This is a genomic window from Amycolatopsis sp. (assembly GCF_025464955.1).
Lineage (GTDB): Bacteria > Actinomycetota > Actinomycetes > Mycobacteriales > Pseudonocardiaceae > Amycolatopsis.
The window spans coordinates 1-55,389 of the sequence record NZ_JAODNM010000008.1 but is presented as its reverse complement, the minus strand read 5'-3'; the positions used below and the strand labels follow the sequence as shown (position 1 = coordinate 55,389).

The following is a 55,389-nucleotide window of genomic DNA, read 5'->3' as shown; positions in this document are numbered from 1 at the left end:
TCGATTCGACCCGCGCCGGAGGCGCCACGGTCGCCGCTGCCTACAGCCCGCGCGTGCGGCCGGGCTTGCCGGTGTCGTTCCCCGTGGCGTGGACGGATCTGGAGAACGTCACGCCTGCCGACTTCACCGTGCATTCCGCGCTCGCGCTGCTCGCCGACAGCGATCCATGGGCCGACACCATGCCCGCCCCACAGCACCTCGGCGCCGATCTGGTCGCGGAGGGGCACGAGATCCCGGTGGCCCGGGTCCAGGCGATGCACGAAGGCAAGCGCCGAGCCAAGGCCCGCCGCGAGTAGCGGTGGTGACCCCAGCCACGTGTGAGCCACCCGCCGACGCTGCAACGCCGTGACGTCCCGCACCTGGGCCGAAAACGGTCAAACCCGCTGCTAGCTTCACATTGCCGGTCACGAACGGGGCCGGCGCGGGGGTGTTCGTGAAGATCATGCTACCCGGCGGCACCGGGCATATCGGCAGGTACCTGAGCCAGTCGCTCGCCGATCGGGGGCACGACGTCGTCGTGGTGGGCCGCCAGGACGGTCGCGAATCCAGCGCCGGGATTCGGCACGTTCGCTGGGACGGCCACACCGCCGGGACTTGGGCAGCCGAAGTCGACGGGTGCGACGCGGTGATCAACCTCGCCGGCCGAAGCGTGAGCTGCCGCTACACCGACGCGAACCTGCGGGAGATGATGGACTCGCGGGTGGATTCCGCCCGCGCGGTCGGCGAAGCCATCCGCCAGGCGGCCGAACCACCGCGCGTCTGGTTGCAGATGAGCACGGCCACGATCTACGCGCACCGGTTCGACGCCCCCAACGACGAAGCGACCGGCATCCTCGGCGGCGACGAGACGGGCGTCCCGGGCTACTGGGCGTACAGCGTCGACATCGCCAAAGCCTGGGAAGCTGAACAGGAACGGACGGAAACCCCGGAGACACGCAAGGTCGCACTGCGGGCGGCCATGGTGATGGACCCCTATCGCGGCGGCGTCTTCGACGTGCTGCTGCGGATGGTCCGCCTCGGTCTCGGCGGCCCGGTCGCCGGCGGCGCCCAGTACGTCTCGTGGATCCACCACCTGGACCTGCTCCGCGCCGTTGTCCTGCTCCTGGACCGCGAAGACCTCGCCGGTCCGGTCAACCTGGCCGCGCCAAACCCCTTGCCACACCGCGAGTTCATGCGCGTGCTGCGGGCCGCACGGCGAATCCCGATCGGCCTTCCCGCGACCAGGTGGATGACCGAGCTAGGCGCCTTCGCGATGCGGTCCGACACCGAGCTGCTGCTCAAAAGCCGCCGGGTGGTCCCAGGCCGTCTTGTCGCCGAGGGTTTCTCCTTCGACTTCCCCGATTGGCCGAGCGCGGCCGCGGACCTCGTGCGGCTCAGCGGGAACCCAGGCTCGTAGCGTTCCCAACGTGGGACTCGGTCAGCTGGGCGTGGGACTCGCTGCCGGACGAGGTCGCGGGCTTCCAGCGCGAACCGGGCCAGCGCGGCACACGCGACGTCGCCTTCGGGAGCGCCCGATTCCTCGGCGATAACCCGCGCCAGCGCCGACAGCTAGAACGAACTTCATCTCGCAACTCGACGGCGAGTTGCGGTACTGAGCGTCTGCAACGATCGCAACTCGACGGCGAGTTGCGGTTGCCGACTGTGCGTGCGACGCACACCGTTGGCGACTAGCATGCGTCCCGTGCATATCGACAACGCGGACCTCAACCTGCTGAAGGCGCTCGACGTCCTCCTCGAGGAACGTCACGTGTCGCGCGCCGCCGCCCGCTTCCACCTCAGCCAGTCGGCGATGAGCCGGACGCTGGCAAGGCTCCGTGACACCTTCGGCGACGAACTGCTGGTGCGCACCGGGACCGGCTACGAGCTCACCCCTCGCGCCCGCGCGATCCAGCGGGAGCTCCAAGCCGTCATGCCGCGGCTGCGGTCCCTCGTCCGCGGCAACGACTTCGACCCAGGCACGGCCACCGACACCGTGCGTGTCCAGTGCACCGACTACGTGCCCGCGGTACTCGGCCCAGGCCTGTTCCGGCAGCTGTTCCACCAGGCTCCGCACCTGTCATTGACTATGGAGCCGCTCAGTCCGCACACCTTCGACGACGTCGAGCGAGGGCGGGTGGACCTGGCGTTGTCGCCGGTGAAGCCCCCGGCGCCCCTGCGCTGGCAGACGCTGTTCGAGGAGGACTTCGTCTGCGTGCTTTCGCGCGATCACCCGGTCACCGCCGATCGGCTGGAGCTCGACGACCTCGCGGCCTACCCGCACGCCAGCGTGGTGGTCATGCAGGCCGAGAACATGCTCGTGGACCGGCGCCTCGGCGAGCTGGGCATCCAGCCGCCGTCCTCACTGCGTGTCCCCTACTTCGCCGCGGCCGTGACAGCGCTGCCCGAAACGACGTTGATCGCCACGCTACCCAGGCGTTTCGCTCGGCTGCACGCCGACGACGACGGGATACGGATCGCCGAGGCGCCCACCGAGTTCTGCCGTTTCCCCTATGGGGTGATCTGGCATCCCCGGCTCACCAACGACCCCGCGCACTCCTGGCTCCGCACAGTGGTCCAGACCGCCGGCGACGCGGTCGACGTGCCGGAATCTGGGGTGTGACCAGGCGAACAAGGGCTCCCGAAAGCGGTGACGATCAAGTAGTTTTCGGGGTCGTCAGATCGGGGCAACAGCACAAGGAGAGTCGCCATGGGCAACGATGAGGTGCCAGCCGACGCGGCGCAAGACCGCCGGCGCCTCTTCGCCGCCGAACTGCGGCAGCTCCGTGAGGACGCCGGAAACCCGTCGTTCCGGAAGATGGCCGAGAAGTCCGGCTGCATCTCCCACGCGACGCTGCACGAAGCCGCCACCGGGTCGCGGTTTCCCTCGTGGGAAACGACAAGGGAGTTCGTCAAAGCCTGCGACCAACCGGAAGAGTCTTGGCGGGCGCGGTGGAACGCGGCAAAGGGCGACAACGAACCCGAGCCGGCACCCGCGGACCAGGCCCTCGTCCCGCGGCCTGCCCGAATGCCGCGGACCCTGGTGAGCGCGGCCGCCCTGGTACTGGCCGTGGTGGTGGCGATCGTCGTGGCGGCGCGACCGGGAGTCGACAATATGGTCGCCTTGGCCGGGCCCTCCCCCGTACAGCCGCCCACCGGCCCGCGGGTTGCGGGCGACGCGACCAAGTTCATCGCCGACGTCACGGTGCCCGACGGCTCCGCGCTCAAACTGAACCAGAGCGTGGTGAAGGTCTGGGAAATCCAGAACACCGGCAAGGTCACCTGGCAGGGCCGATACCTGCAGCGGATGGACCTCCCCGCGATGCCGACCACCTGCCACACTCCGGACCGGGTCGCGATCGGCGACACCGCGCCCGGTGAGAAGGTGATGATCAGCGTGACCGTCCAGGCTCCGGCGGCGCCGACGAGCTGCTGGATCGGCTGGAAGATGGTCGACGTGCGCGGTGCGCAGTTCTTCGGCAGCTCGCGCCCGGTGTACGTGCTCGTCAACGCCGTGCCCTGAGCCCCTGGCCGGAGCAGTATGCCCCGGCCGGGGGCTACCTCGTCGACGTCAGTCGTCGATGGACTTGACCTTGCCGTCTTCCTTGACGTGCCCCTTGGCGCCGGCGGCGACGGTCGGCGCGTGCAGCCGCTCCACAGTGCTGGAGACCTGCCACCAGATGTGGATCTGCTCCGAGTGGTTGCACGTGTTGTGGTAGTAGACGGTCGTCGTGGAGGTGCCGTCGGCCCACGACCAGTTGAAGCAGCCGGCCGTGCCGGTGTGCTTGGAGGCAGGCTGCGCGGGGGCGGCCGAAGCCGTGCCGGTCACGGCGAACGCGATGGCCGGGAGGACGGCCAGGGCGGCGACAGCCTTGGTCACTCGGTTCATGTGTGGATCTCGTTCCTGCTCGAATTCCTGTCTGGCAGGAACGATCTTCCGGCTGGCCGCCAGTGTCCGGTAGGCGTCTGACCAGGTCTTACAGTGTCTGACACGAACCTCTTACAGCGCACCGCCCTCGACGTGGCGGTCCAGGCGGAGATCGCTGAGCAGCACCAGTCGCCGTCCCACCGACTTGGGTAACCCGGCGACCACGCGGCGATAGGAATGCTCGACCATCTCCTTGATCTCGTCCTCCGGAACGCTCCCGTCGAGGGCGACGGTGTTCCAGTGCCGCTTGTTCAGGTGGTAGCCAGGGGTGACCGCGTCGTAGTGCTCACGCAGGTGAATGGCGAGCCCCGGTTCGCACTTGAGGCTGACCGTCGGCGGCGTCCCGTCCGGCGCCAGGATGACGAAGACCTTGCCGGCCACCTTGTAGACGTCCACGGTGGGACCGAACGGCTGCTCCTCGGTGACCTGGGCGAACTCGAGCGCGAAACCGGCGATGTCCTCGGGTGTCATGGGCACTTCCTACCTCCTCACCCTGCCCGGTCGCCACCTCGACCTCCGGCGACAAAGGTAAATTACGCGATTTCCGATAAAGTCGTTGACGCGGTTCCCGCCACCCTGCATGATGGAAACAACAAACACCGAACGAGGAGAAAAAGATGCTGACGAACATGCGAGAGCGAGGATTGCAGCGGCGACCGTTCGACGCCGTGATCGTCATCGCGTGGCAGTCGGCATACCGACTCCCCGTCGAACACGAGCCCCTGACCAGCACAGGCTCCCCACCGTGACGTAGATATCCGTCACGGACCAGGGAGCCGCCCATCGGGAAACCGATCAGGGCGGCTCTTTCTTTTGCGAGCACTTTTATTCACAGAACTATTCTTTGTCGGTGCGCTTCGGAAGCGGAATGGTCTCCAACACCATCTCCCGGCGGGTTCGACTCCTCCCACCGGCGCGCCCTTTTCCTGACAATTGTTCGACCGAACACACAACACCCGCCCCCATAGCGCAATGGACAGAGCGCGGCGTTACGAACGCCGAGGTTCCAGGTTCGAGTCCTGGTGGGGGCACTGCTGGCACCGGCGCAGACCGGCGGGCCGCACGTGGCGAGTGAGCCACGTGGGCCGACCGGGCCGGTTCCAGACCAACCACGGGTACGAGGGAGACGGAAACCCATCCACCTTGGGAGTGGAAGACACCGCGTTCGACTCGCGGGTATCCGACGGCACCGACAGGCAAGACAGACAGACAAGGCGCGTTCGTCCAACCGGCCAGGACATCGGATTCTCGATCCGGCAACGCGGGTTCGACCCCCGCACGCGCTGCCGCACCAACCTGCCCCTCTAGCCCAACACCTCGGCAGAGGCACACGGCTCAGACCCGTGACAGTGAGGGTTCGAATCCCTCGGGGGGCACGTACCCACCCGTTCAGCCGACCGATCAGTTCGAAGGAGGTGATCCACATGGACGTCCTGGTACTCAACGCGAGCTTCGAGCCGCTTCAGAAGGTGTCCGTCCCCCACGCCATCCGGATGCTGGTCCGGCAGGTGGCCGAGGTCCACGAGGCCGAGGCGGACCTCACCTTCGGGCTGTTCCCCCGGCCGCGGGTCGTGCGGCTGCTGCGCTATGTGGTGATGAAATGGCGCTACAGCCGACAACCCGCGTGGTCCCGTCGAGGGGTGCTGCGCCGTGACGGGCACCAGTGCGCCTACTGCGGGCGCCGCGCGGACACCGTCGACCACATCGTCCCGCTCAGCCGCGGCGGCCGGCGGACCTGCTGGCTGAACACCGTGGCAGCGTGCGGCGGAAACTCTCGCAGCTGCAACGCACGCAAGGCCGACCGGCTTCCGGAAGAGGCCGGGATGCGCCTGCGGGTCACCCCGTACGTCCCGAGCTGGACCCAGCTCGAGGCGCTCGCGGCGTAACCGGCGGGCGTCCTACTCCTGCTGTGTCCTGCTTTGTCCTGTGGTGTAACCGGCAGCATGGCGGTTTCTGAATCCGTCGGTCCAGGTTCGATTCCTGGCGGGACAGCGCAACGATGCAAGCCCCCGTGGTCCAGCGGAAACGACACCGGCCTCCGAAGCCGGAGACGCAGGTTCGACTCCTGCCGAGGGCACCAAAGTCCCAACCGCGAGCCGTACCTCGCACAACGCTCAACGACTCACGTCAGAGGAGAGCCAGAAGCTCATCCAGGCCTACCAGGCTGATGAGGCCACGCACTCGCTAGGCCACGTTTCAAGATCAACCGGATGACGCCGAGTCAAGAGTTTCTACCCCAACGGAGCGCCTGTACGACGGCGGGACGAGGTGGCTTGCCCGTCGACGTCTTCAGTGATTCGCGCAGGATAGGTAAATGCTTCGCCCTGAATTTCGACGGTCATTGCCACAGCGCCAATGATGGCGATCAGGATGGCGGTCCGCTGGCCCTGGCTGAATCCGGTCCAGTCGAGATGTTGCGTGTCGGAGCTGGCGGTCGCTCCGTTGATCCCGATGAGCACCGTCGATGGCCGAAACGGCTGCCAGCGATGACGAGGACCGCGACTCGTTGGTGAGCAACTTGACGGATACTAGCGTTGCAGTCTGGCGAACGACGAGATACACGGTCTTGGGTACTGGTCGCTGCCCGGTTGTTGGGTTGACCCAGAAGGTTGTTAGCACTCCTTGCCAAGTCCCGTGTATATAGCGTGGAACTCCCGGCGCCAACTGGGCAAGGTGGAACTTCCATAGCCACAGATCCCACAGTGTCAAGACGACGGTCGCAACAAGAACCGCTGCGGAGAAGAATTTCAACCAACCGAAGTTTAACTGTCCGCTCTGTACCAGGTTCCAACGACGAAGACGAGTACAACGATCGCAGCTATGACGCGGACGACGATATTCTGCTTCACGATGCGTACCCCAGGTAATTCCAGGCGGCTTTGACAAAGTCACGCCCGTCAGTGCGGGCCCAGTCCTGACCGCCATGGAAGAGATACTTGAATTCGTTAACTTCGAGCCAACGATCGTCCTCAACCGTGGGCTCATCACCGTCGAGTTCTTGCCAGGCGTGTAGGATGATGCCGCTGACGGTCTCGGTCCACGTTGAGCGCCGGAAGATGGCGTTCGGGCAGTTGTCGACAAGACACTCAACAAAGAACGACGGAACCTCGCGATGCCCACCGTCCTTGACCATCGCGTTCTCAACACGCTTCATGATGCGGACGGTCTTCTTGTAGTACTTATTCGTCTTCGTGTTCTTCTGTCGGCCGTTTGCAAGTTGCTGATCGGGGTAGTTGACGAGTGTGGTTCCGTCCTTCTTGAAGACCTTCGTTCCATCTCTGTAGCTACTGGCAGAAAAATAGTAGCGATAGTCAAAACACGGCACGACGTCTGCATCAACGCGAGCAGTGTTCGAATTGATTCGGAATGCGGGATCCTGACGAGTCAACCTGTTTGGGAAACTTCTTCTCTAGGGCGGCACCGAGTTCTGAGCGGAGCTTCGCCGGTGTCCATATACCCTCATAGGACCCACTGCCGGAGGGATGTGCCCCGGGGCTTGCCTCGTCCCAGTAACGGAGATCCGTACACTCGACTGCGACATCTACGTCGCTGTCAGCTCTAACGTTGGTATTGTTGGCGCACGAACCTTTGGCGTAGACCTTCAGGTCGCAGTCGGCGAAGGGCTCGTGATTCTTCACGGCCTCGCGGATCATGCGTTCGGTGCGCTCCTGCTTCTCCTGCTCGCTTGTGCTCGACGGACCGGTCCAACCGGCCAGCTTGTCTTCTAGGTTCATTGATGAACTGCTCTCCTCGGTGAAGGATCAGCAAGATCACGGTCGGTCATGTAACCCGCCATGGCGAGGATTCCCTCGTCCACCCAGCAGCGTGTGAAGACCTTCCCACGCTGGACGGCATGCTGGAGAGCCTCGGGTAGGTGAACAGTGTTGAGGCCGAGCAATTCGCGATTTGCCACGTCAAGACGGTACCTACCTTGAGCCATGGCCGCGAGTATTCGCACCTTCGGCGCGCGCCGTCGTCGTCGGCAGTGCCGGGTTCTGGCCTACTCGTCGCCAGAGGACCGAGCGGACTCCCGCAGCCGCAGTGCCGGAGTCTCGTTCAGCTTGAGGATGCCGATGGCCTGGATGCTGACCTGGGCACCGTTGGCGACCGAATGCAAGATCCCGTTGTAGACGAGGTCCCAGATTTTGCGGTCGCGCTGGAGTTCTTCGAGACTTCGGCCGAACCCGAGGTCCTTGTCGTAGAGCCACAGGTGGAACGTAGTGCCGCCGTAAGAAGCGTCAATTTTGGTCAGCTCGTACAGATCCACCCACATGCGCTTCTTGATGCCCCAGCGGACCTGTTCGACTAGAAGCCAGTCGGCTCCTGCGGCATAGGTCATGGAGCTGAATGGGCTGGACATCAGCACGGTGCCGATGACGACGAACACCCACATCTGCCAATAGGTGAACGCCGACAGTCCGCTCCCGCTGAAAACGGAGATCGCGGCCACGATGACCAGCATCAACCCGACACCACTCAGAACGAGGACAACCTTGCCCCGAGGACTTTCCCGGTGCCACGCTAGGACCGGGCCGAGCCCGGGCGGTGGCAGCGGCTTCCGCGACAGTCGCCGTTCACGGTTCGGGTCAAACTCAGGGGCGGGGGCGTCGCCGCGCATGTAGGACAGGCCGTGCGGCGGGAACGGTTCACCGATCTCGCTGTCGGGGCGCGGCGGCAGGCTCTCCAACGGTGGCTCGTCACCCGCAGGTGGATGGGGTGTCACGTGCTCTGACCTCTCGCTCAATTCGGCACTAGCCAATCCGCAACAGCTTGCCCGCCGATGGCTCCGGCGATCCCACCGGCCGTACCCACGACGAACGAGCCGACTGGGCCGAGTGGTGCTCCGGCGAGCGCGCCGGCCAGGGCACTGGAGCCGATGCCGCCGAGCGCGCCACCGGCGATAATGCCGCCAGTGTCGGCGGCCGCCTTACCCCAGCTCTGCTCGCCCTTCGCGGCGCTGAACGCTTCGGTCCCGGCGGTGACGAGGCTGCCGACGTACGGCATGCCACGAAGGAGTTTCTGGCCTGTTTTGAGGCCTATGCTCGCGTCCTCGGGGAGGGCATGAACGAACCTTTTACCGGGATACGCCGAAATCGCCCGTTTGGCGGTTCATGCCGTCACCTCGCTCAGCTCGTCGGCCAAGATGCGCACCGTGGAGCCAGTTCGCCGGATGTCCGCCGTTAGTTGCTTGGCGATGGCGGAGAAGGCCGAGAGGTGCGTGCGGTCGATGACGAGTGCGCAGGCGCTGTCCGGCAGCCGCAGTACATCCAGCAGTCCGGTGAACCCCGGACGGATGAGAGCTGTACTGGCCACACCCTGGTCACGAAAGACGGTGCCCAGGCACATGCCGCTGGCCACGCTCCACCAGGTCAGGAGGTCGGCGCACGCGTTAGCGTAGGCGTGGGCCGATTGCAGCGCGCGGGTACGCACGTAGCCGTAGACCATTTGAGCTGTGGCCGGAGGTTCGGCAGGCGGCAGCTGGAGCAGCTTCTTGGCAAGCAGCTGCAGGTCGGGGAAGGCGTCCGCGGTCATCCTTGACGCCTCTTTCGCGCCGGGGCCGGGCCGGTCGGCCGCATGACGGTGTCGACTTCCTTGAGCAGCCGCCAAACGGTGTGGACGGCCAACTCGTGTTCAGCGGCCAAGGTGTACGTCGTCGCCCCAGCCTCGTAGGCGATTTTGAGTTTGGTGGCGAACGCCCGGCGGCCCGCTCGGTTGCCGAGTGGCGGCCTCGCGGCTTTGGGGCTTCCAGTCGTCGAAGTAGTCATGCGACGGTCTCCACCAGTTCGACGGCTTCGGCGTGGGCGTCGAACTCCAACCGCTGTAACAAGCTGTTCTGGAGCAGTGGACTCCGCGCCAAGTGCCGGTACGTCAGGATGACGACGTGGTGCGCGTCGGCCCGTTGCAACTCCTCGACCAGTTCCTCGAACGCATCATGCACGCCACAGACGAACTCGTAGAAGATCGCCGCCAGACACCAGCCCTGCCGTTCGGCGAAGCGCTGCATTTCGAGCTCCATCCGGCGCACCTTGCCGTCGGGAATGTCGCAGGGCACGCGCATGTAGCCGTAGGCCAGTGGCCGGAGCGCGAGCAGCGGCGGTATGTCGTCGTCAAGAAGCGCAGTCATCCCATGAACCCCTTTTGCTGGTGAGCCCGCCCGGTGACGGCGTCGGGGTCGCAGCGTCACCGGGCGAACATTCGTGGGGTAGCCGTTCGATTGCTACCGGTCGTGAGTGAACCACCGGCAAGCTCAAATATGCAAGACTCACAACGAATCCTCGATGAGAAACATCCGAATTCGCTACTATCATTACAGGACGTGCGATCGGATGCTTTCAAAGCGGATGTAAGGTAGCTCCAGAATGAGAGGTGGAGACGTTGGCTGACGGGATGTCAGGTTCGACAGTGCCGCGCAGGCAGCTCGGCAGGTACTTGCGGGACGCTCGGGGCAAGGCGCGGCTGACCGTCAAGGCCGCGGCCGAGGCGCTGGAGTGGTCCGAAGCCAAGATCTGGCGCATCGAGACCGGACAGACCAGTCTCAGGAGCCTGGACGTCGAGGCCATGTGCCGCGTCTACGGCGTGGACGCCGAGATGACTGAGGCGCTCATGGGTCTGGCCAAGGAGACCAAGACGCGCGGCTGGTGGCACGCCTACGGCGACGTCATCCCTGGCGGCTTCGACGTCTACATCGGGCTGGAGGGCGCCGCCTCCGAGTTTCACTGGTATGAGTCCGAGTTGGTACCGGGTCTCTTCCAGACGGCCGACTACACCCGGGCGCTCATCACGGCTGACCATGACGACATCGGCACCGAGGAGGTCGAGCGACGCGTTCGGCTCCGTATGGAGCGTCAGACGTTGCTCACTCGAGCAACCGCCGCCCCTGAGCTGCGAGTTGTCTTGAATGAGGCCATCGTGCGCCGCCCAGTCGGCGGCGCAGGCGTTCAGGCCGGCCAGCTGAGCCGCCTGGTAGAGGTCGCCGAGCTGCCGAACGTCGCGCTCCGCGTGGCCACCTTCGCCGCAGGCCTACACCACGGCATCATGTCCGGGCCGTTTGTCACGTTGCGTTTCCCCACCAACGGTGACGGCAAGGCCAGTGAGCCACCTACCGTCTATGTGGATGGCTTCACCGGCGACTTGTACTTGGACAAACCGCAGGAGATCGAACGCTACGACCAGGCATTTCAACGTATCTGGGGTGCCTCGTTGAACGAGGCTGACAGCAAAAAGTTGTTGATCGAAGTAGCAAAGGAGTTTGGGTCATGATGAGTGCTGAGTTGCACGGAGCTCTGTGGCGAAAGAGCAGTCGCAGCAACAGCAATTCCAACTGCGTCGAGGTTGCGTTCTTGGAAGACGGACGCGTGGCCATGCGTGACAGCAAGCAGCAGGGCAAGGGTCCGGCGCTGGTCTTCACCGCAAGCGAGTGGGACGCTTTTGCTGGCGGCATGTCTGATGGAGAGTTTCAGAGGTCGTAGTCTTCGACGCGCAAAAAGCCCGCCTTCCAATGAGAGGGCGGGCTTTTTACTTGCCGGAACGACGAGTGCAACATTTCGGATCTTCTTGTCACTTTCGCCGCACAGCTAGTCGGCGAGGTTATTTCTCGACGGGTCCCAGCCTGGTCGGTAATCACCTCCACTAAACAAGCTGCGACCTGGTCTCTCTCGCGCTTTTCACCTCCCGCCAGTGCTGCTGCCAACCGTTGCATAGCCTCTGTTGGGTTCGAGAGCGAGTCACGTAGGCGCACTTGTTCAACCGCTCAGGCCACGGGTTCCACCTGGAGCCACATATCGCCATGCTCGTTCCGGCGCACATCCGAATGTCCGACGTTGCCCCCGTAGACCAGCCACCAACCCGCCGGCGGTCTCACCCGCATCTCGTACTCACCGACGGGCAGGTCGGTGAAGGCAAAATGACCTTCCGCGTCGGTATAGACGGTCTGGATGGGCTCGATGTCAAGCAGCCCGGGTTGCAGAACCTTGCGAGGATCTCCATTTCGCAGGTCAAGGCCATATTCGAGTCATAGGGTGCGGGAAAGGGCCAGCGCCGCGGTACGCACGGCCGGCGCGATGCGCTCGGTACGCATCCGGTTCGACCAGCCGGAAAGGGAGATCGCCGCCAAGGGCAACCCCGTGCCGTCAAGGAGCGGGCTCGCCGCACACACCACGCCGACCCCGGATTCCTCGCGCTCGTACGCAACGCCGTCCTTCCGGATCTTCGCCAGTTGCCGGCGCAGCAGCCCCGGCGCGGTCACGGTGCGCGGGCTGATCCTGGGAAGCCCGGCGGCGATGACCTCTTCCTGCACCGATTCCGGCGAGAACGCCAGGATCGCTTTGCCCACACCGGTTGCGTGCGCGGGAAACCGGCCACCGATACGCGACGGCAAGGAAGGCGCGTCCGGACCGCGCACGATGTCGAGGTACACCACTTCGGTGCCTTCCAGAACCGCGAGATGCGCGGTATTGCGCGTGGCCTCTCTCAGGTCCGCGAGATACGGGCGCGCCGCGTCGACCAACCCGCGCTGGCGAACCGCGAGCTGCCCGATCTCGAACAGTTTGAGTCCCAATCGGACAGACGTTCCCTCGCGCTCGAGGAACCCCGCGGCGACCAGGTGCCCGGTCAGCCGATGGACGCTCGACTTGGCCAAGGAAGTCCGCCGAGCCAGTTCGGACACACCCAGGGCGTTGTCACCAGGCTCGAAAGCAGTCAGCAAGGCCACGAGACGGGTCGCGGTCATCCCGTCGTCGTTCCGCTCAGCGGCACGCATGAGTTGATTGTGCCTCATCCTGGCGAGGACGGTAACTACCATGGCACAACGAAACGCGGTGGCCGCCATCGTCGGCCCAGGCAACATAGGCACCGACCTGCTCGCGAAGCTCCGGCGCAGCGACCACGTCGATGTGCGGTACATGGTCGGGGTCGACCCGGCGTCCGACGGACTGGCCAGGGCCGCGGCCCTCGGCGTCGAGACCTCGGCGAACGGGGTCGACTGGCTGCTCTCCCGCCCCGAGCTCCCGGACCTGGTGTTCGAGGCGACGTCGGCGAAGGCCCACCTGGCCAACGCGCCCCGCTACGCCGAAGCCGGGATCACCGCCATCGACCTGACCCCCGCGGCGATCGGGCCTTACACCTGCCCGGCGGTCAACCTGCGCGAGCATGTCGACGCGACCAACGTCAACATGATCACCTGCGGGGGCCAGGCCACCATCCCCATCGTGCACGCGGTCTCCCGGGTCACCCCGGTGTCCTACGCCGAGATCGTCGCCTCCATCTCGTCGCGCTCGGCCGGCCCCGGAACCCGGGGGAACATCGACGAGTTCACCGAGACCACCTCGCACGCGATCGAGCACGTCGGCGGCGCGGTGAAAGGCCGCGCGATCATCATCATCAACCCGGTCGACCCGCCGATGATCATGCGCGACACCGTGTTCTGCGCGATCGGCTCCGATGCCGACCGCGACGCGATCACCGAGTCGATCCATCGCATGGTCTCCGACGTCCAGGTCTACGTGCCGGGTTACACGCTCAAAGCCGACCCGCAGTACGACGACCCGCGGCCCGGCTGGGCAGGTTGCGCCCGCGTAGCGGTCTTCCTCGAGGTCGCGGGCAACGGCGACTACCTGCCGAGGTACGCCGGCAACCTCGACATCATGACGGCCGCCGCCGCCCGCGTCGGCGAACTCCTCGCTCAGCAGAAAGCGGTGACGGTATGACCACCTGGGACGACGTCCACCGCGAGGTCCGCCTCGTCGACACCACCCTGCGCGACGGCAGCCACGCGATGGCCCACCAGTTCACCGAACGGCAAGTCCGCGACACGGTCCGCGCGCTGGACACCGCCGGGGTGTCGCTGATCGAGGTGACCCACGGCGACGGCCTCGGCGGCTCGACCTTCAACTACGGCTTTTCCCTGGTCGACGAACGTAAGCTCATCGCCGCGGCAGTCGACGAGGCAGAGCGCGCGAAGATCGCCGTCCTGCTGCTGCCGGGACTCGGTACCGTCACCGATCTGAAGGCCGCGGCCGATCTCGGCGCGGGAGCAGTACGGATCGCGACCCACTGCACCGAGGCGGACGTGTCGATCCAGCATTTCGGGAAAGCACGCGAGCTCGGGCTGGAAACGGTCGGCTTCCTCATGCTCTCCCACATGTCCACGCCGGAAGCCCTGGCCAAACAGGGGCGGATCATGGTCGACGCCGGCTGCCAATGTGTCTACGTAGTGGACTCCGCTGGTGCGCTCGTGTTGGAGGAGACCTCCGACCGGGTCGCCGCGCTGGTCACGGAGTTCGGCGACCAGGCCCAGGTCGGCTACCACGGACACCAGAACCTCAGCTTCGGTGTCGCCAACTCGGTTCTCGCCTATCGCGCGGGGGCCCGCCAGATCGACGGATCACTCGTCGCGCTTGGCGCGGGCGCCGGAAACTCCCCGACAGAAGTACTGAGCGCGGTCTTCGACAAACTCGGCATCACCACCGGAGTCGACAAGGACGTGTTGCTCGACGCCGCCGAGAACATCGTGAAGCCCTACATCACGCGGCTGCCGGTCATGGATCGATCCTCGATCGTGCAGGGCTTCGCCGGGGTGTACTCGAGCTTCCTGCTGCACGCCGAACGCGCCGGCGAACGCTACGGCGTCCCCGCGCACGAGATCCTCTACCGGGTCGGCAAGGCCAAGTACGTCGGCGGCCAGGAAGACATGATCATCGACATCGCGCTCCAGCTGGTGAACGAAAAAACCACCGCGTAGTTCGACAGGGCAGGGCGGGGACGTCGTTTCGGGTTCCGGTCTACGGCAGCAAGGACTGGGGCGGCCGGCGCACGTCGACTGGATCAGAGGCCCGCGTCCGTGGGGCTGGTGGTGTCAGTGTGACTGCTGGGGTTGGCCGGTCGGGTACCGTTGTGTACGAAACGTCCCCCGATACAAATGATTTGTACTCAACGTCCCCCGAGTCACTCGCGCGCGAGCCGCAACGCCACAACAGCACCCACCGCCCCATCAGCCGCCCGGGAGGGTCACGGATCCGAGGTGCGAAAAATGCGCGGCGACGTGGCCTCCGGCGGGAACCGGGACGGCGTCGGTCATGCCTCCGGTGAGCACGATCCAGCCGGCTTCGATGCTCAGCCCGCGCTCGGCAAGAACATTCGCGGCCAGCGCGAGCGCTTCCGCGGGATGTCCTTGTACGGCAGCGCCGGTGGCGGTGTCCACGATCTGGCCGTCGACCTCCAGCAACGCCGCCTCGAGCGACAGGTCGAGTTCGTGCGCGGACTTCCCCACCGGGCCGAGGACGAACCGGGCTGAGGAAGCGTTGTCCGCCACGACGTCGGGCAGGGTGAACTTGAAGTCCCGATAGCGGCTGTCGATCACCTCGATGCCGCCGTGGACACGGGCCACCGCGCGCATCGCCGAGGCCGCCGTGACGCCGGGCCCGGCGAGGCGGTCTCCCATGACGAAGACGATCTCCGGTTCCGCCCTCGGATGAATGAGCTCGGTGCGGGGAACCGGGTCGCCGGCGGGCAGCACCATGGCATCGGTCAGCCAGGCCACCAGAGGTGAGTCGATGCCCATGCGCTGCTGCTTTGCCCGGGAGGTCAGCCCCAGCTTGACCCCGATGAGGGTTTCGCCGCGGTTCCGACGCTGCCGGAGAGCTTCGTCCTGGATCGCGTACGCCGTGCGGAGGTCCAGCTCGGGCCAGAGTTCGGTGATCGGGCCGCGAGCTGTGGCCGTACGTTCGCCGTCGAGGAGAACCGCGGCCGCGTGCCGCACATCTCCGGGCCGGATCTCGAGTACGTCGGTCATGTCGAAGCTCCTCATGCTGACAGCACGGCTGTAACGCTGCCGATTCCGGCGATGGTGGCCGACACCGTGTCCCCGCGTGCCATCGTGATGGCCTTGGTCATCGATCCCGGCATGACCACATGACCGGGTTCCAACGCGACGCCCAGCGGGCCGATGGTGTTGGCCAGCCACACCAGCGCGTTGAGCGGAGACCCGAGTACCGCGCCACCGGCGCCGGTCTCGGCCACCTCGCCGTTGCGGTAGAGCACGCACCCGGCCAGGCGCAGCTCGACGTCGGCCAACCGGGCGGGCGTGCCGCCCAGGATGACGCCGCCCGAGGACGCGTTGTCGGCGATGGTGTCGACGATGGAGATCTTCCAGTCCTGGATACGGGAGTCCACGATCTCCAGTGCGGGCAGCACGAACTCGACCGCGCGCACGGCATCGGCAATCGTGACCCCGGGACCTTCCAGCCGACGGCCCAGTACAAAAGCGATCTCCGGTTCGATCTTCGGCTGGATGAACGTCTCCGCCGGAATCGGCTGATGTTCGAGATGGAACATCGATCCGGTCAAATGTCCGTAATCGGGCTGGTTCACCCCGAGCTGCCGCTGCATTGCCGCCGACGCGAGTCCCACCTTGTGCCCGCGGATCACCGCACCTGCGGAAACCCAACTACGGACCTGTTCCTGCTGGATTCGGTAGGAGTCCTCGAGCGTGGCTTCCGGGTAGGTCTCGATCAGGGGGGCGATCGGCTTGCCGGTTTCGTAGGCGTCCAGCAGGCCGGCCGCCGCCGCACGAACTGCGTCTGGGTTCACCGATCGTCCTCTCCAGTGGCACTTGCTGCTCCCACTGTCGGTCGTCTGGATCAAGTGCGCAAGCAGCGCGTGCCACTGAACGGAACGGCACGGGCTAAAGCCAGGGCCCGAGCTCGGGGAACGCACTGTCGCCCGATGCCAGTCCTCGCACGCCGCGACCGGTCACCCAACGGGCGAGATCCGCGGGGTCACCCGACACGATCACCATCGGACCGGCGCCGGCGATATGCCAGGAACCGCCGTCCGCGGACCGCAGCTCCACTTCCCTCCCCTTCCCGCGAGCTGAGCGCACTGCCGTCACATCGGCGAGCAACTCCGTCACGAGGTCGGCCGGGAAGTCCTCGAACCCGACACCCACGTTGAGGTCGACGGCGTGGATCCAGACCTCACGAGTGCGCATCCACGGGATCTCCGTCGCCGCGACCGTGCGCCCCTGCGCGGTGGACACCGGATTGCCCCACATCGCCGGGGACAGCGCGTCCATCCCGGCGTCCAGCAGCGTGACGGCGTCGTGCAGCCAGTCACGAATCAGCGGGGGAAGAAGTCGGGCGCCTTGCTCGATGTCGTTCTCGCGCTGCTCGGTCGAGGAGTACATCGGTGTGGGCTCACCCGTCGCGGCCCAGCGGGTGAGGCGGTGCAAGGCTTCGGCGTTGGCCGCCAGGTGCGCCACCAGATGACGGCGTGACCAGCCGGGGAGCCCGCTCGCCTGGTCGAACGCGTCGTCGTCGAACCGCGCGACGTTGTCCAGGATCACGGCGGTGCCCTGATCCAGCCATCCGCGAGAGCGGGGATGCCTGTCGGTGTTCATGCCGTGACAGCCGTGTTCTCGAGCCTGCCGATCCCGCTGATCTCGGTCACCAGCAGAGAACCGGCCTCGAGGTAGCGCGGCGGCTTGCGCGCGTGGCCGACACCGCCGGGAGTCCCGGTGGCGATGACGTCGCCAGGGTTGAGGGTGAGGATCGTCGAGATGTACCGCACGAGCGCGACCGGACCGAACACGAGGTCGCCGGTCGACGCCTTCTGCACCAGTTCGCCGTCGACCGTGCAGCTCAGTTCGAGTGCGGGAGCGGTGCCGCCGGGCAGCTCGTCCGGGGTCACCAGAACCGGCCCGAGCGGGGTGGTCGCCTCGAACGTCTTGCCCTGCAACCACTCCGGGGAGCGGAACTGCCAGTCGCGCATGGTGACGTCGTTGAGCACGCTGAACCCGGCGATCGCCGCGGCGGCCTGCGATTCGGTGGCGCGGCGCACCTTCGCCCCGATCACGATCGCCAGCTCGGCCTCCCAGTCCACCGCTTCGGACTCGGGCGCGAGCTGGATGGCGTCACGAGGTCCGATCAGCGCTTCGGCGAACTTCGCGAACAGCGCAGGATGCCGCGGCAACTCCCGGCCCATTTCGAGGATGTGATTGCGGTAGTTCAAACCCACGCAAAGGATCTTGCCGGGCTTGGGGACTACCGGGGCGAAGTCCGCGTCCACCAGGGAGTGAATCGGCGTTCCCGCGCCGGCCGCCGTCCGCCAGCCGTCGCGGGCGAGCAGTTCCCCGACATCGACGGCGTCGAGTTCGACGTAACGGTCGCCATCAATGCGGACCGCGCGGGTGCCGTCACCGGTGCGGAGCGTCGCGAGCCTCATCGTTGCTGTCCTTTCACCTGTACACGGTCCTGACGCAGAGCCTCGAAAATGGGCGCGTCACTGAAACGGAAGAGGTTGAGTTCGGTCTCGGCCTCCAGTGTGACCGGCACCCACGACGGCACCACGAACAGGTCGCCGTGACCCACCTGCCACTCGCGTTCGCCGAGGCGAACGGTGCCACGCCCGGAGAACACCTGCCAGACCGCGGAACCCACCTCCTGCCGGGTCGCGGTCACCGTGCCCGCGCGCAGCCGGTGAAACTCCGCCCGCAGCGTCGCCATGACGTCCCCGCCAGTGGTCGGGTTGCTGTAGCGCACGGCGGCGTGACCCGGTTCGACGACGCCAGGGTGACCTTCGGCTTCCAGGTCGAGCTGCTCGGTCAGCGCGGCGTCAGTGTGTTCCCACCGATAGGCGGCAATCGGCGAGTTCGTCAGCTGCGCAGTCTGCGACACCGGCCGCAGGCCCGGGTGCGCCCAGAGCCGTTCCGCGCGCGACCGGTCCGGAGTGGACACATCACTGACGGCGTCGGCACCGAACTCAAAAAACGCGGAGCCGGTGTAGTGCACGAACGGGATGTCCAGCCCGTCGAGCCACGCCATCGGCTGGTCGCCGGTGTTGTGGTGGCCATGGAAGTTCCAGCCGGGGGTGAGCAGGAAGTCCCCGCGCCGCATTGCCACCGGGTCGCCGTTGACGACAGTCCACACACCCTCGCCCTCGACGACGAACCGGAACGCGTTCTGGGTATGGCGGTGTTCGGGCGCGACCTCACGCGGACCGAGATACTGGATGGCGGCCCACAGCGTCGGCGTGGCATACGGCGCGCCGCCGAGGCCCGGGTTGGCCAGCGCGATCGCGCGCCGCTCGCCGCCGCGTCCGACAGGTACCAGCTCACCGGCGCGTTCAGCCAGTGGCAGCAACGTGTTCCACCGCCACGCGTGCGGTTGTGCGGCCGGGGTGGGGTGCAGCGGCATGAGGTCGCCGATTTCCGTCCACAATGGAACGAGCCGCTCCTGCTCGAAGCCCCGATAGAGCTCGTCAAGTTCACGTGACGCCAACGGCGTGGCGTCAGTCGTCGATGTGGTCATGAGAAAAGCCTAGGCACTTTCCGCATGGAAGGATCTATCATTCTGGTGTGAAGAACAAACCCGCATACGCCATCGAGTCCGTCGACCACGCCCTGCATCTGGCCACCGTGCTGCAGCAGGAAGGAGCCATCGGGGTCACCGAGGCTGCGTCGCTGCTGGGCGTCTCGCGGTCGACCGCGCACCGGCTGCTGGCGATGCTGGTCTACCGCGACTTCGCCAAGCAGGAGCCGGATCGCCAGTACCACGCCGGCCCGGTGCTGCGCCTCGGCGACGCCGCGACGACAGCCGCTCCGATCGCGGAGTTGCGGCGCGCCGCGCTCCCGCACATGCGGGCGCTGGTGAACCGGGTCGGCGAGACGGCCAACCTGCAGGTGCGCGCCGGAGGGCAGACGCGGTTCATCGCCAACGTCGAGTGCGAGCAGATCCTCCGGGTCGGCGACCGGGCCGGACGCGCGCTGCCGGCGCACCGGTCTTCCGGCGGAAAGGCGCTGCTCGCGGCGCTGCCGCCGGCGGAGCTGGCCGAGCTCTACCCGGACGCGGAGTCGGACGACCCGAACCCGGCCAAGCTGCGCCGCGAGCTGGCGCTGATCCGCAAACGCGGGTTCGCCATCAACAACCAGCTCACCGAAACGGGCGTCACCGCGATCGGTGTCGTCGTGCCGGACACCGAGGGCATCCCGTCGGCCGCACTCGCGCTGGCCATCCCGACCGCCCGCTTCGACCGGGATCAGCTGCCCACCTGGGTCGGCGCGCTCTCGTCCACCGCCACCGCCATCGCCCACGACCTCTACTGAGCTGCCGGCACCCCTCCGCTTATCGGCAACGATTTCCATGAGCTTTCACGCATAAGATTGAAACGGAAATCATATTCATTTACTGTCCGGGCGATGAGAGGGCGGACAACCCGCGCCCCGAATGAGGAGATTGTCCGAGATGAAGTTCCAGTTCGCCGTAGGTATCGCACTGGCCGCCGTCGCCGTGACCGCTGTCACCGGCTGTTCGACGTCGTCGCCGGCGGCCGCGGCCGGCACACCGAACGGCTCGACCACCAAGATCCCGGTCGTGGCGGCGGAGAACTTCTGGGGAAGCATCGCCGGCCAGCTCGGTGGTGACCACACGAGCGTGACCAGCGTGATCACCAACCCCGACACCGACCCGCACGCCTACGAACCGACCCCCGCCGACGGCCGGACGATGGCGGGCGCGCAGTACGCGATCGTCAACGGCGTCGGCTACGACCCGTGGGCCCCGAAGCTTCTCGCCGCCAACGCCAACCCCGCGCGCACCGTCCTCACCGTCGGGGATCTGGTGGGGGTCTCCGGCGGGGGCAACCCGCACCGCTGGTACTCCCCCGACGACGTGCGCAAGGTGATCGACCAGATCACCGCGGACTACCAGAGGATCGACCCGGCGGATTCCGCCTACTTCGCCCAGCAGAAGGCAAACTTCGAAACGCAGGGGCTCGCGGAGTACACCAGGCTGATCACCGACATCAAGACGAAGTACGCCGGCACCCCGATCGGCGCGTCCGAGTCCATCGTCACCCCGCTCGCCGAGGGCCTCGGGCTCACCATGCTGACGCCCGAGACCTTCCTCGACGCGATCAGCGAAGGCAGCGATCCCACCGCGGCGGACAAGGCCACCATCGACACCCAGATCAAGAACAAGCAGCTCAAGATCTACGTCTACAACAGCCAGAACTCCACCCCGGACGTCCAGGCCCAGGTGAACGCCGCGAAGGCGGCCGGGATCCCGGTCGCGACCGTGACCGAGACGCTCGTGCCGTCGAACGCGACCTTCCAGGAATGGCAGGCGAAGCAGCTCCAGGGCATCGAGCAGGCGCTCGCCCAGGCCACCGGCAAATAGCCGAGATGGTCCTCAAGCCACACAACGGCGTCCGGGTGACGGCGGGACAGATCCCGCCGTCGCCCGTGCTCACCCTGTCCGGCGCGGCCGTGCGAGTCGGCGGCCGCACCCTCTGGAGCGGGGTGGACCTGTCCGTCGCGCCCGGCGAGTTCGTCTCGGTACTGGGCCCGAACGGGGTCGGCAAGTCGACACTGATCAAGGCCGTGCTCGGGCTCATCCCCGCCGCCGGGGAGATCTCCGTGCTCGGCCTGCCCGCCGGCCGCGCGAACCATCGCGTCGGCTACCTCCCGCAACGCCGCAGCTTCGACTCGTCGTTGCGCGTCCGGGGCCTCGACGTCGTCCGGCTGGGCTGGGACGGCGACCGGTGGGGCATCCCGCTTCCGCTGTCCGGCCGCTTCAGCGCCCGCCGCAGAGCGGCGAACACCCGAATCGCCGAGGTGATCGAACTGGTCGGCGCCTCCGCCTACGCACAGCGTCCGATCGGGCAGCTCTCCGGAGGGGAACAGCAGCGGCTGCTGATCGCGCAGGCCCTCGTGCGCAGCCCCGCACTACTGCTGCTCGACGAGCCGTTGGACAGCCTCGACCTGCCCAACCAGAGCGCGGTCGCGGGCCTGATCGACCGCATCTGCCGCGAGGAGAACGTCAGCGTCGTCATGGTCGCGCACGACGTCAACCCGATCCTGGGCTACGTCGACAAGGTCGTCTACCTCGCCCACGGCCGGGCGGTCGCGGGCACGCCCGCCGAGGTCATCACCGACCGGACACTGTCCGATCTGTATGGCACGCCGATCGAGGTGCTGCGGACCTCCGACGGACGCCTGGTCGTCGTCGGCTCGCCCGAGGCTCCGTCGCGCCACACCGACGCGCACCCGGCCGGTCGCTGATGGCGCCTGTCGGACCTAGCTGGAACCTTGTCACCGATCTCCGAGAACTGTGGTCCTTTCCGTTCATGGTCAACGCTTTCCGGGCCGGCACCATCATCGCCGTGGCTTCGGCGGTGATGGGCTGGTTCATGGTGCTGCGCAGGCAGACCTTCGCCGCGCACACCCTCGCCGTCGTCGGCTTCCCCGGCGCTGCCGGCGCCACGCTGATCGGGATCAGCGCGACCTACGGCTACTTCGGGTTCTGCGTGGCCGCGGCGCTGGTCATTGCCGCGATTCCCCGTGGCGGCAGCGAAAGCTACGGACACGAGTCCGCCGCGACCGGTACCGTCCAGGCGTTCGCGCTGGCGTGCGGGTTCCTGTTCATCGCGCTGTACAAGGGATTCCTCAACGGCGTCAACGCGCTACTGTTCGGCACCTTCCTGGGCATCACGGACCAGCAGGTCGTCATCCTGCTTGTGGTGACCCTGGTGGTGCTCGGCGCGATGGCGGCCATGGGCAGGCCGCTGCTGTTCGCCTCGATCGACCCGATCGTTGCCGGGGCCCGAGGCCTCCCGGTCCGGTTCCTGTCCACCGCGTTCCTGGTCGTGCTCGGCGCGGCTGTCGCCGAAGCGAGCCAGATCACCGGCACCCTGCTGGTCTTCGCTCTCCTGGTGATGCCCGCCGCGACCGCTCAGGTGCTCTCCGCACGTCCCGCGGTGAGCCTGGTGCTGTCGTTGGTGATCGCGGTCGCGGTCACCTGGCTCGGTCTCGGTGCGGCGTACTACTCCGTGTACCCCATCGGTTTCTTCGTCACGACGTTCGCCTTCGCGCTCTACGTACTGGCCCACCTCGCTCGGGTGGGCCGCAACCTGCTCGGCCGCGCACCGCTGGGAACGGCGGCATGAACCTCTTCGATCCGCTGTCGCATCCCTTTTTCGCCCACGCGCTGCTGGCGGGCGTCCCCATCGCCGCGGCCTGCGGTCTGGTCGGCTACTTCCTCGTGCTGCGCGCGCAGATCTTCACCGGGGACGCGCTCAGCCACGTCGCCTTCACCGGGGCGTTGGGGGCGCTGGCGTTCGGCGTGGACGAACGGCTCGGGCTGTTCGTCACGACCATCCTGGTCGCGGTGCTGATGGGCACGCTGGGCGCCAAGGCCGTGGCCGACGACGTCGTCATCGGGAGCATCTTCGCCTGGATCCTGGGCCTCGGCGTCTTCTTCCTCACGCTGTACACGACCAGCCGCAGCTCCGGCAATGGATCAGCCGGGGTCAACGTCCTGTTCGGCTCGATCTTCGGAATCAGCGCCGGCCAGGCACAAGCGGCCGCGGCGATCGGCGGCGTGCTGTGCCTGCTGCTCGTCGGACTGGCGCGGCCGCTGCTGTTCGCGACGATCGACCCGGCCGTCGCCGCCGCCCGCGGAGTGCCGGTCCGACTCGTCGGCCTGGTGTTCCTCGCGCTGGTCGGCGCGTGCTCGGCGGAGGCCACCCAAGCCGTCGGAGCACTGCTGTTACTCGGGCTGCTCGCTGCGCCTGCCGGTGCCGCGCAGCGCCTGACCACGCGTCCGTACGTCGCGCTCGGCTTGTCGATGCTGCTCGCGGTGTTCGACATGGTGGCCGGACTCGGGTTGAGCTACGGCGTCGCGGCGCTTCCGCCCAGCTTCGCCATTCTCGCCGTCGCCACCGGTGTGTACGTCGTAGTTCTCCTCGTCACCTCCGCCCCCGCGAAACGCTTGAACCTGACGCGGCCGTGACCTCGCACTTTGTTGGCGTGTAAGGGTTTTGCTCGGCAGAATGTTACCCAGACGAGTGATGCGCGTCGAACGAGCGTTCGACTAGTGTCGCTTTGTGGACGAAAACCAGATATCAGCGGGCACGCTTTCCGGAGGCGACCTGGCGGCCAGTGGGCGCGACAACGTAGCGCGTCGTCGCGCCCACCGATGCCGGGCCTACGCCACCGAGTACTGGTAGGGCATCGCGGCGAGTTGGTCGCCGGTCGGGCTGATTCCGACCTGGCTCAACGAGGTGCTGTCGTCGAGGTAGAGGGTGCCGGTAACGAGCGTGCCGGAAGGCGCGCTCGGGATGATTGTCAAATACAGAGTGGATGTCCGGCCCGGCTGGACCACGACCGGCGCGAAACCGTCGGTCTGGCGCCAGAGGTCGCCCGACGGCGACTGGGCGTCGGCGTCGAAGGCCTTGGTGGTGGCGGTCACCGTGAGGTCCACAGTGGACTTCGGTGCCGGGTCGGCCCCGAACGCACCGGCGGGCTGAGGGCTGACCTGCCAGTTCCCCGGGGTGATCGCGGGCGCGGTCAACGAGGCGAAGGCCTGATTGCCGTCCGCGGTGGACCCGAGGTCCGGTTCCCCGTTGTACGGCGAGGTGTCGAAGACGACCGGCCCGGTCGAGGCCGCCGACACCGCCAGCGCGGTGGTGTCGGTCGGCACGATCCACTGCGGGATCGGGGCGGTCACCGCCAGCGGCAGGGTCAAGCCCTTCGACGGTGTGACGGACGCCAGCTGCGTGGTCGTGGTCTTGTTCAGCCGCGCGTCGAGGAAGTAGGACTCGACCGCCGGTGAATCATTGTGCACCGTCACCGCGACCACCTGCGGCACGCCCGCCTTGAGTGTGCCGCTCGTCGGCAGCCCGGTGACCTTCGGCGCGACCGGGGCGAAGTCGACCTTGCCGGACAACGTGGTCGACAGCTGGTCCCCGACCACCGGGTTGGTGAACGTGATGATCACCGTCCAGCGGCCGGCGGCCGGATTCGTGGTGTGCACCCGCGATCCCGGACTGCCCACGGTGACCGGCTGCCCGTGGTTGCTGCCCACCAGCAGTTGGTTGCTGCTCTGGCCCGCGGTCTGGCCATCCGGCGCGACCAGGTACACGTAGTACGGGTCCTTCGCCTCACCGGACAGAGCCGTCGTCACGTCCAGCGCGGGCTTCCCTGCCGGCACGTCCAGGTTGTAGAAGAACGTCTGCGCCGGTGTCCCGGTACGACCGTTGCCGCCGACAACCTGGCCGCTGAACCGGCCGACCCCGTCGCTGAACGGCACGAGCGAGCGCAGTGTCATCGGGATCGAGGTCATCGGGCTGCCCGGGTTGCCCAGCACCAGCGAGGCACTGGTGTCACCAGGGTGGGCCGGCAGCGGAGCCGTGACCCTGACCTTCGCGGACTGTCCTGGAGCCAGCGTGACCTTGTTCGGCGTCACCGTCCCCAAAGGACGGTTGCCGGCGACGGACGCGCCGAAGTGCACCGCTCCGGTGAAACCGGTGACCGTGCCGGTCACGGCGACCTGGGTCGCGGACATGACCGCCGTCCACCGCCCGGGCAGGGGCGAGCCGACGTCGACATGTCCGTGGTTGCCCTGGCCTTCCGGCAAGCTGTACCCGGCCAACCTGCCCTGCGGGTCCAGCAGCGCGAGGTCGACGATCGAACGACCGCCGCCGGGATATGCGATATCCCCGTCCAGCCGGTCCGCTCCCCGTGGAACGTCGAAGGGCACCTTCACGTACGTCTTGATGTTCCCTCGTGCATCAAGGTAACCGGGGCCGGTCGCGCTGATGACAGCGTCGGTCGCGGCGATGCTCCGGCTTGCGCTCAACGTCCTGCCCGCTGCCGTCACGGTGGTCGACGTGGCGCCCGCGTTGGTCAACGTCACGCTGAACTGTTTGCTGGTCCCGGGCGCGCCGATGGCGTCCAACTGATCGGTGTCGGCGATGACGTTCGAGCCGATCGCCGTGGGCTTCGCGTCGGAGGTGGGCACGGAGCGGGCCGCCGCGACAGCGCGGTAGGCGTCGACCAACCCGGCGCCCTGCTGGGCCCCGGAGATGCCGAGGTCGTCGGAGGTGCTGGTGATCAGGTGGCTGACCAACGCGGGCGCCGGTGTGGCCCCGCCATGGGTGGCGCGGTAGGACTGGATCACCAAGGCCGCGACTCCCGCGACGAGCGGGCCCGCCTCGCTGGTGCCCCCGGAAAGTACGACACCGCTGGGCTTTCCACGATCGTCGAGACAGTCCGGCGCGATCTTCGGGTCGGCCGTGCAGATGGCCCAGTCCAGATCGCCGGGGGCGACGACGTCGATACTGCGGCCTTGCTCGGTCGACCCGCCCGAGGACAGCGAACTGATGTTGTCGCTGATCCACCCGGTCGCGCCGATATCCGAGAAGCCGCCTTCGCCGGTTTGGGCATAGGAGCGGAACGTCGTGGACGCGCCGACCGGGATGACGCCGGGCTGGGAACCGGGCGACCAGATCGTGTTGGCCAGTCCGGAGTCATAAGAGGGAACAGTGATGGTGACGCCCGCGGCCATCGCGTTCGAGTTGGCCGTCTTGATCAGGTCGGCACTGGTGTCCGGCATCGGGAACGTGCCGGCCTCCTCGTTCAACACGTTGACGTGGTCGGTACCGACGGCGTAGTCGATGGCTTGCAGGAACGCCGAGGTGGTCGTCATGTCGTTGGCGGCGTACACCTTGTACGCGGTGAGGTTCACCTGCGGCGCAACGCCTTCCAGCCGGATCCTGCACGGCTGCGAAAGGTGGTGCACGGTGTAGTCGGCGAGGTCGTAGACGCCCCGGCCCTGCGCGGCGATCATGCCGTCGTCGAGGAAGGACTCGATGTCCTCGGACTCGACGGCGCCGCCTTCCCCGGTGAAGTCGCGGTAGTCGCCGATCACGTGCGAGCCGTCCGGCCGGATCAGTTCCGGGCTGTCGACGTCGATACTGCCCGCGATGTCGCCGACGGTGACCCCGGCGCCGGTCGCACCGAGACTGCGTGCGGTCTTGGCCGCGGGATCGTCGGACACGGCGTGGATCGCCGACACCGCCTCGGGGTTCAGCTGAACGCCCCCGTCGGCGGCACAAGCGCCGGCGGGCAGGTTCGGCGCTGCCGCGGACACCTTCGCCGCGGTGGGGCGGGCCGGCGGCTTGGCGATCTTGATCAAGGCGTTCGGCACGATCCTCGCGACCCGCGGATCCCGCTGCAGGGTGGAAATCTGCTGCGGGGTAACGGTCGCCGTGATCGCGTTGACCACGCCGAGCGCATGCACGTCGCGCGCGGTCGCCAGCTCCGCTGCCACCGGAGACCGCGCGATTTCGGCAGCGCTGTGGGGGCTCGACGCACCCGGCGTTCCCGTCAGCTCCACGATCACCGATTGGTCCGGACCGCCGGCCGGAGCCGCGCTCGCCGAATCGGTGACCAGAGCCGAAGCCGTGAGCGCGGCCAGTACGGCCGCACTCCAGCGAGCACTCAAACGCATCAGGTGTCCCCTCCCAGTGGCCGCCGATTCGGCAGCACCCGATCGTCACCTGATCGGGGAGTCCCTGAATAGGTCCTATCGTCGGGATTCGGCCTTCACCCGCGACAAACTGCATACTTCGCCCAAGGGGGCAATTCGAAGCGCCCCGATGGCCGCGCCGAATACGCTTCCGACCGGCTGCCATAGTTGTCGCCTACGCTGTCGCCCCCGCCGCGAGGAGTGCCGTGAGCACCCAGGTCGTCCCCTCATCGCCGACTCCGGCCGGTTCGTCCTGGGCGCCGCTGCGCAACCGGACCTTCCGCATCCTCTGGCTCGCCCAGCTCGGGTCGAACATCGGCACCTGGATGCAGACCGTCGCGGCGCAGTGGCTGCTCGTCTCGCACGCACACGCCACCGAGCTGGTGTCGTTGGTACAGACCGCGAGCCTGCTGCCGGTGTTCTTCCTCTCGCTGCCCGCCGGGGTGCTCGCCGACATCGTCGACCGCCGGCGGCTGCTCTACCTGACGACGACCGCGATGGCACTGTGCGTCGGCGTACTCGCGCTACTCACCGGAGTCGGCTCGATCAGTCCGGCACTGCTGCTGGTCTTCACCTTCCTCATCGGCTGCGGGTCGGCACTAACCGGGCCGGCCTGGCAGGCGATCCAGCCCGACCTGGTGCCGCGCGAGCAGATCCCGTCCGCCGCGGCGCTGGGCAGCATCACCGTCAACGGTGCCCGCGCGGTCGGTCCGGCCCTCGCGGGCTTCTTGGTGGCCTGGGCCGGACCGGCGCCGGTGTTCGCGCTCAACGCGATCTCGTTCCTCGGCATCGCCGCGGCGACACTGGCGTGGAAAGAACCGCGCACCGCTCGCCGTCACGAGGCCGAACGGCTGGGCGAGGCGCTGACGGCTGGGTTGCGCTACCTGCGTTCGGCGCCGGGCGTGCGCCGCGTCATCCTGCGATCGATCCTGTTCGCCACCCCGGCCAGCGCGCTGTGGGCGCTACTGCCGGTCGCCGCGCAGCAGCGCTACCAACTCGACGCGTCGGGCTACGGCCTGTTGCTGGCCGCGCTCGGTATCGGGGCGGTGGCCGGGGTCTGGGTGCTGACGTGGCTACGCAGCCGCGTCCCGGCCAACGCGATCCTCGCCGGCTCGGCGGCGGTGTTCGGCCTGGCGACGGCTTCCCTCGCTTTCCTTCCCGTCGCGGTCACCGGCCTCGCGCTGGTGGTGGCCGGCGTCGCCTGGATCGCGACCCTGTCCACGCTGAACGCGGCCATGCAGGTGGCGCTGCCGGCCTGGGTCCGGGCCAGGGGCATGGCCGCCTACATCCTCGCGTTCATGGGCGCGCAGGCCATCGGCTCCACGGTGTGGGGGCTGGTCGCGGCCGATACGAGCCTGCCGCTCGCGCTGGCGGTCAGCGCCGCGCTGCTGATAGTCGTCGCGATCACCGTCCCGCTGCTACCGGTCTACGCGCGGACCACGCAGCTGGACCGGACGATCATCACCGACTGGCCGACCCCCACCCTCGCCTTCGAGCCCGCCCCGACGGACGGTCCGGTCCTGGTCTCGCTCACCTACCAGGTCGCGGCCGAAAACGCCGACGCGTTCCTGACCGCGGCCAGGGCGTTGGAACTCCCCCGCCGCCGCACCGGCGCCCAACGCTGGCGCCTCTACCGCGATGGAACGGCGACCGACCGTTATGTGGAGACCTTCGTCGTCCCGTCCTGGGCCGAACACCAGCGCCAGCACTACGAACGCTGGACCGGCAGCGACCGCGACCTCCTGGCCGTAGCCTTCGATCTCGCCACCGGTGAACCCGAAGTCCGCCACCTCTTCTCGGCCGAAGGCTGAACGTGAGTTCGCCGGCCGAAGGCTGAACGTGAGTTCGCCGGCCGACGACATGACTTTGCCGGCTACGTGACTTGGCTGGCTAGGCACCCGAGTTTGCAGCGTAGGCAGTCGAGCTAGCCTTCACGACCAGACTGCCTCCGAACGGCTAGGGCTGGTGTTCTGACTTCAGGGCGACACCGGCGACGTAGCCGGCGCGGGACGGCTTGTCCTCCCACCACTGCTCTTCGGCCCCGTCCTGGTTCCATTCGACGGTCCAGACCACGCCCGGATCGACCAGCCGCCAGTCGCCGAAGAACACCTCGAACTCCTCCGGCCGGCGAAGATAGGCGGGGTTGGTCGTCTTGGCATAGTTGGCCGCGACCTGTTGCGCGCGCACGTTCTCCGGCTCGACCGAACCATGCGAGAGCACCAGGGCGGAGCCCGGGGCCACCTGCTCCCGGTAGAACGCCATGGCGCGCTCGGGCCGGGTCTCGGGCGGCATGAAGTGCAGGATCGCGGTGACGAGCAGGCAGACCGGCTCGTCGATGTCGATCAAGCCCGTATCGAGGATCTCCGGCCAGAGGTCTTCGAACTCGAAGTAGTCGCCGAACACGGCGGTGTGCCGCTCCGGATCGGCGCTTTGGTCGAGCAGAATCTCCGAGTGGGCGTGCGCGATCTGCTCGTTGTCGACATAGACGACATGCGCGCTGAGTTCGGGACGTTCACGGTCGGCGATCTCATGCGCCTGTCCCTGACTGGGTAAGCCCGACCCGATGTCGACAAACTGCCGGATACCGGCGTCGAGTGCGTACCGCACGGCGCGGCCGATGAACGCGCGGTTCGAGCGCATGCCGAGGCCGATTTCCGGGACCCGCAGCACTTGCTGCTCGGCGAACTCGCGATCGATCGCGTAGTTGTGGTCGCCACCGAGGAAGTAGTCGTAAACCCGGGCCGAACTCGGCTTTTCCAGGCTCGACATCCCGGTTACCGCCCGCAGTCTGTCGTCGACGTCGTCGTGCATCAAGCCCCCCTAGTAGAGAGGGAGCAGTGTAACGGCCGCCGGCTGGGCTCAGCCGAGCCTGACGTCGTGCGTGACCTGTTCGCCGCCGGAGACCGTCAGGTTCCCCACCACGGGGGCGTAGCTGGTGGCCATGACCGTGTAGGAACCGGGCTCGAGATCGTGGAACTCGTACTGGCCGTCCTCGGCCGCATTCGTCACCCGCACCACGTTCCCGCCGCTGTCGACGAGGGTGACCTTGACGTCGATGCCCGTCACGGGGGTGTCGAGCCGGATGTGACCGGCGATCGAGGAGCTGATGGCGAGCGTGGCGTCGAATCGGGTGTCCTGCCCGTCGGCAGCGACGACCGAGAACGCCGACGGCCGGTGTGAAGCCGCGCTCACGGCCAGCGTGTACGTCCCGGCGACCACTGAGGCGAAGGCATAGTCACCGAGCTCACCGCTGACGACCGACTCGACCACCTCGCCCCGGGAATCGGCGAGCGTCAGCACGGCGCCGCCGAGCGGAGCGCCGCCCGCGGAATCGACCCGCCCGCGCAAGGTGCTCGCGCCGGTCAGGACGACGTCGAGCCGCAGCGGGCGTCGGCCGATCGTGGCGGTGCTGGCCTGGGGCTGGTGGGCCGGCGCGGAACCGATGAGGACGTAGGCTCCCGCGCCCGGTGCCATCAGCTCGTAGTTTCCGTCGTGCTCGGTCCGCGCGCGGCCGACCTGGCGGCCGGCCCCGTCGATCAGGGTCAGCACGGCACCGGCGACCGCGCGGCCGCCGCCGTCGCGGACCTGGCCGCCGATCGGCACACCCGTCCGCGCCTGGTCGGGAATTCGCTGTATCTCGCTGGACATCGTCGACGCTCCCTCAGGGATGTGGCTGGCTCAAGGATGTGGCTGGGCAGGGCCTGGGATTTCGTTCACGGCAAGCTGTTCCAGCGCGGGCAACGCGGCGACGAGCGCCTTGAGCTCCGCCTCGCCAAGCTCGGCGAGGCGGATGTCCAGGTAGGCGGTACCGGACTCGTGCAGCCGCTCCAGCGCGGCCTCGCCGGACGCGGTGATGGTCACCCGGGTCGCGCGCTGGTCGTCCGGATCCGGCGTCCGTTCGACCAGACCGAGCTCGCCCAGACTGTCGATCATGCGGGACGTCGTCGCTGCCGCGATCCCGAGCTTCGAGGCAAGGTCGGTGACCCGGCTCGACCCGCTGGACTGGACCACCGCCAACGTTGAGAGCTTCGTCAACGTCAGCTCGCCGGCCGGGGTGGTGCTGCGCAAGCGGCGGGACAGGCGGACCAGCGCCCGGTAGAGCGGCACCCCGACTTCCTCCGACAGCTCTGTCGGATGCACGGTCGTCATGGGCGGTCAGCCTTCCATCCCGGCACGATGAACTAGTCCCCGACCCCGGTACGGGCCCGACCGAGGTGGACATCGACGTCGAGCTGCCCTTCACCGGCCAGGTCCACCTGGACCACGGCCGGTTCGAACAGACTCGTCACCACGGTGTACTCGCCGGGTTCGAGATCGCGCACCTCGTATCCCCCGTTCGTGTCGGACGTCGTGGTGGCGACCACGGTCCCGTCCCGGCCGCTGACCGTCACGATCGCGTTCGGCAGGATCCGGCCGTCCGGGCCGGAAACGGTGCCCCGCACCAGGCCGGCGGCGTGCAGCACGAGATCGACGATGGCCGCTTCCTGCTCGGTGACCACCGCGGTGGCCGCGAGCGGCCGGTGCCCCGCCACCTGCGCGGTGATCGTGACCTGGCCGAAGGGCAGGCCGACGACGCTGAACCGGCCATCTTGCCCGGTGTCGGACCTGCCGACGACCTGGCCGGCACTGTCCGTGGCGAGCACCGCGGCGCCCGCGACCCCGGGTCCGTCCGCCGACGCTCTCAGAAGGCCCGACACGACCCCGTTGCCGCTGAGGACGAAGTCGCGGATCAGGCCGGTGCCGTTCATCGTCACCGCGGCCGCTTCGGGCTGGAACCCGGAAGCCGCCACGATCATGGTGTAGACGCCATGCCCGAGCCCGTCGAGAGCGTAGGCGCCGTCCGAGCCCACCCTGGACCGTTCGACCTGGCGGCCGTCGCCGCGGGTCACCGTGACCACGCCGTGCGACACGCCCAAGCCACCGGTAGTGCGGACGTAGCCGATGATCGTGCCCGGCCCGCCCGGTTCGCTCGCCGGGGAATACCGGAGGTGCCCGTTGTCGTGGTCCCTGGCCGCGCCGACCGGTTCGCGTGAGAAGCCGACTTCGGGCTGCTTACGCGAGACGCACAGCCACGATGCCACCACAGCGACGAGTGACGCGATCACCGCGAACCAGAACGCGGCGGTCAGTCCGTCGGAGAACGGCCCGGAAATCAGCTGCGGGAAAAACCCGCGGCCGGTGAGGAACGACGCCTGATCCGGCGGCAGCTTGTCGAGGACGCCGCCGAGCAGCTGCTGGATCGGGTTGTAGCCGAGGAACGCGGCGAACAGGACACCCACCGGGGGCAGCGCGGCGATCCGGTTCGCGTCCACCGCCGGGACCCCGTGTGCCAGCAGTCCGTCGTGCAAGACAGTGGGCAGGTGCTGGGAAAGCCCGGCGATCATCAGGCTGAAGAAGAAGCCGATGGACAGCACCATGGCGGAGTTCTGGAAGGTCGCCGTCATGCCCGCGCCCGCACCGCGGGCGTTGGCCGGAAGGCTGTTCATGATCTCGGCGCGGTTCGGCGAAGAGAACAGGCCCATCCCGAGCCCGTTGAGGAACAGCAGCCCGGCGAACGCCCAGTAGTTGAAGTCGACCGGCAGGACTTCCAGCAGCACGAAGCTGATCGCGGCGACGAACATCCCGCCGCTGGTGAACCACCGCGCGCCCATCCGGTCGGACAGCACCCCGGAAACCGGCGCCGAAAGCAGGAAGCCGACCGTCAACGGCAGCATGTAGATCCCGGCCCACAGCGGCGTCTGCTCGAAGCTGTAGCCGTGCTGCGGCAGCCAAATGCCCTGCAACCAGATGATCAGCACGAACTGGAGGCCACCCCGGCCGAGCGAAGCGAGCAGGTTCGCGAGGTTGCCGAAGCTGAAGGCGCGGATCTTGAACAGCGCGAGGTTGAACAGCGGGTTGGCGACCTTGGTCTCGATCACGCAGAAGGCCAGCAGCACCGCGACGCCGCCGATGATGCAGCTGAGCACCAGCGGGCTCGTCCAGCCCATCACGTGCCCGCCGTAGGGCTGGATGCCGTAGGTGATGCCGACCAGCACCGCGATCAGGCCGACAGCGAAGGTGATGTTGCCCCACCAGTCCATCTTCGCGTGCACGCGCTCGCTGGTGTCGTGCAGTTTGAGGTAGGCCCAGATCGTGCCGAACACACCGAACGGCACCGAAACCAGGAACACCAGGTGCCAGTTGACCGGACCAAGGAGCCCGCCGATCACCAGGCCGAGGAACGAACCGGCGATCGCGGCGACACCGTTGATGCCCAGCGCCATTCCGCGCTGGTGGACCGGGAAAGCGTCGGTGAGGATCGCCGAAGAGTTGGCCATCAGGAACGCGCCGCCGACGCCCTGCACGACTCGCCAGCCGATGAGCCACAGGGCAGCGGTCGAGCCGGACATCCAGGTGACCGCGAGCAACACCGACGAGATCGAGAAGATCGCGAACCCGAGTTGGTACATCCGCACGCGCCCGAACATGTCCCCGAGCCGGCCGAAGCCGACCACCAGCACCGCGGTGACGACCAGGAAGCCCATGATCATCCACAGCAGGTAGCTGGTGTTCCCCGGCGCGAGCGGGTCGATCTTGATGCCGCGGAAGATGTCCGGCAGCGCGATGAGCACGATCGACGAGTTGATGGTCGCCATGAGCATGCCCAAGGTGGTGTTCGACAGGGCGATCCACTTGTACTTCGGACCGAGCTCGTCGATCGACCACGTACGGTCGTGCCGTTTGGCGGGCTTCAGCTCGTTTCGGTTCCCGCTTCCCGCCATGTCCGACTGGCCCACAGACCGCGTCACTTGATCCCTCCAGCCACCTTCACCCACAAGAAAACTTAGCTGACCTATGCTAATCAATCCGAGGGCTTCTTCGCGAGCACTTCCTCGATTCCCGACGTTACAAAACTCGCCTTACCGGACTTTTCGGCATACTCCGGACGATCTTGCCGCTCCTGAAAAACGCCGACGTTGCCCCGAAAAACAAGGAAAACGCCCGACCGGGAACCGGCCGAGCGTTTTTTGGTCACTATCCGCGCCAGGCGGCTCAGCCCTGGCGAGCCTTGAACCTGGGGTCGCGCTTGTTGATCACGAACACGGCGCCGTGGCGGCGCACCACCTGGGCACCCTGCTTGTTCTTCAGTGAACGAACCGACGTACGAACCTTCATCCCGAAACCTCCTCGCAGTCGAGGCCTCTCACGTTCCTCCCAGTGAGCGCCTCCGCTGGAGATAACAACCCACCTCGCCGATTTCATCCCGGCCGAGCCGTATAGATCGTTATACGATCAGCTGAAGGCTTTCCACCCGAGGACTACGGCGAGGCCGAGACCCGCGATCCCGATTACGATGCGCAGCGGACCCGCAGGCAGCCGCCGGACGATCAGCGGGCCGACCCACGAGCCGAGGATCGACCCGGCGCAGAGTGCCACCGCGGCCGGCCAGTAGACCTTGCCGGTGCAGGCGAACACGATCGCCGCCACGAGGTTCGCGACGCCGGTGGCGATGTTCTTCGCCGCGTTGGTCCTGGCCAGCGACTGCGTCCACACCGTGGACAGCAGCGCCAGCATCAGCACCCCGGCCGCCGCGCCGAAGTACCCGCCATAGATCGCGACCCCGAACGCGGCGAGGCCGGCGGCGGGGCTCAGCCCGGCAGCGTCGCCGCGCTCGCCCGCCGCCCGCAATCGCTGGCCCACCATCAGCAGGATCGAAGCGCCGGCGATAAGCCACGGCACCACAGCGGTGAACGCGCCCGGTGGCGTCACCAGCAGAAGGACTCCGCCGACAGCACCACCGATCATCGTGATCACGCTCAACCGGAGGAGCCGGCCGCGCTGCCCGGACAGCTCCGGCCGCGAGCCCGCCGCGGCGCCGACCGTGGTCCCCATCATGGCGACCGTGTTGGTCATATTCGCGGCCAGCGGGGGAAGTCCGGCCGCCAGCAGGGCCGGGTAGGAAACCAGCGACGCCAGCCCGGCCACGGAACCGGTCAGCCCGGCCCCCACTCCGGCCAGCACGAGAAGCAGCAACACACCCGGTCCCATGATCACGACCCGTAGTCTCGCCGAGGGGCGAAAACATCGATCCGGCAGGTGTTGTCTCTGCGTGCGGCGCGAGCTGTGAAGTGCCGGTGACCGGAACCGACCGCGTAGACCGCGCGCTTGTTTTCGGTCCGCAGCAAGTAAAAGTTTACGGTCACGCTAACTATCCGGGCACTGGACTATCCTCGGGACATGAACGGGCGGACAGTGGACTGGTCAGCGTTACGCACCCGGCGGGACGGCGTTCCCGTGAGCGAAGGGCGCCGCGAGCGCAAGAAGCGGGAGATGCGCCAGCAACTGACCGACACCGCCACTGAGATGTTCCTGGACCGGGGTTTCGACGCCGTCCGCGTGTCCGAGATCGCCGAGGCCTGCGACGTCTCGGAGAAGACGGTCTTCAACTACTTCCCCACCAAGGAAGCCCTGATCCTGGACATTTCGGAAGCCGCGATGGACGCGCTGCGGACCGATCTCGCCGACCCCGCCCGCACCCCACTCGACGCGGTACTGGGGATTCTGGCCGATGAACTGGGCGCCTGGGCCTCCTGGTTGGGCGCCCAGGAGGACCAGGCTCGGACTCGGGCCAGTGCGCGGAAGTTCAGCGGGCTGATCTACGCCACCCCATCACTTCGGGCTTACCAGAGCGAGATGAACGACCAGCTCATCGCACTGGCGACCGGGGTACTGGCTGACCGGGCCGGGATGAGCCCGGCCGACCCGGAGCCGCAGATCGCGGCCACCGCGCTCCTCGGCCTCTGGAAGGTCCAGTTCCGCGCCATGGGCATTCACCTGGACGACGTCAGCACGCCCGAGCAGATCCAGGACGCCGTCACGGCCGACGTCCACCGCGCCGCGGAACTCCTGAAGACCGGGTTGGCGGGGTTCGCGGACGTGCCGGCGTAGTCGTCCCTGCCAATGTCAGCTAGTTCACGGACAGCTGCAGCCCGAAGGCGATCACCGCGAAGGCGAAGGCCAGCACCGCCGCGGACGAGCGGAACACGTCGATCCGCTCCCAGCGACGGATGACGGCCTTCCAGTCGGCGGGCGGCGAGTCGACGTTCCAGTCGTTCACCTGGATGTTGATCGGAACGGTACCCAGAAAGGACAACAGGACGAACGCCACCAGCGCGACCACGGTGGCCAGCCGGAGACCGAAGCCGGTTCCGGTGCCGCTGAAAACGAGCACGGCGATCCCGGCGAGCACGGTCGGGACCATGATGATCGGCACCACCACCCGGAGGCTGCGGACCACCGCCTGCCGGGCCTGTAAGTGCGGGCGATCCTCCAGTTTGGACAGTGCGGGCTCGAGGCCGTACCGGACGATGAGCTCCTCGCCCGCCAGGATCCCAGCGAGGAACAGGCCGATGCACTGCAGCACGTGGGCACCCATTTCCGATACCCTTCCTGCCGCTCGCTCATTTTTACGTTTGCAGGAACTTTACTGCTACTGCAAAAATAACGCAAGCACCGGCCTACTCGACGAGCCCGCCTCGCACGCGGTCGAACACCGCGCTCAGCACGTCCATGTCGGCGTCCGACAGCTGGTCGAAGAAGTAGCGGCGGACGTGTTCGACATGGGAAGGGGCGGCGGTTTCGATCGCGGAGCGGCCGGCGTCGGTCAGCCGGACCATCGATCCACGGCCGTCGGCCTCGCATTCTTCACGGGTCACCAGGCCTCGCTTTTCCATGCGGCGGACCTGGTGCGCGAGCCGGCTGCGGTCCCAGCCGAGACCCGTGCCGAGCTCCCGTGCTCGCACCACGCCGTCCGCGACTTCGGACAGCGGAACGAGCACCGCGTACTCGGCGCCGGACAGGCCGGACTCACGGACGATCTGGTGTTCAAGCGCGCTCAGCAGCTCCCGCTGGGTCGCCAGGTATCCCTGCCAAACGCAGGCTTCGCGCTCATCGAGCGACCGTGGTTCCACCATCGGAGAACTCTATCCAATTTGTTGACACATCATCAATAGACCATCGGGAGCGGACGGCCGACGGTCTCGTGGTGATCCAGTTCACAATCGAGCTGGTCAGGGCACCACGTGGACGTGCGGACGTCCTTTCAGGTGAGGCGGGGTAGACGGACCGGGAAGGTAACGTGCAGCTGCAGAGGAAGACGCTCATCTGGGTCGCCGTCGGTGCCGTGGTGGTGACGGCAGGCGCACTGGGCACCGCGCTGGCGCTGAAACCAGGCCCCACCGAGTCGTCGATCCTCGGCCTGGTGCCGAACGTCCCCGCCGATCCCGCCACCACGTCGGGTGAGCGTCGACCTCTCCGCCATCCAAGCGCCGGTCAGCTGACTAGCCCTTCAGCACGAGCCTGTCGAAGGCGGCGTCGAGTTCGTCGCTCACCCGACGTCGCGCGGGATCGGCGTCATGGAACTCGACGATCTCGCGTGCGCCGCGGTCGAAGGCCACGGCCGGGGTGAAGCCCGGCGAAAAGCGCCTGAGCTTGCTGTTGTCGAACAGCAGCGAATGGGCGAAGTCGTGGGTCAGCACCGCCGCCCAATCGGGGATCTCCGTGCCGACGGTCTCGCTCGAACGGTGCACCAGCACCGGTTTCACCCCCGCGGCGGCGGCCATGGACAGGTGGATCTGGTCCCAGGTCAGGATTTCGTCGCTGGTGATGTGCACCGAGTCGCCGAGGGTGTGGGAGTTGCCGAGCAGCGGCACGAAGGCACGGGCGAAGTCGGCGCTGTGCATCAAGGTCCACAGTGAAGTGCCGTCACCGTGGACTACCACGGGCTTGCCCTGACGCATCCGCTCGAGCACGGTCCAGCCGCCGAGGATCGGAACCGTCGTGCGGTCGTAGGTATGCGACGGCCGCACGATCGTCACCGGGAAGTCGCGCTCACGGAACGCGCGTTCGAGCAGCTCCTCGCAGGCGATCTTGTCCTGCGGGTAAGGCCAGCCGTTGTTGCGACGCGGGGTCGACTCGACGATCGGCAGCTGCGCGATCGGCCTGCTGTACACCGACGCGGTGCTGATGAACACGTACTGTCCACATCGGCCGGCGAAGGTGTCCACATCAGCCGCGACCTTGCCCGGCTGGTAGCCGACGAAGTTCACCACGACGTCGAAGTCCTTACCGGACAACGCCTCCCGCAGCGATTCCGGGTCGTGTGCGTCGGCGGTGATCCGGCGTACCGACTCGGGCAGCACCCGGCCGCCGCTCCCCCGGGTGAGCACGGTCAGGTCCAGCCCGCTGGCGACCGCCTCGGCCGCACAGGCCGAGCTGATCATCCCGTTGCCGCCGAGGAACAACACCGAAAGCGCACTCACTGGAGACCTTCCTTTCCCGCCACCGCGAGACGGCCGCGCGAAAGGCCTTCCCCGACCAGGTATGAATAGCTCTGCCGCAGGGCTTCGATCATGTCGATCCGGCTCCGGTCCAGTTCGACGATGTGCCAGCGGACGCCGGTACCCGCGGCGAGCACGGCCGGGACGTCGACCCGCCCCTGTCCGACGGGCACCATGAAATCGTCGTTGTCCTTCGCCGGCCCATCTTTGACATGAAGGAATTTGACCCGCTCCCCCAGCTCGCGCACCACCGCGGCAGGGTCGCCTCCGCCGAGAAGAACCCAGTACATATCGAGCTCCAGCACGACGTCCGGGTGCAGGTGGTCGAGCAGGACGTCGTAGGCGCTCCGGCCGTCGAACGAGTTGGCGAATTCGGCGTAATGGTTGTGATAGCCGACGGTGATGCCGTATTCGCGGGCGTTCTCCGCGCCTTCGTTGACGCGTTCGCAGCCGCGGCGGATGGCGTCGACGCTGTCGAACTCCTCCTTCTCCATGCTCCACACCACGGTGTCCGCGCCGAGCTCGCTCTGCTCGTCCAGGATCTTCCGCGCATCCGGCCCGGCGGGAAACGGCGCGTGTGCACTGCAGACGCCCATCCCGAGCTCGTCAAGCAGGCTCCGGACCGCCTTCGGCGTACGGCCGTGGAGCCCGAGCGGCTCGACGGCGACATAGCCGATCTCGCTGATCCTGGTCAGTACCCCTTCGAGATCACGGGCGGCCTGGTCGTGAAAGGTCCACAACTGGGCCGCGATCGCGGGTGTCATCGGTCCCCTTCTTCGTCCGCTTGGCACACCCACCGGATCCCCTGCCGCACCAGGCGCTGGAACATCGGCTCACCCCACGCCCGCATGTCGTGTCCCAGCGCCAGGTAGCACACCCGTCCAGCACCGTGTTCGCGGACGTAGAGGATCGGCTCGGTGCCGTCTTCGGTCTGACGCCACGCGAGCACGCGCACCCCGGGATCCGACAGCTCGAAGACGTAGTACTCGTCGAACAGGCTGAACTTCCGGGCGCCGTCGGTGATCGGGTGTCCACTGTCGACTTCGACCTCGTAGACGCCCTCGTGGTGACCGGGTCCGTGGGACAGGTAGCGGCAACCGAGCAGATCCACCATCGCCCGGTCGCCGGAATCCGCACTGAGCACATTGGACGCGTGCAGCGCGAACAGCCCCTTGCCCCCGGCCACTGCCGCGGCCAGCGCCTCCTGTTGCTCGGAACCGAACGCGCCACCCGCGGTGTAGAGCACATAGGCGTCGACGTCCGCGGTTTCCGGCCTGGCATCGACGAACCGCTGCATGCCCACCGCGCGTCCGGTGGCCACCCCCGCGGCCAGGCCGATCGACTGCAGGGCCAGCGCCGCGCCGAGCAGGTCGTGATGAATGTCTGTCCCGTCGACGATCACCAGTGCGGTCACGGCTGCCCCTACTTCACCGGCACGAGGTTGACCGCGACGACCACGCCCGGTTTCGGCGACGCGTACGGGTTCTCCGCTGTCGGCCAGCCGGTGACCTTCGTGTCGTTGTACTCGGCGTAGTCCGGAAAGTAGGTCAACGGGATCAACGGCAGCTGCTCGACCATGGTCTTCTGCAGGGCGAACAGGATCTTCTGCCGCTCGGCGTCGGTGGTGGCCACCGGGTACTGGTCGAACAGCTGCCGGGTGGCCGGATCGTTCCAGCGCTGGATGTTCTGCCCGGTGATGATGTCCTGGCCGATCGGCAGTGAGTACGCCGGGTTCATCCACGAGTCGTAGATGGCGAACTCCGAGGTCTGGGTGTCGATCGGATAGCCGAGCGAGGCCTGGAAGTTTCCCTTCTGCGTCAACGCGTTGATCGACTCCACCGGGACGCCGTTGATATCGGCCTTGATGCCGACGTCCTTCATCTGCGACACGATCACCTGCGCCTCGGCGATTTGCTCGGTGTAGGAGGACGGGTCGGTGATGGTGAACGACAGCGTCTGCCCGTTCTTCGCGTAGTAGCCGTCCTGGCCCATCACGTAACCGTCGTTCTCCAGCAGCTTCTTCGCACCGGCTTTGTCCTGTGTGTACACCAGGTTCTGGTACTCCGGAGCGACCGACTTCTGGTACACCGGCATGGGCAGCGCGGTCTGGTTGCTCGCGGGCTGCCCCTGGTTCGCGTTCGCGATCTGCTTGCGGTCGACGGCGAGGCTCACCGCCTTGCGAACGGCGAGGTCGTTGAACGGCGCGGTCTGCTGGTTGGTGATCAGGCCGTCCGTGCCGACAGTCGGCCAGAACGCCTTGAAGTGCGGGTTCTTGCTGGTGTAGGTCTGGCCGACGTTCGGGACGTACACGCCGCCCCAGTCGATCTGGCCCTGCGCGAGCGCCAGCGCGACCCCTTCGTTGTCCCGTTTGGACACGAACTGGAGGCCGTCGATCTTCGGCTTACCGGTCTGCCAGTAGTTCGGGTTCTTCACCAGGAGGTAGCTCGCCGCGCTGAACGACTTGAGCGTGAACGGGCCGGTGCCGATCGGGTCGGCATCCGGGTACGCCACGGGATCGGCCACCTTGCCCCAGATGTGCTCGGGCAGGATTTCGTTCGCCACGATGATGTCGAGAAACTGCAGCGACGGCTTGTCGAACGTCATCGTCACGGCATCCGTGCCGGTGGCTTCGATGGAAGCGAACTGGATCCCCCGCAGGTTCGTCGCCGGGAACTTCTTCAGCAGCTCGTAGCTGAACACCACGTCCTGGGCCGTCATTCCGACGCCGTCGGTGAACTTCACGCCCGGGTGGAGCTTGAAGACCAGTTTCTTGTTGCCGTCCGACCAAGTCCACGAATCGGCGAGCCACGGTTTGACCTCGTCGGCCGCGATCGTGTCGACCTGGGCGAGGGTCTCGTAGATCAGCCCGCGCGAGCCCAGGTCGTAGGCGCTGGTGGGCAGGTGGGGGTTGAACACCCGCTGCACCGGGCCGGTCGGGCCGCCCGCCACGTTGAGGATCACCTGGCCGCCGGCTGCGGCGCCTGCCCCGCCGGAACAGCCTGCCACCACCAGCGACACGACCGCCATGAGTGCGGCGGCGCGGACCCGCCGCCTGTTTCGGTTCAGCACGATTGGCTTCCTCTCGGCTGTTCGGCGGGCGCCACCGACGCCGCGTTCTCGGACTTTTCATGCAGCCAGCAGGCGGCCCAGTGACCGCCGGTCAGCGTGAACTTCGGGGGCACGTCGGTTTTGCACCGGTCCATGGCCAGCGGGCAGCGCGGGTGAAACCGGCAACCGGCCGGCGGGTCGATCAGGCTCGGCGGGGTACCGAGGCCTGCCGAGGATGCCGGGGGCACCGGAGCCACCGGACGTCCGGGGTCGGGCGCGGACGCGATCAGCAGCTGGGTGTAAGGATGCGCGGGCTGCTGCGTGACCGTCTCGGACGGGCCGCCTTCGATCAGCCTGCCCGCGTACATCACCACGGTGTTGGTCGCGAAGTACCGCGCTGACGCGATGTCGTGGGTGATGTAGAGCAGCGCCAGCTCGCGTTCGGCGGCCAGCTTAGCGAGCAGGTTGAGCACGCCGAGCCGGATCGAGACGTCCAACATGGACACCGGTTCGTCGGCGAGCAGGACGTCCGGCCCGGCGGCCAGCGCCCGCGCGATCGAGATCCGCTGCCGCTGCCCACCGGACAGCTCGTGCGGGTATCGCCCGGTGTACTGAGTGGACGGTGTGAGGCTCACTTCTCGCAGGAGCTCGTCGATGGCGGCTTCCTCGGCCACCTTTCCCTGGCCGCGGCGGTGGATGTTCAGCACCCCGCGCAGGTGGTGCCCGACGGTGTGCACCGGGTTGAACGAGCCGAACGGGTCCTGCAGCATCAGCTGGACGGAGCTGACGTAGTCGCGAAAGGGCTTGCCGCGCTTGACCAAGGTTTCTTCGCCACGCAGCCGGATCGACCCGGACGTCGGCGCCATCAGCTGCGCGAGCAGACGCGCCACAGTGGACTTTCCCGAACCCGACTCGCCGACCAGCGCGGTGACCTCGCCCGCGTACAACGACAACGAGACGTCATCGACGGCATGGACGACAGCGCGATGACGCGCAGACTTTCCGCGCACCCGGAAATGCTTGGTGAGGCCGACCGCCTCGAGTACCGGGGAGTTCATACCGGCTCCACCACCGGCGGCGCGACGAGATGAGCGTCTTCCCCAGCGCCGTAGAGCCGGCAGGCGACCTGCTGGAAGTCCTCCGGTCGCGATGCCGACAACGGCAGCAGCACCGGGCTGCTGGTCGCGCAGTCGGCGAACGCGTGCGCGCACCGGGGCTCGAACGGACATCCCGGTGGTAGCTCTCGCAGGTCCGGCGGCGAACCGGGAATACCGGTGAGTTCCCGTCGCGGTCCCGAAACCGTCGGGAAGCAATCGAGCAGCGCCGCGCTGTAGGGATGGCGAGGGTTGCGGTAGAACTCGGCCGCCGGGCCGGTTTCGACCACCCGTCCGGCGTACATCACCGCGATGGTGTCGGACATCTCCACCAGCAGCGAAAGGTCGTGGGTGATGAAGATGACCGAGAACCCCAGCCGTTCCCGCAGTCCGGCGAGCTGGCTGACGATCTCACGCTGGATCACCGTGTCCAGCGCGGTGGTGGGTTCGTCGAGCACGATGACCTCCGGGTCGAGCGCGAGAGCGATCGCGATCATCACACGCTGCCGCATCCCGCCGGACAGCTCGTGCGGATACGCCGTGGCGCGGTCCTCGCCGATACCGACCAAGGTCAGCAGCTCCTTGACCCGGGCGGCGCGGGCAGTGGCTGTCAGCTCCGGGCGATGCGCCACCAGCACGTCACCGATCTGGACCCCGACCCGCAGCACCGGGTTCAGCGCGTTCATCGCCGACTGGAACACAATGGACAGCTTCTCCCAGCGGAACCGGCGGAGCTCCTCACCGGACAGCCCGAACACGTCCACCTGCTCACCTTCCTTGGTGGTGAACAGGATCCGGCCACCAGTGATCGTGGCAGGCGGTTTGAGCAGCCGAGTGATCGCGTAGGCCAAAGTGGACTTGCCCGAGCCCGACTCCCCCGCGATCCCGAGCACCTCCCCGCGGCGCAACACCAGGCTGACGTCGTCGACGGCGTGGACGGATCGTTCGGCGGTCTCGTAGTCGACACTGACGTTCTTCAGTTCCAGCAACGTGTTGCGGTCCTCGGGTGCGACCATGACCGACTCACCGGATGGCCCCTGCCAGCGTCGTACGCGACGCTGTCGCTTCTTCCGGCCGGCGCGCCGGGTCCCGATGCCGGCGACCCGCAGCCTCGGGTTGACGAACTCGTCGATCCCGAAGTTGACCAGCGACAGACCCGTGCCCACCAATGCGATGCACAGCCCAGCTGGCACGAACCACCACCAGGCTCCGGCGAGCAGCACGTTGCCGACCTGCGCCCAATACAGAATCCCGCCCCACGACCATTCCGTGACGTCGGTGAGCCCGAGGAAGGCGAGCCCGGCCTGGGTCAGGATGGCTCCGGTGACCGTGCTGAGGAACGCCGAAGCGATGATGGCCAGCTGGTTGGGCAGGATCTCGCTCAGGATGATCTTGAACGAGCCCTGACCGGACGCGCGCGCCGCTTCGACGAAGTCCCGCTTGCGCAACGACAGCGTCTGCGCCCGCAGCACCCGCGCGCCCCAGGCCCACCCGGTCAACGCGATCACGATGATGATCCCGGTCGACCCGGCGTTCGGCAGGTAGCCGGCCATGATGACCACCAGCGGCAGCGTCGGGATCACCAGGAAGATGTTGGACAGTACCGAGAGCACGTCGTCCCACGCGCCGCCGAGATAGCCGGCGGTGACCCCGACCAGTATCGAAAGGACAGTGGCGGCCGCGGCGGCCACCACCCCGACGAGCAGCGAGACCCGGCTGCCGTAGACGATCTGGGCGAACACGTCCTGCCCGTTCTGGGTGGTGCCGAACCAGTGCTTCGACGACGGCGGCTGCAGCGAGTCGTAGGACACCGCCGACGGGTCGGTGTGGAGAAGCATCGGCCCGAAGATCGCCATCAGCACGAAGAAGGCGAGGATGGACAACCCGATGACGATTTTCGGCGAACGAAGTCCGTGCGGCATCTAGGCCTCCTGGCGCGTTCTCGGGTCGAGCAGGACATAGACGAAGTCGACGATCAGGTTCGCGATCAGGACGGTCAGGATGATGACCAGGAAGATGCCCTGCATCAACGGGTAGTCCTGCCCCGAAACCGCCTGGTAGAGCACATAACCGAGGCCCGGGTAGGAGAAGACGATCTCGGTGACGATCGAACCGCCGATCACGAAACCGAGGGACATCGCGAAGCTCGCGAGCGACGGCAGCATCGCGTTCCTCGCGGCGTAGGTGTAGATGATCCGGCGGCGCGACAGCCCTTTGGCCTCGGCCAGGAGTACGTAGTCCTCCGAAAGCGTCGTGACCATCATGTTCCGCATGCCGAGCAGCCAGCCGCCGATCGACGACACGATGATCGTCAACGCGGGCAGGACCGCGTGGTACAGCGCGCTCCCGATGAAGCTCCCGGTCGGCCCGACGTCCAAGCCGAGGTCGTAGCCGCCCGAAAGCGGGAACCAGCCGAACTCCAACCCGAGGAAGTACACGGCCACCAGCGCGAACCAGAAGTACGGGATCGACGAGATGAAACTGGTGACTGGGACGAGCGAATCGACCCAAGTGCCCCGGCGCCAGCCGACGAAGATCCCGAGCGCGGTCCCCAGCACGAAACTGAGCACGGTGCAGACCCCGATGAGCGCCAACGTCCACGGCGCGCTCTGTCCGATGACCGAGAACACCGAGCTCGGGTAGTTCGTGATCGAGGTGCCGAGGTCGCCGTGGAACAGCTTCGCCCAATAGGAGACATACTGCTGCCAAAGGCTGCGGTTGTCCTGGCCGAACAGCTGACGCAGGGCGAACACGGCATCGGGCCCCAACTGCCCGTGGAACTTCCGGAGCATCGCCGACACGGGGTCGCCGGGCATGATCCGGGGAAGCACGAAATTGAGCGTGATCGCGGTCCACGCGGTGATCAGGTAGAAGAACGCGCGCCGGGCGAAAGCTCGCACTGCCAAACCCCTTCCTCGTACCGGTCTCGTCTCGGGACCGAATCGGGAGGATCGCTGGGTCGGCACGGCACGGCCACCACCGGTGCGCTCCGGGCCCGGAAAGCAGCCCGTGGGGAACGGAGGAGGAAGCGGGGGTAAACCATTCTGTACCACCAGTAGACCACAAGGTACACTCGGCCTCCCCAGGGCACAAGACTCAAGAACTCGCAGTGGTCCAGACCCTCGACTCCGCCGCGGAGGCATTCCATGCGCTACAGCCAAGTGGTCGGTCCGCGCAGGTCAGAGCTCATCGAAGGGCCGGAGCTGCGGCCGGGGCCGGGTGAGGTCGTGCTGCGCGTGCGCGCTTCCGGCGTCTGCGCATCGGAATATCACGGGTGGGCGAGCCACGACGGCGGCGAGCCGGTGCGCTTCGGCCACGAGCTCGCCGGCACCATCACTGAAGTAGGCACGGACGCGCGCGGCTGGCGCGTCGGCGACGACGTCACCGGGCTCGGTGGCCCGGGATTCGCCGACAGCGCGGTGATGCGGGCCGACGCGCTGCTGCCGGTCGCGGCGGGAACCGCCTTCGAACACTCGCTCGGCGAACCGCTCGCCTGCCTGATGGAGGCCTTCAGCCGGACCCCGATCAGCCCGCAAGACGTCGTCGCGGTGGTCGGGACCGGGTTCATGGGCCTGGGTTTCCTCCAGTTGGCGCGCCTCGCCGGCCCGGCCGAGCTGATCGCCGTCGACTACGACGAACACCACCGCGAAACCGCGCTCTCCCTGGGCGCCACCGCCGCCTACCATCCCGACGAACTGCCGGAGCGATACCGAGCCGGGGTGGGCGTCGCCGTCGAAGCCGCGGGCACGGCGAGCGCGCTGACACTGGCGGGCGATCTAGTGGCGCCCCACGGAACGCTGTGCATTGTCGGTTACCACTCGCAAGGATCGCGCGCCCTGGACCTGAAGTGGTGGTACAAAGCGGTTTCGGTGGTGCACGGGTACACCCCGCAGCGGTTCCGCGTGATGAAGGCGATGGCCGACGGGCTCGCACTGGTGGCCGAGCACCGGTTCACCTACGCCCCGCTGGTCACCCATCTGATCGAGTTGTCCCAGGTGGACACCGCACTCGGCTATTTCACCGACCGCCCGGCCGGGTTCATCAAATCCGTCGTCGTTCCCTGACGAGCCGCGCCCGATGTCCCACTCAGTGGAGCTAGTGTTGCACCCCGTACGCCAGGCCGGATCCACCCGAACGCAGGAAGGCTGTCACGAAGTGAGCGGTACGTCAGAAGGTGGGTCCCGCGACGCAGGCGTCGCCATCCGGGCCGACTATCCCGACCCGCTGTGGATCCAGGCGGTCGACCTGATCCGGCGCGAGATCGCCAGCGGCGTGCTCAAGCCCGGTATGCGCCTGCCGCCGGAACGTGAGCTGTGCCAGCAGCTTTCGCTCAGCCGGGCGACCCTGCGCAAGGCGTTGAACCAGCTGGTGGAATACGGCGTGCTCAACGCCTCGCACGGCCGCGGGTGGTACGTGGCCCACCAGGCCGTGCGCAAGGAATGGCCCAACAGCCTGGAGTCGTTCAGCGAGACCGCGGCCAGGATGGGGCTCACGGCCGCATCGACGGTGCTCCGCGCGGAAGAGGTTCCGGCGAACTTCGACGAGGCGGAGGAACTCGGGATCGCCCCGGGCACGCCGCTGTTCCGGCTGGAGCGGGTCCGGCTGCTCAGCGGCGTTCCGATCGCGATCGACTCGACCCGGATGGCCGCGAAACTGGTGCCGGACATCGGATCCCGGGATTTCGCGACCGAGTCGCTGTACGAGGCGCTGTCCGCGGCCGGGATCGAACCCGTGCGCGCCAACAGCACCATCGAGGCGCGCGAGGCGGACGCGTACACCGCGGAGCACCTGAACCTGACCGTGGGCAAGCCGCTGCTGGTCATGCACCAGATCGCTGTCGACGGCGGCGAGCGCCCGCTGTTCTCCTCGAGCATCTCCTACGCCGGCGACCGCTACCGCCTGCGGACGTCGTTCGCCCGGTCCCACGGCAAGGGATCACCTGGTCACTGAACCGGCACTGAACCGGCATGAACCAGCACAGAACTGGTTCGCTGAGGTATACCTCGCTACTGGATCAGCGCATCGGACTATAGACCACTACTAGTCCACCTGGCTATCATCGCTCCCAGCAGCCCGCGAGCCTTGGAGGACAGTGTGATCGGTGTCGGCCTGGTCGGTTCCGGGTTCATCGGCGATACCTACGCCGACGCCCTGCAAGACGTCCGGAACGCCGAGCTCGTGGCGAACTACTCCCGCGACCTCGCCCGCGCCGGCGCACTGGCCGAGAAGTGGGGCCCGATCCCCAACCAGTACGACGACATCGAGGCGCTGTGCGCCGATCCCGCGGTGGACCTGGTCGTCGTCGCGCTGCCGAACGAAGCCCACGTCGGCGCGGTCGCGATCGCCGCCGCGGCGGGTAAGGGAGTGGTCTGCACCAAACCGCTGGCCCGCACCGGCGCGGAAGCCGCGGAGATGTTGCGCCTGGTCACCGGAGCCGGGGTCTGGCATGGCTACGCCGAAAGCTCCGTGTTCTCCCCCAACATCGCCAAGGCACACCAGATGGTCCAGGCCGGCGCGATCGGCAAGCTGCTCACCATGCGCGCCCGCGAGGCGCACTCCGGCCCCCACGCTCCGCATTTCTGGGACGCCGAGACGGCCGGCGGCGGCGCACTGCTCGACATGGGCTGCCACACGATCGAGTCCGCCCGCCACTTCTTCGGCAAGGACAACGCGATCACCGAGGTGTTCGCCTGGGGCGCCACCCTCGCCCACGCGGACAAGACCACCGGCGAAGACACCGCCATCGCGCTGCTGAAGTTCGACGGCGGCCAGCTCGCCACGGTCGAGTCGTCCTGGATCGAAAAGGGCGGTATGCAGCTGCGGCACGAACTGGTCGGCAGCGCGGGCCGGATCGTCACCGACACCGCGTCGACGCCGGTGTGGGGGTTCATCGAGAACCCGGCCGGTTACCTGGTCGAGAAGGCGGACGCCGACACCGGCTGGGTCTATCCGGTGCCGGAAGAAGCCCGCGCGTACGGCTTCAGCCAGGAAATGCGTCATTTCGTCGACTGCTTCGCCGCCGGTAAGCCGCCGATCGAGACTTTTGCCGACGGCGTGGTCGTGAACGACATCCTCGACGCGTGCTACGCCTCGATGAAGTCCGGTAGCTGGGAGAAAGTGCGGAGCAGCAACTAGACCTGAACAGAGGTAGTAGCAAGGTCTACAAGTGGTATATGGTGGTACATACCTAACCGATCGTGGGAATGCGGGGTTCTCGTGCCTCACCAAACGACGGACAAGCGGACGGTCTCCGCCGCGCTCGCCTCACTTCGCACCGAAGAAATCGAAGCATGCAAAGCCATCCTCGGCCGCGAAGGGCTGCTCGGCGAAAACACGCACGTGTCGTATTTCGGCCTGGCCGAACAGGACAAGCGCGAACTGCTCGCCGGAACGGTCGCACCCAGGCGCTTTCGCGCGATGCTCATCGATATGTCCACCGGTGTCTCGCACGACGTGGTCGTCTGTCCCGACGAAGGCCGAATCGTCACCGTGAAGCTCCTCGACGCGACCGTCGACGGGCAGGTTCCCGTTGTCCTGGTGGAATTCTCACTCGTCGAAGAAGTCGTGCACACCGACGAGCGCTGGCTCGAAGCGATGCGCAAACGCGGTCTCACCGACGTCTCGCGCCTTCGTGTCAACCCGATGACAGCCGGCGTGCTCCGGGACGACGAACGCGGACGACGTCTGCAACGTTGTGTCACGTTCCTCCAGAAGACCCCCGATGATCTGGGCTGGGCTCATCCCGTCGACGGAGTCTTGGCGACTGTCGACGTCGTCACGGGCGAAGTGGTCGACGTCGTCGACTACGCACAACTGCCCGTTCCCGAAGAGGACGGCAACTTCCACGATCCGGCCTGGTCAGGGCAGCCGGCCCGGGCCGGGATCAAGCCGATCGAGATCACCCAGCCGGACGGCCCGAGCTTCACCATCGACGAAGACGGGGTACTGAACTGGCTCGGCTGGTCCCTGCAGGTGAGCTTCGACCAGCGCGAAGGCCTGGTCTTCCACCAAGTGTCCGTTGAGGACGGCGGAGTACGGCGACCGGTCCTCTACCGCGCGTCGATCGCGGAGATGGTCGTCCCCTATGGCGACCCCGGTCCGCAGCGCTGGTTCCAGAACTTCTTCGACTGCGGCGAGTACCTTCTCGGCGGTTTCGCCAATTCCCTCGAACTCGGCTGCGACTGCGTTGGTGACATCACCTATCTCGACGCTGTCCTCGCCGACAACGCGGGCAATCCGAGGACCGTGCCGCAGGCGATCTGCATCCACGAAGAGGACACCGGGATCCTGTGGAAGCACAGCGACACTTGGACCAGCTCAAGCGTGTCGCGCCGCGGCCGTCGTCTGGTGGTGTCCTTTTTCGTCACCGTCGGGAACTACGACTACGGGTTCTACTGGTACTTCTCACTCGACGGCACGATCGAACTCGAAGTGAAAGCCACCGGGGTCGTCTTCACGTCGGCTTATCCCGGCGAGGGTTACCCGTACGCACAACAACTTGCGCCTGGTCTCGGCGCGCCGCACCACCAGCATCTCTTCAGCGCACGGCTGGACATGACAGTCGGCGGAGTAGACAACGCCGTCGACGAACTCGAAGCCGCGCTCGTACCGAGAGGTCCGGAAAACCCCACCGGCAGCGGGTTTACCCAGTCCGTGACGCGCCTGCGTACCGAGCTCGACGCGCAACGCCTGGCGGACAACACCAAGGGTCGCGTCTGGCTGGTCTCGAACCCATCGGTGCGCGGCCGCCTCGGCGGACCCGTCGGCTATGTCCTTTACCCCGAAGGAAAACCGGTGCTCCTGGCGGACGAGGAGTCCGATATCCACCGCCGGGCCACGTTTTCGTCGAAGCACCTCTGGGTCACGCCGTATTCGCCGGACGAGAACTACCCCGCCGGCGACTTCGTCAACCTCCATCCCGGCGGCGCCGGCCTGCCCGCCTGGACCGCCGCCAACCGCGACGTCGACAACACCGACATCGTGCTGTGGCACACCTTCGGCCTCACCCACTTCCCGCGTCTCGAGGACTGGCCGGTCATGCCGGTGGACTCGACGGGCTTCGTCCTGAAACCGCACAACTTCTTCGGCCGCAACCCGGCGCTCGACCTGCCTGGTTCCGCCGCCCACTCCGAACATGGCTGCGAACACAGCCCCGCACAAGGCCCCGAACATGCTGACAACGCTGACAACGAGGAGAACCAGTGACCGGCCAACCACTCGGGGTCCAGCTCTACAGCGTCCGGGACGACCTCGGGCCTGACGACCTGGACACCACGCTCGCCCGGCTCGCCGCCATGGGCTTCACCCACGTCGAGCCGTACGACATCCTCGGTTATACCGCCGCGCTGAAAAAGGCCATCGACGCCAACGGGCTCCTCGCCACCACGACGCACGCCAACATCGTCACGCTGGACCGCGACGCCGTAATCGCCGCGGCGAAGGAACTCGGGATCGACACCGTGCTTGTCCCGTGGGTCGAGCCCGAAAGCATCGCCGACCGCGCGGGCGTGGAGAAACTCGCCGCCGCGATCAACGACGCCGCGCGGTACGCGGCCGGCCACGGCATCCGCGTCGGCTACCACAACCATGACTTCGAGTTCAGCCAGCACATCGACGGACAGTCCGCCTACGAACTGCTCGTCACGCTGCTCGACGACGACGTCATCCTCGAAGTGGACACATATTGGGCGAGCGTCGGCGGCGCAGACGTCTTCGAATTGCTGCCACGACTGAAGGAGCGCGTGCGCTTCCTCCACGTCAAGAACGAACCGCCGGATGCGGGCGACCCGCCGGCACTCGGGGTCGACATCACCGGCCGGATGTCCGAAGTGCTCGCGGTCTCCCAGGAGTTCGTCACGATGCCGGTCGTCGAGGTCGTCGTCGACGAAGGCGACGTCTTCGAAGTACTGGAGCGGAATGCGGCCTTCTTCCGCAACGAGGTGTCGCTGTGACCGGCGGCCCCATGACCGTGGGCATCATCGGTGCCGGCAACATCTCCGACGAGTACCTGCGCAGCCTCACCGGCTACCCCGACATCGTCGTCGCCGGGATCGCCGACCTCGACGTCGAACGCGCGCGGGCCCAGGCCGAGAAGTACGGGCTCGGGTTCTCGGGCACTTCGGAAGCCTTGCTGGCCCGCGAAGACGTCGAGCTGATCGTCAACCTGACCACGCCCGCGGTGCACGCCGAAGTCGCCCTCGCCGCGATCGCCGCGGGCAAGCACGTCTGGGGCGAAAAGCCGCTCACGCTCGATCGCGAATCCGCGCAGGCCGTGCTGGACGCCGCCACGGCGAAGGGGGTCGTCGTGGGCAACGCGCCGGACACGATCCTCGGCGAGGCCATCCAGAACTCACACCGCCTACTCGCCGACGGCGCGATCGGCACGCCGCGGACCGTGCTGACCCTCATGCAGGGTCCCGGCCCCGAAGCCTGGCATCCGCGCCCTCAGTTCCTCTTCGCCCGCGGAGCCGGCCCGCTGTTCGACATCGGGCCGTACTACTTCACCACGCTCGTCCAACTGCTTGGGGAGATCGAATCGGTGCAGGCGCTCGGACAGCGGCCCCGCGCCGAGCGGGTCATCGGCTCCGGTCCCGACGCCGGGACGGCGTTCCCGGTCGAGGTGTCGACCCACGTCAGTGTCCTGACCCGGTTCCGGTCCGGCGTGGTGGGCACGTCGATCTACAGCTTCGACTCCCCTGTCGGGCGTCAACTGTTCGAGATCAGCGGCTCCGCCGGCACGATGGAGGTCCCGGTCAGCGGCTTCGACGGCCCGACGCGGATTCTCGGCGCGGCGCCGGACGCCGAGTGGACCACGTTCGCGCCGCCCGGCGCGCACCGCGAACGCGGCGTCGGGGTGCTGGAGATGGCCCGTGCCCTGCGCGCCGGCGGGAACCCGCGAGCCAGCGGGGAACTCGCCTACCACGTCCTCGACGCGATGCTCGCCGTTGAGGAGTCGATCAAGACGGGTGCGCCGGTGCAGCTCAAGAGCACCGCGGAGGCGATCACCGCCGTCGAAGCCGGGTGGGATCCGGCCGGGGAGACCTTGAGGTCGACAACTTGCACCGGGGGGACTTCATGATCCGTGACGACATCACGTTCACCGCCGCGCGGGCGACGCAGGCCGACCGGCTCGACCGCGCGATCGGCGCGATCGCGGACCAGGTCACCGCCCGCCGGGCCGTCGGGGAGTTCACCGGCCCCGGCCCGATCTTCGTCGGGATCGGCGCCAGTCTCGCCGCCGCGTGCGCGCCCGTGTGGGCGCTGCGCAGCCGCGGGATCCACTCGTGGCGGCTCGGCGCGGGCGATCTGCCGCTGCCGTTCCCGCCGAGCGAGCACCCGATCATCGGGGTGTCGCAGAGCGGCCGCAGCGCCGAAACCCTCACCGTGCTCGAGTCCGTGCCGGAAGCGCAGCGGTACGCGGTGGTCAACCACCGGCCCTCCCCCATCGCCGACCTCGTCGCCAAGACGGTCAGCCTGGACAGCATCCCGGACAGCTACGCCTCGACGATCGGCTACACCGCCACGGTCGCGGCGCTGGGCATGATCGCCGACGTCTGGAACGGCGGAGTCATCGCGCCGGGTTGGCGCGCCCTGCCGGACGCGTTCCGCGCCGCTGAGGCGGTATTCGCCCGCGGTATCACCGGGATCGCCTCGCTGTTCGCCGAAACCACGTCCGTCGACTTCGTCGGCGCGGGTCCGGCAGTCGGCTCGGCGGAAGCGGGGGCGCTGCTGTTCCGTGAGGTCGCGCGCATCCACGCGACCGGGATGAGCACCCGGCAGTACCTGCACGGCTCGATGGAATCGGCAGGCGACGGGGTCCACGTCCTCCTCGGCGACACCCGCGAGCTGGGTGTCGCCCGTACCCTGGCCGAAGCCGGCCACCAGGTCGTCCTGATCTCGAGCGAGCCGATCCCGGAGGGCCCGATGCTGCGCACGATCCGGCTGCCGAAGCTGCCGGCCGCTCAGCGCGCGATCCTCGAGGCGCTGTTCATGCAGGCGCTCGTCGGTGAGGTGGCCGAGCTTCGTGGCGTCGATATCGAGGAGTTCGTCTTCGACAACACCGACACCAAGGTGGCCACGTGATCGAAGTCGTCGCCGGGATCGACGCGGGCGGTACCAAACTCGCCGTCCGCGTCGAAACCCTCGACGGGACTCGCTTGTGCGACAAGGAGTTCCCCGCCGAAGACTGGAGCGCGTCGCCGGTGGACACCGCGGCGACCTGGTTGCGCGAGCGGCTGGACCGCGCGGTTCCGGCGGGGTACCGAATGCTGGCCGCCGGCATCGGCGCGCAGGGCTGCGACACCCAGAAACACTGCGCTGAACTGGAAACCGCACTCGCGGAACAGGGCCTCCGCGCCGTCGTGGTCAACGACGCGGCTCTGCTCGTCCCAGCCGCGGGCCTGACCGAGGGTATCGGGGTCATCTCGGGCACCGGAGCCATCGGTGTCGGCGCGAACGCTGACGGCGACCCGCTGTTCGCGGGCGGCTGGGGCTGGGTGATCGGCGACGAAGCCGGGTCGGCCGGCATCGTGCGGCTGGCCACCGTCGCGGCCTTGACCGCGCACGACGAGGGCAACCCGGACGACGGCCTGCTGTCGTCACTACTCCGCGCTTTCGACGTCGACGGGCCGGAAGCGTTGGCCCGCAAGGTGAACGACGAAGCGACCGCCGAAAATTGGGGACCACACGCACCTGCCGTCTTCACCGCCGTCGAAGACGGATCCGCCCTGGCCGGCGAGGTGGTCGGGGCAGCAGCCGACCACCTCGCCGCGCTGGTGCGCAGGCTCGTCACCCGCGGTGCCGTCGGCAAGGACGTCGTCGCCGCGGGCAGCGTGATCACCGGTCAACCCCGGTTCGAAGCGGCTTTCCGAGCCCGGATCGGCACCGCTTTTCCCCACCTCACCGTGACGTTGCTCGAGGACCTGCCAGTGGCCGGTGGCGTCGCGCTTGCGAGACGCCACACCGGAAACGCCTGACCCGCGCGGTATGTTGACGCATCATCAACAGCACGGTAGTTTTGCGTTCAAGTACATTTCCGGTCACCGCACTCGCTTGGAAGGTCCCGAATTGACTGACATGGTGGAAATCAACAAAGGCGTGATCAAGGAGTTCCGCGAGAACGCCGGCAAGGTCGGCGGCATGTTCGAGGGCGCCGCGATGATCCTCGTCCACCACACCGGTGCGAAGTCGGGCGCCGCGCGCATCGCCCCGTTGGTCTACCTTGCCGACAACGACCGCCTCTTCGTCTTCGCCAGTAAGGGAGGCGCCGACGACAACCCCGCCTGGTTCCACAACCTCGTCGCCACCCCGAAGACCACCGTCGAGATCGGCACCGAGACCTTCGACGTCGTCGCGACCGTGCTCGACCAGCCGGAGCGCGACGAGATCTACGCCAAGCAGGCCACCCTCTCCCCACAGTTCGCCGAGTACGAGAAGAAGACCAAGCGGCTCATCCCCGTCGTCGAGCTCAAGCGCGTCTGACGTTCACCGACGTTCCCTCAGGGCCAACCCCGTGGCGTTCAACGCCACGGGGTTGGCCCTTTTAGGGCTCTTCGGTCGTCTGTGTGGGTGCTGGTTGCTGTGGACTGGCTGCGTTTTACCGCAGCAAGGGCCGGGTCGTGTACGGCGAATGCCGGTGTCCGGAGCTGGGTGTGGGACTCGCCGGTCTGAACTGTGGGACTCGCCCTCGCTGAATGTGGGACTCGCACAGCCCATCGGCGAGTCCC

57 protein-coding genes, 5 tRNA genes and 1 pseudogene (1 of these 63 only partly in view) are annotated in these 55,389 nt (G+C 67.3%); 30 read left to right on the top strand and 33 right to left on the bottom strand.

What is annotated here, in order from left to right; genetic code table 11:
- The 4 genes from JWQ81_RS01055 to JWQ81_RS01040 all read left to right on the top strand — a co-directional run.
- A protein-coding gene (locus JWQ81_RS01055; protein ID WP_297536826.1) for an ATP-dependent DNA ligase crosses the window boundary here: on the top strand, positions 1–296 show its end. It extends 649 nt beyond the left edge of the window; only the last 296 of its 945 coding nucleotides appear in the window; the start codon falls outside the window, past its left edge; its stop codon occupies positions 294–296.
- A gap of 146 nt (positions 297–442) precedes the next feature.
- Positions 443–1,396, top strand: a complete 954-nt coding sequence (locus JWQ81_RS01050; protein ID WP_297536850.1) for a TIGR01777 family oxidoreductase — start codon at positions 443–445, stop codon at positions 1,394–1,396.
- Positions 1,397–1,681: 285 nt separating this feature from the next.
- Positions 1,682–2,599: a LysR family transcriptional regulator gene (locus tag JWQ81_RS01045; protein WP_297536825.1), complete on the top strand. Its 918-nt coding sequence runs from the start codon at positions 1,682–1,684 to the stop codon at positions 2,597–2,599.
- 87 nt (positions 2,600–2,686) lie between these two features.
- Positions 2,687–3,499, top strand: a complete 813-nt coding sequence (locus tag JWQ81_RS01040; RefSeq protein ID WP_297536824.1) for an NBR1-Ig-like domain-containing protein — start codon at positions 2,687–2,689, stop codon at positions 3,497–3,499.
- A gap of 48 nt (positions 3,500–3,547) precedes the next feature.
- Here the strand turns inward: JWQ81_RS01040 and JWQ81_RS01035 are convergent, their stop codons facing one another.
- Positions 3,548–3,865 carry a hypothetical protein gene (locus JWQ81_RS01035; protein WP_297536823.1) on the bottom strand — a complete coding sequence of 106 codons (318 nt, stop codon included), beginning with the start codon at positions 3,863–3,865 and terminating at the stop codon, positions 3,548–3,550.
- A 111-nt stretch (positions 3,866–3,976) separates the two neighbouring features.
- Positions 3,977–4,375, bottom strand: coding sequence for an MmcQ/YjbR family DNA-binding protein (locus JWQ81_RS01030; RefSeq protein ID WP_297536849.1), 399 nt, complete (start codon positions 4,373–4,375; stop codon positions 3,977–3,979).
- Between the two features lie 487 nt (positions 4,376–4,862).
- Here JWQ81_RS01030 and JWQ81_RS01025 point away from each other — a divergent pair.
- From JWQ81_RS01025 to JWQ81_RS01000, 6 genes are all read left to right on the top strand, one after another.
- A tRNA-Arg gene (locus JWQ81_RS01025) sits at positions 4,863–4,935 on the top strand.
- Between the two features lie 182 nt (positions 4,936–5,117).
- Positions 5,118–5,190 (top strand) — tRNA-Glu (locus JWQ81_RS01020).
- A gap of 12 nt (positions 5,191–5,202) precedes the next feature.
- Positions 5,203–5,280: transfer RNA gene (locus JWQ81_RS01015), tRNA-Leu, on the top strand.
- Between the two features lie 48 nt (positions 5,281–5,328).
- Entirely contained in the window at positions 5,329–5,790 is a 462-nt protein-coding gene (locus JWQ81_RS01010; RefSeq protein WP_297536822.1) for an HNH endonuclease, read from the top strand.
- Positions 5,791–5,824: 34 nt separating this feature from the next.
- Positions 5,825–5,896 (top strand) — tRNA-Gln (locus tag JWQ81_RS01005).
- Positions 5,897–5,909: 13 nt separating this feature from the next.
- Positions 5,910–5,984, top strand: a tRNA-Arg gene (locus JWQ81_RS01000).
- A gap of 151 nt (positions 5,985–6,135) precedes the next feature.
- Here JWQ81_RS01000 and JWQ81_RS00995 read toward each other — a convergent pair.
- The 9 genes and pseudogenes from JWQ81_RS00995 to JWQ81_RS00960 form a co-directional block, all read right to left on the bottom strand.
- Positions 6,136–6,363 carry a hypothetical protein gene (locus tag JWQ81_RS00995; protein WP_297536821.1) on the bottom strand — a complete coding sequence of 76 codons (228 nt, stop codon included), beginning with the start codon at positions 6,361–6,363 and terminating at the stop codon, positions 6,136–6,138.
- Positions 6,364–6,382: 19 nt separating this feature from the next.
- A pseudogene (locus JWQ81_RS44740) lies at positions 6,383–6,829 on the bottom strand (hypothetical protein); the annotation flags it as partial.
- The gene (locus tag JWQ81_RS00990) at positions 6,750–7,229 is read right to left on the bottom strand and encodes a hypothetical protein (RefSeq protein ID WP_297536820.1); all 480 of its coding nucleotides are present in this window, start codon (positions 7,227–7,229) and stop codon (positions 6,750–6,752) included. The gene JWQ81_RS00990 and the pseudogene JWQ81_RS44740, both read right to left, overlap by 80 nt.
- A gap of 10 nt (positions 7,230–7,239) precedes the next feature.
- Positions 7,240–7,638, bottom strand: coding sequence for a hypothetical protein (locus tag JWQ81_RS00985; protein ID WP_297536819.1), 399 nt, complete (start codon positions 7,636–7,638; stop codon positions 7,240–7,242).
- 266 nt (positions 7,639–7,904) lie between these two features.
- Positions 7,905–8,627, bottom strand: coding sequence for a hypothetical protein (locus JWQ81_RS00980; protein WP_297536818.1), 723 nt, complete (start codon positions 8,625–8,627; stop codon positions 7,905–7,907).
- A 17-nt stretch (positions 8,628–8,644) separates the two neighbouring features.
- Entirely contained in the window at positions 8,645–8,908 is a 264-nt protein-coding gene (locus JWQ81_RS00975) for a hypothetical protein (protein WP_297536817.1), read from the bottom strand.
- A gap of 105 nt (positions 8,909–9,013) precedes the next feature.
- Complete coding sequence (locus JWQ81_RS00970) at positions 9,014–9,436, bottom strand: hypothetical protein (protein WP_297536816.1); 423 nt, start codon at positions 9,434–9,436, stop codon at positions 9,014–9,016.
- The gene (locus tag JWQ81_RS00965) at positions 9,433–9,669 is read right to left on the bottom strand and encodes a hypothetical protein (RefSeq protein ID WP_297536815.1); all 237 of its coding nucleotides are present in this window, start codon (positions 9,667–9,669) and stop codon (positions 9,433–9,435) included. Before JWQ81_RS00965 ends, JWQ81_RS00970 begins: the two co-directional genes overlap by 4 nt.
- Positions 9,666–10,028: a hypothetical protein gene (locus tag JWQ81_RS00960; RefSeq protein WP_297536814.1), complete on the bottom strand. Its 363-nt coding sequence runs from the start codon at positions 10,026–10,028 to the stop codon at positions 9,666–9,668. The genes JWQ81_RS00965 and JWQ81_RS00960 overlap by 4 nt, the downstream gene beginning before the upstream one ends.
- A gap of 251 nt (positions 10,029–10,279) precedes the next feature.
- Between JWQ81_RS00960 and JWQ81_RS00955 the strand changes: the two genes are divergently transcribed.
- Both JWQ81_RS00955 and JWQ81_RS00950 read left to right on the top strand, forming a co-directional pair.
- Positions 10,280–11,164, top strand: a complete 885-nt coding sequence (locus JWQ81_RS00955; RefSeq protein ID WP_297536813.1) for a helix-turn-helix transcriptional regulator — start codon at positions 10,280–10,282, stop codon at positions 11,162–11,164.
- Positions 11,161–11,373 (top strand): DUF397 domain-containing protein, encoded by a 213-nt coding sequence (locus JWQ81_RS00950; protein WP_297536812.1) that lies wholly within the window; start codon positions 11,161–11,163, stop codon positions 11,371–11,373. The genes JWQ81_RS00955 and JWQ81_RS00950 overlap by 4 nt, the downstream gene beginning before the upstream one ends.
- A gap of 542 nt (positions 11,374–11,915) precedes the next feature.
- Here JWQ81_RS00950 and JWQ81_RS00945 read toward each other — a convergent pair.
- The gene (locus tag JWQ81_RS00945; RefSeq protein WP_297536811.1) at positions 11,916–12,662 is read right to left on the bottom strand and encodes an IclR family transcriptional regulator; all 747 of its coding nucleotides are present in this window, start codon (positions 12,660–12,662) and stop codon (positions 11,916–11,918) included.
- A 40-nt stretch (positions 12,663–12,702) separates the two neighbouring features.
- On the opposite strand from JWQ81_RS00945, the gene JWQ81_RS00940 reads away from it, so the two are divergent.
- Complete coding sequence (locus JWQ81_RS00940; protein ID WP_297536810.1) at positions 12,703–13,608, top strand: acetaldehyde dehydrogenase (acetylating); 906 nt, start codon at positions 12,703–12,705, stop codon at positions 13,606–13,608.
- Entirely contained in the window at positions 13,605–14,642 is a 1,038-nt protein-coding gene (gene dmpG, locus JWQ81_RS00935) for a 4-hydroxy-2-oxovalerate aldolase (protein ID WP_297536809.1), read from the top strand. Before JWQ81_RS00940 ends, dmpG begins: the two co-directional genes overlap by 4 nt.
- A 249-nt stretch (positions 14,643–14,891) precedes the next feature.
- On the opposite strand, the gene JWQ81_RS00930 is transcribed toward dmpG, so the two are convergent.
- The 5 genes from JWQ81_RS00930 to JWQ81_RS00910 form a co-directional block, all read right to left on the bottom strand.
- The gene (locus JWQ81_RS00930) at positions 14,892–15,692 is read right to left on the bottom strand and encodes a fumarylacetoacetate hydrolase family protein (protein WP_297536808.1); all 801 of its coding nucleotides are present in this window, start codon (positions 15,690–15,692) and stop codon (positions 14,892–14,894) included.
- An 11-nt stretch (positions 15,693–15,703) separates the two neighbouring features.
- Entirely contained in the window at positions 15,704–16,489 is a 786-nt protein-coding gene (locus tag JWQ81_RS00925) for a 2-keto-4-pentenoate hydratase (RefSeq protein ID WP_297536807.1), read from the bottom strand.
- 94 nt (positions 16,490–16,583) lie between these two features.
- On the bottom strand, positions 16,584–17,297 hold the full coding sequence (locus JWQ81_RS00920) for a maleylpyruvate isomerase family mycothiol-dependent enzyme (RefSeq protein ID WP_297536806.1): 714 nt from the start codon (positions 17,295–17,297) through the stop codon (positions 16,584–16,586).
- On the bottom strand, positions 17,294–18,121 hold the full coding sequence (locus JWQ81_RS00915; protein ID WP_297536805.1) for a fumarylacetoacetate hydrolase family protein: 828 nt from the start codon (positions 18,119–18,121) through the stop codon (positions 17,294–17,296). The genes JWQ81_RS00920 and JWQ81_RS00915 overlap by 4 nt, the downstream gene beginning before the upstream one ends.
- Complete coding sequence (locus tag JWQ81_RS00910) at positions 18,118–19,206, bottom strand: cupin domain-containing protein (protein ID WP_297536804.1); 1,089 nt, start codon at positions 19,204–19,206, stop codon at positions 18,118–18,120. The genes JWQ81_RS00915 and JWQ81_RS00910 overlap by 4 nt, the downstream gene beginning before the upstream one ends.
- A gap of 47 nt (positions 19,207–19,253) precedes the next feature.
- On the opposite strand from JWQ81_RS00910, the gene JWQ81_RS00905 reads away from it, so the two are divergent.
- From JWQ81_RS00905 to JWQ81_RS00885, 5 genes are all read left to right on the top strand, one after another.
- Positions 19,254–20,000, top strand: coding sequence for an IclR family transcriptional regulator (locus tag JWQ81_RS00905; RefSeq protein ID WP_297536803.1), 747 nt, complete (start codon positions 19,254–19,256; stop codon positions 19,998–20,000).
- Between the two features lie 139 nt (positions 20,001–20,139).
- Positions 20,140–21,072 (top strand): zinc ABC transporter substrate-binding protein, encoded by a 933-nt coding sequence (locus JWQ81_RS00900; RefSeq protein ID WP_297536802.1) that lies wholly within the window; start codon positions 20,140–20,142, stop codon positions 21,070–21,072.
- A 5-nt stretch (positions 21,073–21,077) separates the two neighbouring features.
- On the top strand, positions 21,078–21,956 hold the full coding sequence (locus tag JWQ81_RS00895) for an ABC transporter ATP-binding protein (RefSeq protein WP_297536801.1): 879 nt from the start codon (positions 21,078–21,080) through the stop codon (positions 21,954–21,956).
- A gap of 65 nt (positions 21,957–22,021) precedes the next feature.
- A complete protein-coding gene (locus JWQ81_RS00890; protein ID WP_297536800.1) occupies positions 22,022–22,840 on the top strand; it encodes a metal ABC transporter permease in 819 nt (272 codons plus the stop codon).
- Complete coding sequence (locus tag JWQ81_RS00885; RefSeq protein WP_297536799.1) at positions 22,837–23,685, top strand: metal ABC transporter permease; 849 nt, start codon at positions 22,837–22,839, stop codon at positions 23,683–23,685. Before JWQ81_RS00890 ends, JWQ81_RS00885 begins: the two co-directional genes overlap by 4 nt.
- Positions 23,686–23,880: 195 nt before the next feature.
- On the opposite strand, the gene JWQ81_RS00880 is transcribed toward JWQ81_RS00885, so the two are convergent.
- A complete protein-coding gene (locus JWQ81_RS00880) occupies positions 23,881–27,186 on the bottom strand; it encodes a S8 family serine peptidase (protein WP_297536798.1) in 3,306 nt (1,101 codons plus the stop codon).
- Positions 27,187–27,410: 224 nt separating this feature from the next.
- On the opposite strand from JWQ81_RS00880, the gene JWQ81_RS00875 reads away from it, so the two are divergent.
- Positions 27,411–29,015: an MFS transporter gene (locus JWQ81_RS00875; RefSeq protein ID WP_297536797.1), complete on the top strand. Its 1,605-nt coding sequence runs from the start codon at positions 27,411–27,413 to the stop codon at positions 29,013–29,015.
- A gap of 145 nt (positions 29,016–29,160) precedes the next feature.
- Here JWQ81_RS00875 and JWQ81_RS00870 read toward each other — a convergent pair whose 3' ends face one another.
- The 6 genes from JWQ81_RS00870 to JWQ81_RS00845 form a co-directional block, all read right to left on the bottom strand.
- Positions 29,161–30,015, bottom strand: coding sequence for an SAM-dependent methyltransferase (locus JWQ81_RS00870; RefSeq protein ID WP_297536796.1), 855 nt, complete (start codon positions 30,013–30,015; stop codon positions 29,161–29,163).
- A gap of 48 nt (positions 30,016–30,063) precedes the next feature.
- Positions 30,064–30,852, bottom strand: coding sequence for a carboxypeptidase regulatory-like domain-containing protein (locus tag JWQ81_RS00865; RefSeq protein WP_297536795.1), 789 nt, complete (start codon positions 30,850–30,852; stop codon positions 30,064–30,066).
- 30 nt (positions 30,853–30,882) lie between these two features.
- Positions 30,883–31,353 (bottom strand): MarR family transcriptional regulator, encoded by a 471-nt coding sequence (locus JWQ81_RS00860; RefSeq protein ID WP_297536794.1) that lies wholly within the window; start codon positions 31,351–31,353, stop codon positions 30,883–30,885.
- Between the two features lie 32 nt (positions 31,354–31,385).
- Positions 31,386–33,965, bottom strand: coding sequence for an MFS transporter (locus tag JWQ81_RS00855; RefSeq protein WP_366942238.1), 2,580 nt, complete (start codon positions 33,963–33,965; stop codon positions 31,386–31,388).
- Positions 33,966–34,236: 271 nt separating this feature from the next.
- On the bottom strand, positions 34,237–34,359 hold the full coding sequence (gene ykgO, locus JWQ81_RS00850; RefSeq protein WP_297536792.1) for a type B 50S ribosomal protein L36: 123 nt from the start codon (positions 34,357–34,359) through the stop codon (positions 34,237–34,239).
- A 117-nt stretch (positions 34,360–34,476) separates the two neighbouring features.
- The gene (locus tag JWQ81_RS00845; protein WP_297536791.1) at positions 34,477–35,238 is read right to left on the bottom strand and encodes a sulfite exporter TauE/SafE family protein; all 762 of its coding nucleotides are present in this window, start codon (positions 35,236–35,238) and stop codon (positions 34,477–34,479) included.
- 183 nt (positions 35,239–35,421) lie between these two features.
- Here JWQ81_RS00845 and JWQ81_RS00840 point away from each other — a divergent pair, with 183 nt between their 5' ends.
- Positions 35,422–36,132, top strand: coding sequence for a TetR family transcriptional regulator (locus tag JWQ81_RS00840; protein WP_297536790.1), 711 nt, complete (start codon positions 35,422–35,424; stop codon positions 36,130–36,132).
- Between the two features lie 19 nt (positions 36,133–36,151).
- On the opposite strand, the gene JWQ81_RS00835 is transcribed toward JWQ81_RS00840, so the two are convergent.
- The 9 genes from JWQ81_RS00835 to JWQ81_RS00795 form a co-directional block, all read right to left on the bottom strand.
- The gene (locus tag JWQ81_RS00835) at positions 36,152–36,619 is read right to left on the bottom strand and encodes an anthrone oxygenase family protein (protein ID WP_297536789.1); all 468 of its coding nucleotides are present in this window, start codon (positions 36,617–36,619) and stop codon (positions 36,152–36,154) included.
- 82 nt (positions 36,620–36,701) lie between these two features.
- Entirely contained in the window at positions 36,702–37,157 is a 456-nt protein-coding gene (locus JWQ81_RS00830) for a MarR family winged helix-turn-helix transcriptional regulator (RefSeq protein WP_297536788.1), read from the bottom strand.
- 366 nt (positions 37,158–37,523) lie between these two features.
- Complete coding sequence (locus JWQ81_RS00825) at positions 37,524–38,504, bottom strand: NAD-dependent epimerase/dehydratase family protein (protein ID WP_297536787.1); 981 nt, start codon at positions 38,502–38,504, stop codon at positions 37,524–37,526.
- The gene (locus tag JWQ81_RS00820; protein ID WP_297536786.1) at positions 38,501–39,286 is read right to left on the bottom strand and encodes a sugar phosphate isomerase/epimerase; all 786 of its coding nucleotides are present in this window, start codon (positions 39,284–39,286) and stop codon (positions 38,501–38,503) included. Before JWQ81_RS00820 ends, JWQ81_RS00825 begins: the two co-directional genes overlap by 4 nt.
- Positions 39,283–39,936 carry a ThuA domain-containing protein gene (locus JWQ81_RS00815; protein WP_297536785.1) on the bottom strand — a complete coding sequence of 218 codons (654 nt, stop codon included), beginning with the start codon at positions 39,934–39,936 and terminating at the stop codon, positions 39,283–39,285. The genes JWQ81_RS00820 and JWQ81_RS00815 overlap by 4 nt, the downstream gene beginning before the upstream one ends.
- Positions 39,937–39,944: 8 nt before the next feature.
- On the bottom strand, positions 39,945–41,591 hold the full coding sequence (locus JWQ81_RS00810) for an ABC transporter substrate-binding protein (protein WP_297536784.1): 1,647 nt from the start codon (positions 41,589–41,591) through the stop codon (positions 39,945–39,947).
- Entirely contained in the window at positions 41,585–42,628 is a 1,044-nt protein-coding gene (locus JWQ81_RS00805; RefSeq protein WP_297536783.1) for an ABC transporter ATP-binding protein, read from the bottom strand. The genes JWQ81_RS00810 and JWQ81_RS00805 overlap by 7 nt, the downstream gene beginning before the upstream one ends.
- The gene (locus tag JWQ81_RS00800) at positions 42,625–44,586 is read right to left on the bottom strand and encodes a dipeptide/oligopeptide/nickel ABC transporter permease/ATP-binding protein (protein ID WP_297536782.1); all 1,962 of its coding nucleotides are present in this window, start codon (positions 44,584–44,586) and stop codon (positions 42,625–42,627) included. The genes JWQ81_RS00805 and JWQ81_RS00800 overlap by 4 nt, the downstream gene beginning before the upstream one ends.
- Positions 44,587–45,564 (bottom strand): ABC transporter permease, encoded by a 978-nt coding sequence (locus tag JWQ81_RS00795; protein WP_297536848.1) that lies wholly within the window; start codon positions 45,562–45,564, stop codon positions 44,587–44,589.
- Between the two features lie 246 nt (positions 45,565–45,810).
- On the opposite strand from JWQ81_RS00795, the gene JWQ81_RS00790 reads away from it, so the two are divergent.
- The 9 genes from JWQ81_RS00790 (at position 45,811) to JWQ81_RS00750 (ending at position 55,144) form a co-directional block, all read left to right on the top strand.
- Entirely contained in the window at positions 45,811–46,728 is a 918-nt protein-coding gene (locus JWQ81_RS00790) for a zinc-binding dehydrogenase (RefSeq protein ID WP_297536781.1), read from the top strand.
- Positions 46,729–46,819: 91 nt separating this feature from the next.
- Positions 46,820–47,614 carry a GntR family transcriptional regulator gene (locus tag JWQ81_RS00785; protein ID WP_297536780.1) on the top strand — a complete coding sequence of 265 codons (795 nt, stop codon included), beginning with the start codon at positions 46,820–46,822 and terminating at the stop codon, positions 47,612–47,614.
- A gap of 144 nt (positions 47,615–47,758) precedes the next feature.
- On the top strand, positions 47,759–48,799 hold the full coding sequence (locus tag JWQ81_RS00780) for a Gfo/Idh/MocA family oxidoreductase (protein ID WP_297536779.1): 1,041 nt from the start codon (positions 47,759–47,761) through the stop codon (positions 48,797–48,799).
- A gap of 81 nt (positions 48,800–48,880) precedes the next feature.
- Positions 48,881–50,869: a primary-amine oxidase gene (locus JWQ81_RS00775; RefSeq protein WP_297536778.1), complete on the top strand. Its 1,989-nt coding sequence runs from the start codon at positions 48,881–48,883 to the stop codon at positions 50,867–50,869.
- Entirely contained in the window at positions 50,866–51,615 is a 750-nt protein-coding gene (locus JWQ81_RS00770; protein WP_297536777.1) for a sugar phosphate isomerase/epimerase, read from the top strand. The genes JWQ81_RS00775 and JWQ81_RS00770 overlap by 4 nt, the downstream gene beginning before the upstream one ends.
- Positions 51,612–52,742: a Gfo/Idh/MocA family oxidoreductase gene (locus JWQ81_RS00765; RefSeq protein ID WP_297536776.1), complete on the top strand. Its 1,131-nt coding sequence runs from the start codon at positions 51,612–51,614 to the stop codon at positions 52,740–52,742. The genes JWQ81_RS00770 and JWQ81_RS00765 overlap by 4 nt, the downstream gene beginning before the upstream one ends.
- The gene (locus tag JWQ81_RS00760; RefSeq protein ID WP_297536775.1) at positions 52,739–53,746 is read left to right on the top strand and encodes a hypothetical protein; all 1,008 of its coding nucleotides are present in this window, start codon (positions 52,739–52,741) and stop codon (positions 53,744–53,746) included. Before JWQ81_RS00765 ends, JWQ81_RS00760 begins: the two co-directional genes overlap by 4 nt.
- A complete protein-coding gene (locus tag JWQ81_RS00755) occupies positions 53,743–54,639 on the top strand; it encodes an N-acetylglucosamine kinase (RefSeq protein ID WP_297536774.1) in 897 nt (298 codons plus the stop codon). Before JWQ81_RS00760 ends, JWQ81_RS00755 begins: the two co-directional genes overlap by 4 nt.
- 100 nt (positions 54,640–54,739) lie before the next feature.
- On the top strand, positions 54,740–55,144 hold the full coding sequence (locus tag JWQ81_RS00750) for a nitroreductase/quinone reductase family protein (RefSeq protein ID WP_297536847.1): 405 nt from the start codon (positions 54,740–54,742) through the stop codon (positions 55,142–55,144).
- Positions 55,145–55,389: the final 245 nt, after the last annotated feature.

What these genes read in the sequence shown, in the direction of transcription:
- JWQ81_RS00985 (WP_297536819.1), bottom strand. Translation starts at nt 7,638, where the DNA reads ATGAACCTAGAAGACAAGCTGGCCGGTTGGACCGGTCCGTCGAGCACA.
- JWQ81_RS00820 (WP_297536786.1), bottom strand. Translation starts at nt 39,286, where the DNA reads ATGACACCCGCGATCGCGGCCCAGTTGTGGACCTTTCACGACCAGGCC.
- JWQ81_RS00880 (WP_297536798.1), bottom strand. Translation starts at nt 27,186, where the DNA reads ATGCGTTTGAGTGCTCGCTGGAGTGCGGCCGTACTGGCCGCGCTCACG.
- JWQ81_RS00950 (WP_297536812.1), top strand. Translation starts at nt 11,161, where the DNA reads ATGATGAGTGCTGAGTTGCACGGAGCTCTGTGGCGAAAGAGCAGTCGC.
- JWQ81_RS00895 (WP_297536801.1), top strand. Translation starts at nt 21,078, where the DNA reads ATGGTCCTCAAGCCACACAACGGCGTCCGGGTGACGGCGGGACAGATC.
- JWQ81_RS00870 (WP_297536796.1), bottom strand. Translation starts at nt 30,015, where the DNA reads ATGCACGACGACGTCGACGACAGACTGCGGGCGGTAACCGGGATGTCG.
- JWQ81_RS00885 (WP_297536799.1), top strand. Translation starts at nt 22,837, where the DNA reads ATGAACCTCTTCGATCCGCTGTCGCATCCCTTTTTCGCCCACGCGCTG.
- JWQ81_RS00965 (WP_297536815.1), bottom strand. Translation starts at nt 9,669, where the DNA reads ATGACTACTTCGACGACTGGAAGCCCCAAAGCCGCGAGGCCGCCACTC.
- JWQ81_RS00890 (WP_297536800.1), top strand. Translation starts at nt 22,022, where the DNA reads ATGGTCAACGCTTTCCGGGCCGGCACCATCATCGCCGTGGCTTCGGCG.
- JWQ81_RS00835 (WP_297536789.1), bottom strand. Translation starts at nt 36,619, where the DNA reads ATGGGTGCCCACGTGCTGCAGTGCATCGGCCTGTTCCTCGCTGGGATC.
- JWQ81_RS01050 (WP_297536850.1), top strand. Translation starts at nt 443, where the DNA reads ATGCTACCCGGCGGCACCGGGCATATCGGCAGGTACCTGAGCCAGTCG.
- JWQ81_RS00790 (WP_297536781.1), top strand. Translation starts at nt 45,811, where the DNA reads ATGCGCTACAGCCAAGTGGTCGGTCCGCGCAGGTCAGAGCTCATCGAA.
- JWQ81_RS00930 (WP_297536808.1), bottom strand. Translation starts at nt 15,692, where the DNA reads ATGACCGACGTACTCGAGATCCGGCCCGGAGATGTGCGGCACGCGGCC.
- ykgO (WP_297536792.1), bottom strand. Translation starts at nt 34,359, where the DNA reads ATGAAGGTTCGTACGTCGGTTCGTTCACTGAAGAACAAGCAGGGTGCC.
- JWQ81_RS01035 (WP_297536823.1), bottom strand. Translation starts at nt 3,865, where the DNA reads ATGAACCGAGTGACCAAGGCTGTCGCCGCCCTGGCCGTCCTCCCGGCC.
- JWQ81_RS00900 (WP_297536802.1), top strand. Translation starts at nt 20,140, where the DNA reads ATGAAGTTCCAGTTCGCCGTAGGTATCGCACTGGCCGCCGTCGCCGTG.
- JWQ81_RS01040 (WP_297536824.1), top strand. Translation starts at nt 2,687, where the DNA reads ATGGGCAACGATGAGGTGCCAGCCGACGCGGCGCAAGACCGCCGGCGC.
- JWQ81_RS00940 (WP_297536810.1), top strand. Translation starts at nt 12,703, where the DNA reads ATGGCACAACGAAACGCGGTGGCCGCCATCGTCGGCCCAGGCAACATA.
- JWQ81_RS00970 (WP_297536816.1), bottom strand. Translation starts at nt 9,436, where the DNA reads ATGACCGCGGACGCCTTCCCCGACCTGCAGCTGCTTGCCAAGAAGCTG.
- JWQ81_RS01010 (WP_297536822.1), top strand. Translation starts at nt 5,329, where the DNA reads ATGGACGTCCTGGTACTCAACGCGAGCTTCGAGCCGCTTCAGAAGGTG.
- JWQ81_RS00855 (WP_366942238.1), bottom strand. Translation starts at nt 33,965, where the DNA reads ATGGCGGGAAGCGGGAACCGAAACGAGCTGAAGCCCGCCAAACGGCAC.
- JWQ81_RS00830 (WP_297536788.1), bottom strand. Translation starts at nt 37,157, where the DNA reads ATGGTGGAACCACGGTCGCTCGATGAGCGCGAAGCCTGCGTTTGGCAG.
- JWQ81_RS00760 (WP_297536775.1), top strand. Translation starts at nt 52,739, where the DNA reads ATGATCCGTGACGACATCACGTTCACCGCCGCGCGGGCGACGCAGGCC.
- JWQ81_RS00865 (WP_297536795.1), bottom strand. Translation starts at nt 30,852, where the DNA reads ATGTCCAGCGAGATACAGCGAATTCCCGACCAGGCGCGGACGGGTGTG.
- JWQ81_RS00920 (WP_297536806.1), bottom strand. Translation starts at nt 17,297, where the DNA reads ATGAACACCGACAGGCATCCCCGCTCTCGCGGATGGCTGGATCAGGGC.
- JWQ81_RS00805 (WP_297536783.1), bottom strand. Translation starts at nt 42,628, where the DNA reads ATGAACTCCCCGGTACTCGAGGCGGTCGGCCTCACCAAGCATTTCCGG.
- JWQ81_RS00860 (WP_297536794.1), bottom strand. Translation starts at nt 31,353, where the DNA reads ATGACGACCGTGCATCCGACAGAGCTGTCGGAGGAAGTCGGGGTGCCG.
- JWQ81_RS00960 (WP_297536814.1), bottom strand. Translation starts at nt 10,028, where the DNA reads ATGACTGCGCTTCTTGACGACGACATACCGCCGCTGCTCGCGCTCCGG.
- JWQ81_RS01030 (WP_297536849.1), bottom strand. Translation starts at nt 4,375, where the DNA reads ATGACACCCGAGGACATCGCCGGTTTCGCGCTCGAGTTCGCCCAGGTC.
- JWQ81_RS00945 (WP_297536811.1), bottom strand. Translation starts at nt 12,662, where the DNA reads ATGCGTGCCGCTGAGCGGAACGACGACGGGATGACCGCGACCCGTCTC.
- dmpG (WP_297536809.1), top strand. Translation starts at nt 13,605, where the DNA reads ATGACCACCTGGGACGACGTCCACCGCGAGGTCCGCCTCGTCGACACC.
- JWQ81_RS00750 (WP_297536847.1), top strand. Translation starts at nt 54,740, where the DNA reads ATGGTGGAAATCAACAAAGGCGTGATCAAGGAGTTCCGCGAGAACGCC.
- JWQ81_RS00975 (WP_297536817.1), bottom strand. Translation starts at nt 8,908, where the DNA reads ATGCCGTACGTCGGCAGCCTCGTCACCGCCGGGACCGAAGCGTTCAGC.
- JWQ81_RS00840 (WP_297536790.1), top strand. Translation starts at nt 35,422, where the DNA reads ATGAACGGGCGGACAGTGGACTGGTCAGCGTTACGCACCCGGCGGGAC.
- JWQ81_RS00915 (WP_297536805.1), bottom strand. Translation starts at nt 18,121, where the DNA reads ATGAGGCTCGCGACGCTCCGCACCGGTGACGGCACCCGCGCGGTCCGC.
- JWQ81_RS00800 (WP_297536782.1), bottom strand. Translation starts at nt 44,586, where the DNA reads ATGCCGCACGGACTTCGTTCGCCGAAAATCGTCATCGGGTTGTCCATC.
- JWQ81_RS00910 (WP_297536804.1), bottom strand. Translation starts at nt 19,206, where the DNA reads ATGACCACATCGACGACTGACGCCACGCCGTTGGCGTCACGTGAACTT.